Genomic DNA, 46,125 nt, shown 5'->3' on the forward strand with positions numbered 1-46,125 from the left:
TTGAAAAGATCATCGGAGTACTTTGCCCAGTGGCCTGAAGTCTTGTAGAGGTCAGATTTCGTGATGTGGGGAATAGCGACACGCTGGTAGCCCTTCGCGCTACGGAGCGCCCATACGTAATCATTGAGTGTTTCTCGGAGCAAGGTGCCTTTTGGTGTCCACAGTGGCAGTCCTGGTCCCACGAGTTCAGAGAAGGTGAAAAGTCCGAGCTCTTTGCCGAGCTTGCGATGGTCTCGCTTCTTTGCCTCCTCGAGCATCGTGATGTATGCATCGAGCTCTTCTTTCGTTTCGAATGCAATTCCATAGATGCGGGTAAGCATTTGGTTCTTCTGGTCACCGCGCCAATATGCCCCAGCAATTTTCGTGAGCACGAATGACTCGCCATCGATCTCACTCGTATTGTCGACGTGTCCACCCTTACAGAGATCGGTGAAGTTGCCCACTGAATAGGTGGTCATCGTTTTGCCCTCGCCAGAGAACTCATTGATGAGTTCGATCTTCATTGGTTGGTCTTTGAAGAATGCAAGTCCCTCTGCATGTGAAAGCTCCTTGCCTTCCATTGGCAATTTTTTGTTCACAAGTTTTTGCATAGCACGTTGTAATGTCTTCAGGTCTTCTGGTGTGGGAGTCTTTCCTGGTGAAAATAGGAAATCATAGTAAAAACCATCATCGGTGACTGGTCCTATGCCGAATTGGACGCCCGGATCGAATTCTTGAACTGCAGACGCAAGAAGGTGTGCTAAGGTGTGGCGAATATTGTGTAGCTTATCCATAGTTTACTCATATTAGCACAAAGAAAGAGTAGGGAACAGTGAAGCAAAGGGGCTTCAGCTTGGCCTTGCGTGCTTAAAATATATATTGTATGGTTATCCCAGATGTAACTAAGGAGGACGCAATGAAGCCACAGCGGCAACGCTTTGAACACGCAGTCCAAGCCTTCAGTTCCTTACTCAATGAGCCTTTCTGGCTCGCGCTCGCAGATCTCCTTGGCTGTCCATTCGCGGAGAACATCTTCTTCATCTATGGACCGAATAAAATCGAAGTGACGGTGGGCTCTCCGTTCTTTCTCGGGCATTACAACAATGACCCGATACTGCTTGCGCTTCCGCCGCGAGCTGAGAGTGAAGGACAGCCTGCACCGAACGTGTTGCTGGGTGATGTGGAGGTGAGTACACGCTTCGCTCTGTCGGGTGTGTATGGATTCCTCGGGACTCCAGTGTCTCATGATCCGCATCGTCTACTCACCAACCTCCTTTGTGAGGTTGAGGGTCGCGTTGAGCTTCTCTCCGCCTTCGCTCACCACAGGGGGCAGCTGGCGCTCTCCGAGCGCATCAATGACTTCGAGGCAGAATATTTCCCGCGCTTGCGTGAGCTGATCGCGTTGTACAACAGCGAGGAGCTGCTCATGCCCAAAAAACCTTTTCCGCTTCTCATGATGAAACTTCAAGTGAGCTGGTGGGGGTAAGCGTAAACACCCGAACAAAAGTTCGGGTGTTTTTTTAATTGATTACCTCTAAGTTGGATACTGTCGGAGTAGTGAGCGTGCGAAGGTATGTTGTCCCATCTTCACCAATCCATACATTTGTTTTGTATGGCATTGTTGGGATCGAGCGATTAAGTGTCACTTGAATTTTAATCCACTGTGCCCCCGCAACAGGATTGATGTTTCCTCCAGGAGAAACTGTTGTGTATGATGCCGCATCGAGACCTGATTGTGATACTGCAGTTTTCACTTTTACTGTTGCGCTCCCTGTTCCTCCCGAAGTGTATTGTAGCGTAGAGCCTGTATTGAGTGCAGGCATGTTGATGTCTTCGGTGGTATATGTGCCGGACATGGTGTATCCCGCATCATATGCACGCACATTATTTAATCCTCCTCCACCGACAATGACATATTTCCCGTCTGGCCGCTGGAACGCATGCCCTCCCGCAGTGACCGCAAAGGGGAGGCTCGGACCCGCAGTCATTGTGTCGGTCGTTGGGTTATAGATAACAGTTGCTCCCGTATTGTTGCCGCAGATGATTAAGTAATTGCCATCAGCGCGTTGCAACGAGTGTCCTCCTTCTCGTGCAGAGCACGTGAGTCCTGGTCCTGCAGCGAAGGTATTATTTGATGGATTATATATTACCGTGCTATTTGAATTACCGCCTACAATGAGAAATTTTCCGTCTGGTTTTTGCATTGCATGTCCACCCCACGACACACCTATCCCCACGCCTGGTCCTGCGCCCGTGGTGTTGCTGCCTGGGTAGTAAAGGTAAGAGGATTGCCCATTGCCACCACCGACGACCACGACCACTCCATCAGCTCTCGTGAGTGCAAGTCCTCCGACGCCGATACTATTGCCGCCTAACCCTGGACCACTTGTTACTGCACCTGTAGTGAGGTTGTAGAGGTAAGTACTATATGATGTGTTTCCCGCAGGGATGAATGCATTTCCATTTGCAAGCGCATTTGCACTTGCGCCAACTCTGATTGGGTCACCAGGGCCCGTGCCCCCAACGGCAAATGTATTATTTGCAGGATCATAGATTGCAGTGCCTGCAGTGGCAAGAGGGAATACTGCAAATTTACCATCTGCTCTACGCAAAGAGAATGCACCATGAGTAACGGCATAGAGTGTCGAAGGGCCCGCAGTGAATGTATCTGCTACGGGGTCATATATATTTGATCCCGTGCCATTGCCGCTCACGATAAGATATTTTCCATCAGGACGCTGCAAAGTGTGTGCTCCCGCATTTGCAACGTTATTAAGCGCCTGCGGCAGTGCGCTGAAGGTGCCGCTTCCGATGTTCCCAACATTTGCGGTGAGCATTGCAATCTGTAGTGTAGAAGTTGCCATTCCTGCTGAAACACTTGAGCCTGAAGCGTTTAGTACGATGGTTGTTGTTCCACTGCCTGCACCTCCTCCTCCAGCTATTGCCGAAGTATTGTTGTCGACTCCCTTACCTTGTATGAAGTTAAATCCCAGAGCGAGCGCATTTGTGCTATCACATCCGCTCGATAGTGTTTCTGTTGGTTGTTGTAGCTCCGTTTGTTCAAGTTTTATATAAATATTATAAGCTAAGGTTGTTGTGCATACACCAAGATAGTAGTTGTCGGTTCCATAGATGGGATCCTTTATCGTATCTGCGCTATAGTATCCATTTGAGCGAAGTACTGAAAGAATCGAAGTAGGATAGTCAGTCTCGCCACTCTTAGCCATGAAGCCCTTTCCTGTGTTTTGATATCCTGATCCACTAATTGCAAAAGTGCCCTTGTCATTCTCGTAGAACTGCATTGCAAGGGCAATTTGGTGTGCATTCGCAAGTCGCGCAGTGTCACGTGCACGCACGCGAGCCTTAATTAGTGCTGCAATAACGACGCTTGAGAGCAAGGCAATGATAGAGATGACTACAAGGAGTTCAATGAGAGTAAATCCTGCACTTTTCGATACTTTCATTTATATAGTATAGCATTATTTATTGTGAAATCGTAATAAGCGTGGCACATATATTTGTCTCGTGAAGTCTTGTCGTGTGACCATGAAGCGATTATCATTGTTATACATTCCATGAAGCCCATTCGTATTGTGACAATTGGAGGAGGTACGGGAACACACATGTTACTCTCTGGCCTAAAGGCATATGTGCCTGAGGTGGAGCTTTCGGCAATTGTTACCGTTGCTGATGATGGAGGGAGCACAGGGAGGCTTCGCGATGCATTTGGTTATCTCCCTGTTGGTGATTTTCGTATGGCACTTACTGCACTCGCTGCGGATACCACATCTGAGGCACTTCTGCGTGATCTTTTTCAGTATCGTTTTACAAAAGGGGAAGGGCTTGAGGGGCATAATTTCGGAAACCTCCTCATCACTGCACTTGCCGATATTCTTGGCAGTGAGGAACAGGCACTTGCCGCAGCAGGAAAATTACTCCACGCTTGTGGTACCGTCATTCCTGTTGCAGGAGAGAAACTTCAGCTCCACGCAGAATATGAAGACGGCACCATCGTGAAGGGCGAATCACTTATTGATTCAAATGGACTGAGGCTTGCGCCAAAAGCACGTATTGAAAAAGTCTGGGTTGAACCCGCAGTTCCTGCGAGTCGTTTTGCGCGCGAGGCAATTCATGAAGCCACCCACATCATCCTTGGTCCGGGTGATCTCTATACAAGTACAATCGCAAATCTTGTCGTCCCAGGGATTAAAGAGGGAATACAGAATGCTGATGGTAAGATTATTGTTATCGGCAGTATGATGCGTAAAGCAGGGCAGACTGGTCATATGACCATGAGTACACAATTGGCCGAGCTTGAGCGCTATGTTGGGCGACCTGCGGATATTATTATCCTCAACACCGCGGTATTCCCCGAGGAGATACTTGAAATATACGCAAAAGAGAACGAGCATCCATTCCATGATGATCTTCCTCGTGCGAAGCATATCAAGCGTTCCGATTTACTGTTACGCGAGCGCACCCATGTATTAAAAGGAGATGCACTTCGTCGTAGTCTTCTCCGTCATGATCCTCAGAAGGTTGCGGCAGCGATTATGTCTGCAATTCGTACCTAATGCACGTTGCATATAAAGAAAAACTCGCCGAGGCGAGTTTTTGTGTACTAAATGAGGATGTGCATCTTGAGTCGCGCGTTGGACTTTATGTCTTCGGTCATGCCTTGCTCTTCGAGCCACTCCAGGTCGTAACGCGTCGCTTCCTTGTGCTGGACGAGCTGTTCCTGGGCGCGAAGGCGAACGACATCGGAGTGGCCGTTCTTTGCGACCTTCTCCCACTGATGTGCTGAGACATCAGCGTGGTGCACCATGGCCCAGAGGGCCTTGAGCGCCACTTCATCAGAGGTCGTGTGGGTCGCCAGCCAGGACAGATCACCGGCGACGGCGAACTTGTTGTTCATGAGACCGAGCTCAGCGAGCTCCTTCACCTTCAGGTAGCGCGTCCCTTCGATGACTTGGTAGTACATCTTGATGGACCCATCGGGCCTGATGAGGAATTCTTTGATCGAAAAGAGCGCGAGCTCCTCGGTCATGGCGTGTATGGCTTGATGGACGAGGTCCGCAGTCGGACGGTTATGGAGTTTCATGTCGCCTCCTTGGCGTTGTAGGTGAACGGTCTATTGTTATTTCTACCACAAAAATTATTGGTGTCGAGTATGGTGAGTTCAACTTGCTAACCGAACACTAAAGTACTAGTGTTCGGTTAGCAAGTTGAATTCACCATACAAAAAAGAGGCACGTGGCCTCTTTTATATTGCGATGGTTTAGGCGACCTTGAAGTCGGGAGCTCCCGAGCAGTTGTCTCCCTTGGAACGCATTTCACCTCTTTCGAGCTTCCTGCGGATTTCTGGTTCGAGGGGGGTGCCCTTGGCGCACTTGTGCCCGCCAGCGCCGAGGCAGAGGAAGGAGCAGGTTTCGACCTCCTTGCCGACCTTGCAGACGGACTCTGCGTGGCCATACGGGACTGCGACGGGGTTTTCGCTGACGGTGATGCCGCGAAGCATGCAGCGCTCGCAAACCCCAACCTCAGGGTCACTGCCCGTCTGATAGAAGTCGAACGAAAAAGACGGGATGAACTTATGGTTGCAGGCCCTGCAGACTTTTTCTTTCTGGTTTGACATGGTGCCTCCTTTTGGTTGTCCATGATGATACTGCCACGCCCTTGTCCGTTGTCAAGCAATTCTCTTGCTTCCCTCAACGATGCTTTTCTTTTTTGTGCCCACTGTTATGTTTGGAATATGCTGCGTTTTCTAAAAACAATCCACACACTCATCTGGCTTGCGATGACTGTTGCCAATTTTGCTGCATTTCACTTCGCATATAACAATATTTTTGATGTACGTTTTCGGGCTCCAGCGCTCCTCCTTATTGGTGAATCAATCGTAGTATTTGCGAATCGCTGGAAATGCCCCATTACGAATATTGCAGAGAAATATACACCAGATAGGCATCCGAATTTTGACATCTATCTCCCTGTTTGGCTCGCGCGCTACAACAAAGAGATTTTTACTCTGCTTATATTGCTGGAAATACTTATCGTTGTCATTCATTTGAGCTAGACGCCCCGAGCTTACTTTCTTGCAATATCTCCTTGCGGCGTTAGACTCGCTTGTAGTGTACTTCTTTGTGTGTATTTGCTTGTGATAAGCAGTGGTTGCAGACGAGGTTTTCTTTCTTTTTGGAGGAGTGAGTTCAAATTACTAACCGAACACTAAAGTACTTGTGTTCGGTTAGCAAGTTGAATTCACCTACTACAAAAACACAGCTTATAGCTGTGTTTTTGTAGTATCTAGTAAGCCGCGCCGTTGCGTACACTTTCGCTCACGGTCTGATCTGGCTTGTCGTCGAGTAGTTTTGCTTTCTCGATAAGAATGCTTGGCTGATCGTTACGTCTATTGAATTTCGCACGGACAACCACACATTTGTCTACCGCAAGTTCTTCCTTAAACTCGGCGAGTGTACGTGGAAATACGACTGCTTCAATCGTGCCAGTAAAGTCCGCGATTTTGATGAAGGCCATATGCTCATTCTTCTTTGTGAGAATGTCTTTGAACTCTTCAATCATTCCTGCTACCATGACCATCGAATTCTCTCGGCCGTTCTCGATGAGATGCTTAATCGGCATTGCCTTCTCGAGCTTCACACGATACTTCTCCAATGGGTGTCCAGTGACATAGAGACCAAGCAGTTCGCGCTCCCATCTGAGGCGTTCATCCGCAGTTGAGTGCTTCGCTGGCCTAATGCGGAGCTTCGGCAGATCTTTCTTGTCACTCATGAGTGAGAAGAGGGAAACCTGATTGCTCTCCTGCTCTTGCCTGTGGAGTTTATGATACTCGAGTGCATCGTCCATGTTATGGAGCAGTACTCCGCGTTCGTCTCCGAGCGAGTCGAATGCTCCAGTACGGATGAGTGCCTCAAGTGATTTCTTGTTGAGATCCTTGTGTTGAACGCGCTCAAGGACATCGATAAAGCTTTTGTACGGGCCATTCTTCTCACGTTCATCGATGATTGCTTGCGCGATTGCGCCACCGAGTCCCTTGATAGTGAAGAGTCCGAATCGAATCTGGTCCTCCGCATCGTTATTGCCCTTGATTGTCGTAAATGGAGAATAGGAAAGATTAATATCAGGCTGCAAGACGGGGATCTTCATGCGCTTACATTCATGCATGATTTCGGCAATCATATCGGTATCACCAGCTTCGTTTGTGAGCACGGCAGTCATATACTCTGCGGGATAGTTCGCCTTGAGGTATGCGGTTTGGTAGGCGACGTAACCATAAGAAACGGAGTGTGCTTTATTGAAACCGTATGCTGCAAAAGGTTCAATCCAAGCCCAGATTTCATCTGCGTCTTTTTGTGGGAAGTTCGAATGTTTGATGAGACCCTTAATGAACTTCTCCTTTTGTTCTGCCATGAGTGAGGCAACCTTCTTTCCAACCGCTTTACGGAATTTGTCGACTTCTCCCCAGGAGAATCCGGCGAGGTCGTGCGCCATAAAGAGAAGGTCGTCTTGATAGACAAGCACTCCATACGTACGCTCAAGGAGTGGTTTTACCGCAGGGTGGGGATACTTGATGAGGGAAGGATTCTTCTTTCGCGCAATGTAATCGGGGATGAATTGGAGTGGTCCTGGACGATAGAGCGCCACCATAGCGTTGATATCGTGGATGCTTGTTGGATGAAGCTCCATGAGCCACTTGGTCATACCGGCACCGTTGAGTTGGAAGAGACCGACGGTCTCACCACGCGAGAGCATGGCAAAAGTTTTCTTATCATCAAGTGGGATCTTTTCAATATCGAGATCGATATTGCGATGGCGCTTGATGAGCTTCACTGCATCTCCCAAGATGGTGAGGTTGCGAATACCGAGGAAGTCGAACTTGGTGAGTCCGACACCATCTTCTCCGACCGTATACATATCGTACTGGGTGATGAGTTTACCACCCTTAGGGTCGAACTGTACGGGTGTCATATCCATCATCGGCATCGGTGAAATGACAACACCTGCAGCATGGACCGAGACGTGACGCACTGTACCCTCAAGTTTCTTCGCGATGTTAATGACTTCCTTCACTTCTGCATCGGTGTCAAAGAGGCGTTTGAGTTCAGGTTCAAGCTCCATCGCGTGATCGAGTGTCATCGGCTTACCTTGTGCACCTTCAGGAATAATCTTACAAAGTTTATCCCCGAAGTCGTAACTCTTTCCGAGTGCGCGCGAAACATCGCGGACCGCACCCTTTGCGAGCATCGTACCGAACGTACCGATCTGCGCCACTTTATCCGCTCCATATTTACGTTTTGCATACTCAAGCACTTCTTCGCGACGAGTATCGGCGAAGTCCATATCAATATCGGGAGCAGAAGGACGTTCTGGATTAAGGAAGCGTTCGAATGGAATGTGGTACTCAAGCGGATTCACCTTGGTGATGCCGAGTGTGTATGTCGTCATCGATCCAGCGACCGAACCTCGAATGTTCGTATAGATGTCGTTCTCATATGCGAAACGAATGAGGTCTTCCACGACAAGGAAGTACGAGGCATAACCTTTGAATTTGATGATGCCGAGTTCGTAGTCGAGGCGCTCCTTTGCTTTCACATCACCATCAAGTCCGCGTCGTGTGAGTCCTGCATAACAGAGTTCCTCAAGCACTTCGTCGTCGGTCTTGCCTTCGGGGAGGGGAAACTTTGGAAAAATGAATTTACCAAGAGTGATCTCGAGATTACAACGCTCTGCAATCTTGCTCGTATTCTCTACGGCATCCGGAATATCATGGAAGAGCTTGTACGCTTCATCGGTAGTGATGAAGTGATAGTGTCCTTCGCCACCAAAGATACCCGTATCGGTAATGTCCGATGCGGTTGAGATTGCGATGAGTGTCTTGTGCGCACGTGCGTCGTCGGAGTGTGGATAGTGGGAGTCCTGTGTTGCAACGAGTGGCACATCGAGCTCGCGCGCGAGTTCGATGAGTGTACTGCGCCAGCGCTCAAAGTCTTCCACATCAGGGTGATGCATCACCTCGATGTAATAATTCTCTTTTCCGAAGATGTCCTGATACTCTTTGATAATCTCTTTGCAGCGCTCCTTATCTCCGGTATTCAAAATACAGCGGCCGAGTTCTCCTGCGGGGCAGCCCGACAATGCGATGATGCCATCGGAGTGTGCACGCAAAAGATCCTTATCCATGCGTGGCTTGTAGTAGTAGCCTTCGGTATATGCAAGACTCGTGAGCTTGAGCAGGTTGCGGTAGCCCGCATCATTTTTTGCGAGCAAAGTACAGTGATAGCGCTTGTTGTCTACTCCAGGTTCTTTATCAAAGCGTGTGCGATTTGCGATGTATGCCTCAACTCCGATGATCGGTTTCACTCCTTGCTTCTGGCATTCCATGTAGAAGTCGATCGCTCCGTACATTGCGCCGTGGTCGGTGATCGCAATAGCAGGTTGTCCATCTTCCTTCGCAATTTTTGCAATCTGTGCGGGCTTACTTAATCCATCGAGTAGGGAGTAGTGCGTATGTGTGTGTAGATGCACAAAAGGTGCGCGTGAGTTGCCTTCCATGGGGCCTATTATAACAGTGAAAAGGGAATATCTGCTATTGTGAGGTCATGTGGAAACGTGGTCCTGAGCGAATGTTTGACGAAATAAATATTATATTGTAGAAATTGGAAAGAAACATAAAAGGAACAGTCATGAAAATGCTTGGTGTCGACCTCGGATCCCACAATAACGAAGGACTACTTCCGGCCATCTGCGAAGAAGCGCGCCGCATGGTGGCGCTCCTCGACGACCCACAACCTGGCCTCTTCTCATGGAGCAGGTGCATGCTCTCGCAGTTACAGCAGCTCCAGGCGTACATCGCGGGAGCTCTCGGGACAAATCAGCCCGTAAAGTTCGTCGAGACTGATGCCATCTACATCCCATTTACGAGTGGCACTCCCGGGCAGAAGTTGTCCACGGAGCGTGTGGTGAACATCACCGGTATATGTCCGCTCCGCAATTGGGATGTGTATCTCATCTACGTGAAAGAGGAACGTGGTGGTGCGGTCATCGTCAATGATGGTGGACCCATGCTCATGTTTTGGATCGAGCAGCTCGAAGCAGAGATGCTCGTCCCTGCAAAAAACAATACGTTCTCTGCACGCGCGCTCATGCTTGGCCTCTCTCCTGAAGGGCTACGCGCCATCATCGAGAAGTATAAACCGTAGTTCCTTTCCTAAAGCGCCGATCTCCCGGCGCTTTTTCTGCAAAAAAGAAACACCCGTTAGGGGTGTTTCTTTTTAAGGGGCTTTAGGCCGTGACCTTCTTGCCGCGGTAGGTGCCACACTTTCCGCACGCACGGTGCATGAGTTGCTGCGCACCACACTCACACGTCACAAAACGTGCCTCCTTGAGCGCGTGGTGTGAACGACGATTGTTCGTGTGACCGCGCGTATGTCGCATGTGGGTTACCATAGTGGGGATAATATATCAGAAAACCTATATTTTGGCAAGTCATTTCTGGGGAGGAATATGACTAGTACTGTCCTTGCCTCAGGTCTCTTTGCGTGGTAGCCTGCTTCTACTCTTTATGGAGGCACCTATGTGTGCACTGGGTATTTACCTGAAGTCTGTACAGGCCCAATTCAGGGAGGGTGTGGGGCAAGAGGATCCGTCGATCGCGGGCCAGCAAGGTTCCGTGCCTCAGCCCGACGGTAATTCGTCGGAAGAGTGATTTAATTCTTATATCTATCGTACCTCGCGTCACACGCGAGGTTTTTGTTACCTTGACTGTTCTCGCAAATGCTTTACAATTACTTTGATTACTCTCGTACATCTCTAATTTATGGCAAACAGGCACCTCGCACGAAGCATCGTTCTTCAAGCACTCTATGAGTGGGACTTTAATGGACGTACAACCCCAGTTGTAGAAGAAATACTCAATCGTGATGTCGCTGAGTTTGGACCAGGATTAGAGGAGGACCTCTTTACCGTCGAGCTTTTGAATACGGTGCTTGCAAAGCAGCGTGACCTCGACCTCATCATCGAAAAGGCAGCACCTGCTTGGCCTATCGATAAGATCTCTGTTGTTGATAGAAACGTATTGCGTATCGGACTTTCCGAGCTTCTTTTTGGTGACCGTGCGCAGGTTCCTCCGAAGGTCGCGATCAATGAGGCTATTGAGCTTGCCAAGGCATTTGGTGGTGACAATAGCGGCAAGTTCGTGAACGGTGTGCTCGGGGCAGTCTATAAGGAGATTGGTGAGCCTGGAAAAGATGAACAAGCTTCTCGTCCAAAGCGCAACCAGTCACAAGATCCATCGACATTCCCGCTAGAGCAGCTCGGTGGTGCCGTTGTTTATGCTCGTGATAAGGGAGAAATTTATCTTGCACTTGTACATGACATTTTTGGACACTGGACGCTCTCAAAGGGTCGCGTAGAACCAGGAGAGTCAGTCGAGGAGGGTACTATTCGTGAGATAAAGGAGGAGATGAATGCGAACATCGTCATCAAGGAGAAACTTGGTGAGAATGAGTATATTGCCTCACATCCCGAGAAGGGGAAGGTGCGCAAGCATGTTGTTTACTTCCTTGCGGAATCACCATTCGAGGCATTACAGCTCGAAGAAGGGAAGGGTGGACTTGATGACGCCCGCTGGTTTAAGGCGTCAGAAATCACAAGCCTAAATCTCTATGATGATATTTTGCCACTCATCACGAAGGCGGTGACCATATTGCTTACTGAGCAGGCATAATAAAAACGACCCCAGTCTCTGGAGTCGTTTTTTTGTTTGATGGGTGCAGGGTGTTATTTGTTTGTGCAGCATGTGCCATCTTCGCACTTTTGTTCACAAGGAGCACCAATGTGCCACGTCCCATGCTGCCATGGAGTACCAAAGAAGGGGAGTGCCCACTTATCAAGACCAAGGTATCCCGCAGTACGCCAAGCGAGCATAAGGAACACCTGGAGAAGAAAGAGTACAGGATTGATACTTACTGTACCTGCAAGCATGAAATTGAAACTCATGAATCCACCGAAGAACGCGGCAATGCCGGTGAAGAGGCCAAGTATGAGTGCCGCACCAACCAGTACTTCGCCAAAAGCAACTACATGCGAGAAAAAGAATGTGTTTGGCATGACGACGTGTGATACGAAATATGCATACCAGCCTGCGACGTCAGGATGTGCCCCTGTTGTTTTCGCAAGTGTTCCGGTGAGAAAGCCTTGGAGAGCACCTCCCGCATTTGCGCCGACCCATGCCTCATTCATTATTTTCCCCCAACCTGCGATAATCCACTCGTAACCAACATAGACTCGTATGATGAGCCAGATCCACGAAAGACATTTATTCGTGAATAGCTTCTCAAGCCACGGTGCGGTGGGAATTGTATTTGCTGTTTGTTCCATAGCTATATTGTATCATGTCCAAAACTATAGAATAAAATACACACTAAGAAGTGTGCATTTTATTCTACCAACCCTTTCTTTGGATGGCAGCTCTTGCGGCCTCTTGCTCCGCATCCTGTTTTGACTTTCCTTGTCCCGTTGCAACAAGCTCATCGCCGAGGTAGAGGCCGATCTCAAAGATCTTTTCGTGGTCCGGGCCAATCTCGCGAATGGTCTTGTACGATGGGGTGATTGCAACATGTTCTTGGGCAAGTTCTTGGAAGTTACTCTTTGCGTCCTGCCATGTCTTTGCCTCTATGATTGTGTCGATCTTTGGTGCAAGGAATTTCATGATGAAACTCTTTGCTGCATCATGGCCCTGATCGAGGAATATTGCTCCCACAACAGACTCGAATGTGTTTGCGAGAATAGCAAGACGCGCACGTCCGACATCCTTTGCCTCTCCCTTACTCAGGAGGAGGTAGTCGCCCATATTGAGCTCCGCCGCCACCTCAGCAATTGAGTTTGTATTTACTAGTGCAGAACGGTATGCCGTCATGCGACCTTCGTTCTCCCTCGGGAACTTCTTGTAGAGATACTCGGTGATTACGAGTTCAAGGACTGCATCGCCAAGGAATTCTATGCGCTCATTGTGACTCCACTGCACACCGCGGTGCTCATTGAGATAAGAGCGATGCGTGAATGCCTCGCGAAGAAAGTCGATATTTTTGAATGGGTAGCCGATGCTTGTCGCAAAAGCCTGGAAATCAGGGAGTGCTGCCATTTGCGCACTATACTATATTTTATTAATACTGTAAATATGATGATGTGTGTTGGAGCTAACGATTAGGTGATTACGCAAACTGTGTATTACGGCCATAAGGCTAGATATTTCTATGTTATACTAGCTCATATGCGCCTCAAGAGACTGGAAATTTTTGGCTTTAAGTCATTCGGACGAAAGGTAACCCTTGATTTTATCTCGCAGATAACCGCTGTTGTCGGTCCAAATGGCTCAGGAAAATCAAATGTCGCTGAGGCGATCCGCTTTGTGCTCGGTGAACAATCAATGAAGTCGATGCGTGGAAAGCGCGGGGAGGACATGATTTTCAATGGCTCACAGTCTGCTTCTCGTGCAAATCGCGCGAGCGTCACCATCGTATTCGATAATACGCAGCGCGAATTCCCGCTCGATTTTGACGAAGTATCAGTAACTCGTGAGGTCTTTCGTGATGGAAGCAATCAGTATTTCATCAATGGTTCTGTTGCACGCTTGCGTGATATTTTCGAATTGCTTGCCGCGGTGCATATTGGAGCATCAGGTCATCACATGATTTCTCAGGGTGAGGCGGATCGTATTCTCTCTGCAAATCCGAAGGAGCGTCGTTCGATGCTCGAAGATGCACTTGGCCTCAAGGCTTATCAGTACAAGCGTGAGGAGAGTGAGCGACGCCTTACAAAGACCGAGGAGAATATGCGCGAAGTCGAAAGTCTTCGTCGCGAGATTGCTCCCCATCTCCGTTTCCTCAAGAAGCAGATGGAAAAGATGGAGGAAGCAAAGACCCTGCGTGATAAACTTGTTGGACTCTATCGAGAATACTTGAAGCGTGAGGAGATCTATCTGACCGAAAGTCGCGCCTTGCTTGCTGGCAAGCTCAGTGAGCCTGCTGCTAAGCTTGCTGACCTCAATATCAAGATCGAGCGTGCTCGTGAGCAGCTTGCTGCTGAAAGTGCTGGTGATTCAATGAGCCATGAACTCCTCGCTGTCGAGGCAAAGCTTCGTGATGCACGTAACCGACGTGATGGCGCAGCGCGTTCACTTGGTAAAGTGGACGGAATGATCGAGTTCGAAGAACGCCGTCTCAAGAAGCGCGAGGAGCAGCTTGCGCGACAGGAAGATATCGCTATGCATCTTGGTGAAGTTGAGCACGTATCTCGTGAGCTCGAAGCACTCTTTGAGGGTATGGAAGGGAACAATGAGCTTGATAAGTGGCGCTGGATCGCATATCGCGCTCGCGATATGGTCCGTGAGTTCATTGGTATGAAGAAGCAGTCCGCGGGTCAGCAGGCAATTACAGACGAAGATCGTAGAGAGCTCGAAGGCTTGCGTGCAGAGCGCGTCATTCACGAAGAGGAACTACGAAAGATTGATGCGGAATACGCGATATTTGAAGAAAACTACGCTCGTGTAAAGAATGCAATCGATACCGAGAAGGAGCGTTCTCGCGACACGGAGCGCGCACTCTTTACAATGATGCAAGAGCGCGGTGAGTTGCAGCACGCGGTGGAGCGTATCCATAGCGAAGAGGAGCGCATTGTTCGTGATACTCAGCGCCTCAATGAAGAGTTGAGTGAAGCTGGAATATTGCTTGGTCGTGCAGTACTCGATCATTCATCGGTTGTCGTAGATATTGCCGAAGTAATGGGTGAGGATCGCTTGCGACAGGAGACGAGGCGTCGAGAGATTGAACGTGGAAAGTTGCGCCTTGAAGATCTTGGGGGCGCAGGTGGTGACGATGTTGAGAAAGAGTTTGCCGAAACGGTTGAGCGCGATGCATTCCTTGCTCGAGAGACCGAAGATCTTATTCGTACGCAAGAATCATTACGCGCCCTCATTGAAGAGCTTAACGTAAAACTCAATACTGAGTTTCGTGACGGTGTCGGACGCATCAATAAGCAATTCAGTGAATTCTTCCGCCTTATGTTCGGTGGTGGTGTCGCTGAGCTCATGGTGGTAAAGATTGAAAAGCGTAAACGTAGGGATACGGATATCGATCTCTCTGATATCCCCGGCGGGGCGGTACCAGACGAAGAAGAAGGGGAAGATGAGGAGGGTGTGGATGTTTCTGTTTCTTTGCCACACAAGAAGATCAAAGGATTGCAAATGCTTTCCGGTGGAGAGCGCGCGCTTACTTCGATTGCACTTCTCTTTGCAATCTCACAAGTTAATCCTCCACCATTCATGGTGCTGGATGAAACCGATGCAGCGCTCGATGAAGCAAATAGTCGTAAGTACGGTGATATGATTGAGCAACTCGCTCGCCATTCACAGCTTATGGTCATCACTCATAACCGCGAGACGATGTCTCGTGCGACGACACTCTATGGTGTCACGATGGGTTCCGATGCTGTATCGAAAACGCTCTCGATCTCATTTGATGAAGCAGCACTTACTGCGAAATAACAAAACTGGCTTATGCCAGTTTTTGTTTATAACTCGCTTTGACTTGTGTATTTCTCTGCTATACTTAGTATATTGAGATTTTGTGGGTTGAAGTGTAAAACTTCATGCTCAATTAATTCTTTATTCTAATTTTATGGCAAATCAAGAACTCCTCGATTACATTATGCGCCAGCGAAGTCATGGTGCGAACTCAGGCAATATAAGAGAAGCATTACTGAAAGCGGGATGGGATGCTAAAGATGTAGAGGAGGGAATAGCTGCGACTGAACCAAAGACAGTGTCTTCGCCGGTCTCACCTGCGGCACCTTCTGTGCTTGCACAGACCACTAGTCCTCTTTCTGCCGCTCAGCCATTCGTTCCCGCAATGGCAAGTCCTGCTGCTACGCCAGTAGCTGCGACGGTGAACCCTGCAACAACGCCCGTGCAGAGTGTGCCCGTACAGGCACCAGTGAGTGCTCCTGTACAAGCTATGAGCAATGGTGCAATGAGTGCAGTCACTATGAGTCCTACGCCAGCGGCTGGTGTTCCTGTTATGACGCCTGGTGCATCGGTGCTTCCTACTGCCGTTACGCCGGCTCCCGCAATGAGTGCGGTTGCTGCGCCAGTTGCAGCTATGCCTACGATGAGTGCGGCAGCTCCTGTGCATCTTATTGCCTCTGGAGTACAGATTCCATCTGCTAATTTCATGCCAAAGGTGGAAGCACCGCATGTTGCGCCGATTACTCCGACGGTTACTACAGTGATGCCGAGTATGCAGGCAGCAGCGCCGGTAGAACACAAATCACATCTCGGCCTCATTATTGGTATTATCATTACCTTACTCGTCCTTATTCTTGGCGGAGGATTTGCGTATTGGAAGTATGTACTGCAGGTTCCTGCCCCAGTTATTCCTGCTGATCAGCCCGCAGTACAGGATGTTCTCGTGACGCCAGAGGTGCTTCCTCCGGAAAATATTCCACAAGCTGAGGAGGGTGCGGTTCCTGAAGGTGGCATCGTTGCCTTTCCATCTTCAATTCCTGTTGCGACGACGACTGAGGCGACAACAACGACACAAGCTTCAACTTCGACAAAGACCACGACAACCTCAACGTCGAGCGTTCCGAGTCCCAAGAAGTCTGCGACGAGTACTTCGGTACTCCCTCCTGGTGCAATCTAATTTGCATGATAAGACTGGCATTTGCCAGTTTTATATTATTTCCTGTTCCTATTGAAACTGTTATACTAGAAGCATAATATTGCCAACATTGTATTGGCAGAATATATCACTATGGCAAATCAAGCACTTATTGACTACATCATGCATCAGCGTGTGCATGGCGCAAGTCCTGCAAATATAAAGAATGCATTGCTCCATGCAGGATGGGAGGAGGGGGATATCGAAAAAGGATTAAAGGCGACCGCAATTCCACTTGATGCACCACCGAGACCACCGGAGGTAGTAATCAAGCCCGATCAGTCGAGTGGTGCAGTTGTCGAGGCTACTCACACAAGTCCTCCTGCCAAGAAGCCGCCGCTTCTTGCTATTGCACTGCTTATCATCAGTATTCTTGTCGTTGCTGCCGCTGCAATATTTATTTATGTACAGTTCTTGCGTCCGCAACAGGTGCATTCGCTGGATACTCCACAGAAAGCGACAACAACCAAGAGTGTTCCTGTTCAAAATATAGTTCCTCTTCCTCTCGATGGAGAAGCACCACTACCTCCTAATTCTGAAGGCGGAAGGGTACAGCAGGATGCTACGGTTCCAGATACGCAAGCAGTTCCACAATGAAAAACTCGCCTCGGCGAGTTTTTGCTTGTGCTATGATTGCTACATGTCAGCGCGAGTACAAGATCGTCTTCAAAAAATTCCCTATAAGCTTTCTCGGAGGGTAAATACGCGTGCAGTGCGTGTCTCAGTCTTTCCTGGTGGTGAGGTGCGTGTGGTTGCGCCCCTCTTATTGCCCAAGTCATTGATTGAAAGGTTTCTGGAAGAGAAGCGTGAATGGATAGTCGGGCAAGTGCTCCGCATGGAGCACGTCCCGAAGAAGAAGACGAAGAAAGAAGCAAGAGCAGCATACCTCGAGCATAAAGAGGTAGCACGTGCGCTTGTGCTTGCACGCCTTGCGCATTTTAACAAACATTATGGCCTCCACTTCGAGCGCGTGGCAATTCGAGATCAGCACTCTCGTTGGGGTTCATGTTCGCGTAGGGGGAGTCTGAACTTCAACTATCGTCTCGCACTTATTCCTCCCGAGCTATCGGATTATGTGATCGTGCACGAGCTTTGCCATCTCAAGGAATTCAATCATAGCGAACGTTTTTGGTTGCTTGTTGCCGAATGTATTCCTAATTATGAAGTACTGCGCGCGCAGCTCCATCACCATAAGCACAATTAAAAACGCCCGAAGGCGTTTTTTAGAGTTTTGTATCAAAGAGATCTTCTTCGGCGAAGCGATACTTTGGATAGGAAACATCATCCTTTGCACGATTCCCGAGCGCGAGTACTGCTGCAGGGTAGAAGTTCTCTGGAAGTCCCAATACCTTCTTGAAAGCATCACGATCAAATCCTTCCATCGGACATGAGTCAATGCCGAGTTCTGTTGCTGCTGCTAGCCCGAAACCAAGTGCAATGTATGCTTGATGCTTTGCCCATGCGATGCGCGCATCGTTTGTTGCAAAGCCACTATCAAGCCCGACTACCATGCCATGAAATGCATCCATTTTTTCTTGTGGAGCACCTTTCTTGAGCATATCACTTGTGAACATATTGCTGCGCTCGAGTACGTCATCACGCCCAGAGAACACAAGGATGTAGTCAGCCGTAGTGAACTGAGGCTGATTCCAGCCATTTGCCGCAAGTTGTTCCTTTATTGCTGCACTCTTAACTACAGTAACATGGAATGGTTGAAGACCAAGTGAGCTCGGTGCCATACGAATTGCATTGAGTACCGAACGGAACTGTTCATCGGTGATAGGATGAGCAGGGTCAAATTTTTTTGTTGCGTAACGTGATTCTAATTGTGTAAGGAATGACATAGTTATTTCATTAGATTAATACCGCGACCCTCAACGAGGGCAGTGGCTGCTTTTTTCCGTGCAGCAGCAAGTAGTCTCTGGAAGGTACTCTGTGAGACTCCCATTTTTTCTGCCGCAATGGTTTGGCTAAGATCATTGACGTCCGCAAGGCGCAATGCCTCAAGTTCTTCTGGAAGTAGTTCGAGAAACTGTTCTTTGCTTTTTTCTGGGCAAGAGGGAATAAGGGCACTAATACAGCCCTTGAATTTCACTATCTTGTCGCATTTTGGTCTTACCATATTATGAATATATACCCATAATGGAAAAATGTAAAGTCCTGGTTGTGGATAACATGATGTGTGCATAACAAGCTCACATTTTTGCATTGTACGTGCTATACTACATATATAATAGTAACTACATAATATATTATGGAGGACAAGAATATGGGCGGAGGTTGCACTGCAGGTCGGGTTGCATGGTGGCTGATTATTATTGGTGGCCTAGTGCATGGGCTGCGTGGTCTTGGTATTTTCTTCAATATCGAACTCGATCCCGTCATGCTTCTTTTGGGTAGCTGGCCAATGCTTCCTGCGGTCATCTATGTTGTTGTTGGAATCGCTACGGTCTACAAGCTCGTGGGTTGTCCATGTGGTAAGTGCATGTTTGGTCGCGGCGACAGTCAGTGTGATCACTGCGCTAAGTGTACTACTGATGGTTGTTCAGGGCATGAGGGGAAAGATGGTGGTGCGATGAAGTGCGATCACTGCATGGCATGTACTCCAAACTGCACAATGCATGAAATGAAATAATAAAAAGAGGCCTAGCGCCTCTTTTTATTGTTAGTGTCGTTATGGGTGGCACGTGTGCGTTTCGGGTGAGGGTGGCGCATTGTTGGTTTGCGATCACCCGCACGCTCGTTGCCTCGGTTGCGTTCCGTTCCCGCTTCGGTTGAAATAGTCGCGGTATCGTGCCCGAGCAATTTCATCGTGAGTTGTTTTTTCTTCATGTCGACTGCAGTGACTTCCGCACGCACGCGGTCGCCAAGACGAAAAACTACGCCAGTATTCTTCCCGACAAGGCGATACTTCTTTTCTTCAAAGAAGAAGAAATCATTTGGGAGTTCTTTGATATGAATCATTCCCTCAGCCTTTGTAACATTGTCTTCGATATAAATACCCCACTCGGTGACACCACTGATTGTTCCCTCAATTGCGGTGCCGATGCGCACTGCGAAATATTCGCACTGCTTTAGCCTGATTGATGCACGTTCTGCTTCTGTCGCATCTTTTTCCATTTGTGAACACCAGCGCGCAAGCTCCTCGTGTCTCTTGAGCATCTCATCGGGAATCTTTTGGCCCGTGATTTCGGCTTGAAGGAGGCGATGTACCATAAGATCAGGATAGCGCCTGATGGGTGAGGTGAAGTGCGTGTAGTACTCAAATGCAAGACCATAGTGGCCAATATTCTTTGTTGTATATACCGCTTTTGCCATCGAGCGTACAGTCGCAATCTGAATCATGGCAGCTTCTGCTCTTCCTTGTACGGCGGTGAGCATCTTGTTGATGTCGCGAGAATCCCATTCGCCCGTTGCCTTAGAGCGTTCGAAGGGTATACCAAGCGAACTAAGAAATTCTGAGAGATCCTGCATGCGTTCTTCCTTCGGTACATCATGTACACGATAGAGGAATGCCTTTTCAGTGCGAGGGTCTTGCTTGCTCAAAAATGTTGCTACCCGTTTGTTCGCAAGCAGCATGAATTCTTCGATGAGCTTGTTCGAGTCCTTCATCTCTTTGATGTAGACCGAGAGGGGACGCCCTTCTTCGTCAAGCTTGAATTTCACTTCTTCTGCCTCAAATGCGATAGCGCCGTGTTTGGTGCGTTCATCGCGGAGGGTTTTCGCAAGCTCATTAAGTACGGTGATTTCTGCAGCATGATCGCCAGTACCTGTCTCTATGACCGCTTGTGCTTCTTCATAGGTAAAACGACGAGCACTATGGATGATTGTTTTCCCGAACCATTCACTGACTATTTCCGCTTTCTTGTTGAGCTCAAATACTGCGCTCATGGTGAGCCTGTCTTTATTCGGGACGAGAGAGCAAAGGTCATTAGAGAGACGCTCGGGAAGCATGGGGATAGTACGATCGACAAGATAGACGCTCGTTGCGCGCCCTACTGCTTCTTTGTCGATGACGCTTCCTGGGGTTACATAATGCGATACATCAGCAATATGAATACCGACCTCAACGTTTCCGTTCTGAAGCATTTTGATCGAGAGGGCGTCGTCAAAGTCTTTTGCATCCCATGGATCGATGGTCATCGTGAGGACACTACGAAAATCCCTACGCTTTTTTATTTCCGCATCGGATATTGTGCCATCAATAGAGAGTGCTGCAGCTTCGACTTCGGGTGCATGATTCGGCATGAATCCCTTTTCGAGGACAATCGCAAACATCTCCGCATCATTATCTCCCGGCTTTCCGAGTATACGAAGGACCTTTCCAAGAGGATCTTTCATTCCGTCTGTCCACTCAGTGATCTGCCCAAATACCTTATCGCCCTTCTTTGCACCCATTAAAAATTCAGAAGGAATCAGAATGGGTTTATACATGCGAGTGTCGTCGGGAATAAGGAAAGAAGTATTTGCAATAACATCAATAATGCCAGCGAAGCTCATTTTGAAGCGCAAAAGAACCGCTGTTACTGTTCCTGTCGGACGCCTTCCTGCTTCTTTGCCATAAAGGAGTACTTCAACGCGATCCCCATCAAGAGCAGTATGAAGATTTGCAGTATCGATTTCGATCATGTCTTCCATGCCATCGACTGCAACAAGCCCTAGTCCGCGACCAGTGATGCGCAAATTTCCTTCAACGCGATGGTTGGGTGGGTATTTTTTGCTTGGGCTCTTTCGCTCTGCTTCGCGACGATCTTGTGACGGTCTGTTTTTTTGCCTATGTCCACCAAATCCTCTCTCAGGTTGCTGGCCCTTGCGAGCATCTTGTCTCTTATCGTTGTGTTGTTTTGAAGTGGTCTTGGAGTTCATTGATGAATTGTTTAAGCTCACTTGGATTTGGTACGGTGAGCATGTTAAGGTTTTCGTTTTCTCCAGCAGTTTCTATATAGAGATCGCCGAAATTAAATGCAGTTGCAAGAATACCTTTCTGTGTGGTCGTAATGTTTTGTATGCGATCGAGCCCAAAAGATCCAACTTCACGCCTGAAGAAGCCTCGCTGCTTAATCTCATAGATACGTTCATTACTGATGACGATGACATTGAGGAAATGTTCGGTCCAGCGCCACCATGCATACATCCAGGCGAAGAGGATTCCTGTGAGCGAAATATAGATAATCCCCACGTTTGGATTCTCAGGGAAAATCGCACTGACCGTCTCATCTGGCACGAAATACATCATGCCGATAGCGAATACGAAGGGGAGTGCAAAAAAGAGGATGATTGACACTGCATCATCAACAAAGGAAAAGAAGTGACGATGGATGACGCGAATAATTGTTTCGTCTGGGGTGAGTTCAACGATAGCCATAATGAAATAGGTTAGATAGTTAGAAATGTTTACTATTATGCATTTCCGGAGTAGAGGGGAAGAAGCATCATGAGCGAAACAAGAATGGCACCAGTTCCAATCATATAGATGACTGCATATTTAAATGCACGTAGTGGACTTGGCGCGTGCTTTCTCCAGTGGTTGAAAAGCATGATGGTAAAAATTGCCGTGAAAAATACGGTGCTACCAAAGAGAATAGAGAGAAAACTACCAGAGATACCGAGACCAAAGTTTGGGAGTCCGAGGTCAGGGACTTCGAGAGTTGGAAGTCCTACGGGTGCATAGTCTTGCATGCGTTTAGTATAACAGGAATTGGCATGGGTGGACAGGGAAACGAGGAGGAAAATCAAGGAAAATAGCCACATAATTACTATTACCAAAGATATTGACAAATATGTATTATATGCTATAATATTCAAGTCAAGCACATTGCTTGTTCACCCACAACCCTCCTCTTTGGAGATTCACATGTTCCTCGTTTCCGCTCACTGCGACACCCATCCCGACGTCCTGGGTCGCACCCTGATGATCAACAGCGATGGCATGCAGACCTGCCAGTGCCTGGAGGAGTTCGATCACCCGGTTCACCACATCGAGTCCATGGAGCCCAAGGCTCGCCAGCGTCGCTGTGAGCGTCAGCTCCCCGATGGCACGCTGCTCATCCGAGAGGGGTACGAAAAGTATCGCTCCAATGACGACATCCGTGAGGGGAATCATCGCCAGCACAGCCGCCGCGACGAGCGCAGGGCCCCCAAGCAGGCCCTCCTCCTCGCCCAGATGGCGTCGTAGGTAGCACTCAACATGCCGCATCACCCTCAGGGTGGTGCGGCTCTTTCGTTGACATAAGTATTTTGTGTGGTATAATAATTATGTTCGCTCTTTGCAATTCCACTCAACAATTCTCTCATGGAGAAGATAACATGGTCCGTTTTCCTAAGGCTGTTACCGCTTTCGCTCTGCGTCAGATCGCGATTGAAAAGATCGTGAAGCAGAAGTGCAACTGCTATTGGCACACCATTGGCGAACCTGATATGTGCCTCTCGGCACGGCAGGTCACTTTCGAAGATCTGTCTCTGCTGGGTGATTTCCCTGATGATTATCCCGACTTCGATCCGCTCGATGACGAAGGTAATTATCCCTGCTTGTGCTATTACTGCAGGACGGGGCAGTCTGAGCTCTGTGTCGAGGATGGCGACGACTACCGGATGTTCGACCTGGTCGGCGACTTTGTCCCCGATGGTGCTGTTGCTTTTGATGATCTCCCTGTGCCACCGGTGCGCGTGAGTAAGTTTCACCGCGTCAACCGCATTGCGGAGCTCGAGCATCATGGGCTCATCGTGGTGGGTCTCGGCCGGCTCGACCGAGAGGAACGGAGCAGGAAGCATGAGGAGCGAAAGCTGCGCTTCATGATTCCGCGTCGCAATCGCGAACGTCTTGCGCAGATTCTTGCACGTGAAGAAGCTGCTGCGTGCACGTATACCCTTCAGGATGAGTTACGCAGCCTCGAAGCCCTGTACCCTGAAGACGCTACGCGCATCACCGCTCGTGAGCGTATGGAACTCCTCCAGAGGAACTTTCCAGCCCTGAGTGCGTCTTCCGTGCGTTGCATCGCCTCATCTCTCCACATTCAGAATTCGAGCTCCTTCAAGGGGCTCGGGGGGCTGCAGACGCTTGAAGCGCATGTCGCGAAGCGCAATGAAGAGTACTTCCTTGAGCTCGATTGCTATTTACCCGATGAAGACAGCCTGAGCAACGCTCATGCCCTTCTCGATTCTTTCAACCGCGTTGCGCTCTTGGCCTTTCACGGCTAGCGCAACAATCAAGAGGTGTCCAATGGACATGAAGTCTGAAAGTAAGGGAAGCAGGAAGCTCGTTCTGCAGGAAGTGCGTCATGGGTTGCTGAAGCCCTGCGACGCCATGAAGCCCGTCAAGTCGATGCTCTCCGGGGAAACCGCCTGTGAGCTCATCAATGACCTCTTCGGCCAGTAGAGGTAGTAGTTCGTTATACCACCGCGCCCCACGGGCGCGGTTTTTATATTTCGTGTGCTGTTGACAGGTTTGTGCAGAGGCATATGATAAATCAAGCTCGTTCTCTGTTCTATAACTCTCTTATGGAGGAATCATGTGCTGCAATAGTGACACGCTTGGTTCGGTGCGGCGCCCGCTGCAACTTCCCGCAAATCCCGAAGCCTGGGATGGTATCGACAGGGCGGATCTCGTCGATGAGTGCGAAGGTTGTGGCCTCGCCAAGGGTCCGACGGTAGTACCTGCGGACCTCGTGGATCGTTCTGTGAACCCCGAAGAAGTGGAGACTCCCGACGAAGTCGCCTCGGTTGATACCAAGGGTGACCCCTGGTCCCATCTCAACGGCCTCCCCGAGACCTGCACCTGTAAGTCTTAGATGTAAATTCCGCGCCCCAATCTGTGGCGCGGTTTTCTTTTTCGCTGTTGAATTGGTAAGCGGGCCCTGTTTTGCTTGACGTTTTTGTGTTTTCTGTTAAGATAAGTCCCATGTTAGCAATCCGTTTAAAGCGTGTTGGTCGCAAGAATGACCCATCTTTCCGCATCATCGTGCAGGAAAGCCGCCGCTCGCCTAAGAAGACGCAGGGTATCGTTGAGTACCTCGGTTCCTACGACGCTCGCAAGGGCCAGCCGCAGGTAAACGCAGAGCGTGCAAAGTACTGGATGAGCCAGGGTGCACAGCCATCTGAGACCGTATTCAATATCTTCGCAGATCTTAAGATCGTAGAGGGGAAGAAGGTTAATGCACTCAACAAGAAGACCCCTCAAAAGAAAGAGGAGGCAAAGAAATAAATCGAAGCTCTGCTTCGATTTTTTCTTACCTCCTCTTTGTTTTGAGGGCCCTGTGCCCTCAAGTATGGCCGCTGTGTTTTTGCTCGGACCAGCCTCACGCTTCGCTCTTGCGGTACCACTGTACCGCTTCGAGCTCCAGCGAGGCTGTTGCGAGCAAAAATCCAAGCGGTTTCATATATCTTGGGTGAGTGGCTTCGAATTAGTCTCATGACTTGACTTTTTAGGATAATATGGTATATTCCATAAGGTCAGTTTTGAGCAATTCCAACCGAAACCTATTCATCAAAGGATGAAGCGATGAGCGGGAATAATCCCAACAGCGGAGAGTTGTCTCCCACGTCGAACGTTCAGGATTTCAGTAGAGGGAAGTTGCGGTACAAGGAGAAGGGGATCATCATGCTGAGCGCTCTTGCGCTCCAGCGAGGTGAGGTCGAAAGGCTCTACCTGCATTTCGGGCAGAGTGAGGAAATCGAGTTCCTTGGTACGACGGAGAACTTCGTCGGCAAGAGGTTCCTGCTTGCCTGTTTCCCTAAGGGCGTTCCCCCTGGTTTCCATGGTCCTGTGATCGGAGGAATCGCCGTTCGTGGTAATGACCTCGCGGCTCAGTTCGCTGCAGTGAGCAAAAAGGATTACATCCTTCCGCTTATGGGCGAAGATGCGATGTTTGCCGCTCAGGCGATGTTCACTGGACTCAAAGAGTTCCTTGCATAGTTCTTGGCGCGTTGCGCCCAATCAAAAGAGAGGCCAAGGCCTCTCTTTTTTATTTCGCAATTTTCATTGGAACGTATCTGCTCGACTCAATGGTCTTGATTTCATCAAGCACAGGATCGCTGCGCTCTCTGAATTCTTCGGGAAATGCGCCAAAGATATGGTCATGCACCTCGAGTGCTTTCTGGAAAACGTCTGCAATGTGTCCATAGATCTTTGCGGTCTGGACTTGGTTAATCGCAAGTGCATGTTGTTGGAGTCCTCGCGCTTGAGCAAGTCCACCCTCAAGAATTACAAACTTCAAGCGATTGACGTTTCTTGCACTCATGCGTTCATTCGCGTTCGCAGCACTGCGCATTGCCATATGTGTCTCCTTTACTACATCTGCAGAAGCTCCGAGCACAAGTTTTGCAATCGCAACGGGTTTCACCTCCTCTCCTTTTTCACGCTGCTCCTGCATATATTTCAGCCCAGGATGATATTTGAGTGAGGGCTGATTGAAGATCATGTCTCCAGGGCTCACGATTGTATGCAATTTCTTCGAGACCTCATTGCGACCAGTTGTTACATCGACTGCAATGATAATCGGACGACCGGTTTTTGGTTGCTTGATATCGATGATGAGGTCAGTGCCTTTACAGAGATCATCATATTCCGACGCTCGTATGAATCGTGCATTCGGAATCCAAGCAGGGTTATTCCCGAGCGTAACGGTAATATCCTCAAGCATTGTTGCGATCTTCTTGCGCTCTTTACTGCTCGCAAGTTCTTCGGGGGAGAGCTGTGCTTCTTTGCGTAGTATATTCACTTTTGCGCGTTCCGCTTCTGTTTTGTCTCTCGTGATCTCTTCGATTCGGAAGCAATCAATGTAGTCATCGAGTTCGGTGTTGTTTTTGCTACGAATGTCCTCATATGAAGGAAGTCTAACGACTTCCTTTTCCTCGCATACGTATGCATCTTCCTCACTCGGATTCCCTATTTGTGGAAGTACCTGATGCTCATGCAGTTCATGCTGTGGATTTTCTTCAGGTTGGAAGATTTCTCGACTCATACATTGCATTATATATCAAAATGCAAATGTTGGTAATTTGCATTTAGAAACTTACATCAAAAAACACCCATCGGGTGTTTTTTGATTGTATGTTTAGAATCTTCTGCATTTTAAGGCTGAAGAATTTGGATGAAATTTGTTTTGCTGGAGGCATGTGAACTCTAGTGAGCCGTATGTGTGATACGGTGAACGAGTCACATGTCGAAGCAAAGCAAAGTTCGCCATATTATTCTGCCTTTAAGTCGTTGATGACGTCGTCTACCGCATCCGCATTTGCAGCCTCTGCCGTAGAAGAACCAGCAGATGCTGGACGGCCACCTGCGGGCTCGTTGATCTTGAGATTAACGCGAGCATTGTGCTTCATGCCGACAACGCGCAACAGTGTGCGAATTGCCTTTGCGGTGTTACCCATGCGGCCGATGACACGGCTCATATCTGCGGGATCGACGTCGAGTGTAAGGAGTACACCCATTTCATCCACGACGCGAGTTACTTTAACTCCATCGGGATTTGTGACGATCGACTGGACTATAAATTCGAGAAACTCCTTATCGTTATGTGCTTCAGACATATGATTTTCTGATGTGCTAGCAATTAATCGCGTAGGTAAAAATTACGCTATGGAGTCATTATAGGCTATCACCTACATAACGCAAGTATATGGATGCTTAGTAATGCGCATAACATGGGGATATATCTGCGGGGCAGCAAAATACTAAGCACTACAGGCTTGCTATTCGTAATAAAATTGGTATTCTGTCAAGATGAAAAAGGCCCCCGTCCTGCCGCACGTCAAGAAGACGATTGTCCGCAAGAAAGTCGCTCCCAAGCGTTTCCATATCATTTCGCTCTTTCCTGAAACTATGCAGGGATATTTGAACGATTCTATTGTGGGTCGTGCGCAAGAAAAGAAACTTATCAAGATTGATTACCAGAATCCCCGTGCATTTACGAAAGATAAATTTGCTCGCGTCGACCAGCGTCCGTACGGTGGTGGTCCGGGTATGGTCCTGCAAGCGGAACCGTTCTTGAAAGCAATCGCAAAGGCAAAAGGGAAGCGTGTTGCGAAAACCAAAGTAATTTTCTTTGCACCCGAAGGGACACAATTCACAAATGCCATCGCACGTGATTGGGTGAAAAAGTATGATGAATTTATTTTTATCAGTGGCCGCTACGAGGGAATTGATGCACGCGTGAAGCGTATTTTGCGCCCCGAAGTAGTTACTGTTGGTCCGTATGTGCTCACTGGTGGAGAGTTGCCTGCAATGATCTGTATTGATGCGATGACGAGACAGATACCAGGAGTCTTGGGAGATTTCGCAAGCCTTGAAGAAGAACGCACTGCTTCACCAGATGCGTATACGCGTCCGGATGTTCTTGTTTGGAAGCAGAAGAAGTATAAAGTTCCCGAAGTTTTGAAGACAGGTAATCATCGCTTAATAGAAGAGTGGCGTAAAGAACAGCTCGCCAAGCAGGAAAAATCTATGGAGAAGAATAAAAAATAACCCGACTCAGGATTATTTTTTAAGGGAGATCATCGAAAAGTCGAATAAGATAAGTATCGATTGCACGCTGATCCATGTCATAGAAGTGCATGTTCTTGTTGTGCAGGTCGGTTGCAAGCGCTACTCCTACAAAGCGCCAGTGCCACGGCTCATATTGGTAGCTCGTATTTCCTTTTGGATAAGAAAGGATGAATCCGAACTCATGTGCATGTGCAAGCATCCACTGAAATGCTTTTGTTTCAGCGAATTGAGTATAGCTGAGTCCGAGTTTTTCGGTCGAAATATCGACGGTAGTTCCAAGTTGGTGTTCAGAATAACCTTGGTCTGCGGAGAATTTATTTGCACCTGCGCCATACGTCACTCGGTAGGTTGTCTTCAGTGTGCGCTGCTCGTCGAATGAACGAAATCCCGAAATAATACGTACTGGTGTATTCGTTGCATTTGATGCATCAATCATTGCTTTCAAGAACGGAAGGACTTTTGCATGAATTTCAATGATTTTCTTTGGTTCAACGAGTGCGTCGCTAGGAATTGTATTCAGTGCGGCAGGCTTGTAATTTTCATTCAAAAAATAAATCTTTGAGTATTTCTTCAGAAGCTCAGCATCGGTATTCTGTAGCTTCTGTATTTCCGCAATAGTTTTTCCTATGACACTCACTTGTTGTTCAAAGTCTTGCGACTTCCCGCGTTCATCAGCGAGCGATTTTGTAAGGTCTGCATTTTCTCCTTCCAGGAAAGTAATATATGCATCTTTTTGCTTTACTGCATCTTCAAGGTGCGCAATGCTTTCCCTGTAGTTCATGCTTTGCTTCACGCCTTGGAGTGAGGCAGACTCTTTTTCTGAGTTCACTCGTGCAAGTTCATTTGAGATCTGCATATACTGAAAACCAGCAAAACCAAGTACACCAAAAATAGCTATACCTGCGACCCCAATGAGTGTTTTTAGGAGTGTACTTTTCAAGAACTTAAGTATAACATATTGGCTCGTGCAGGCTTTCTTTTCTGTATGCTGTGGATATATATCTATAATGAGTATGTTATACTAGCAGGGCTAATTGTAACTCATTTACACTAATATTATGCGTCTATCTCGCCACAGCCTCACCTTATTTATTGCAGGAATACTCCTTGCACCACTTTCAAGCTTCGCTGTCGCGGTGAAGCCAGCACAGGTGGAGCAAAAGATAGACCCTGGCACAGTGAAGACATTCACTATGTCAGTAACGAATAACGATAATAGTCAACAGACATTCTATCCCGTAGTGCGTAATGTTACGGGTGTAAATGATCAGAACCAGCCATTATTTGAAAAAACAGATAATGGTCAGCCGCACGACCTGACTCTGTGGCTCCAGTTCGATAAGTCTCCGATTACTGTTGCTCCGAAGCAAACTGCCTCTATTCTCGTGACTGCAGAAATTCCTAAAGATGCTTCGCCGGGATCACATATTGCAGGATTCTTCTTTAGTGATAAGCCAATCATACAGACGAACATTCTCGGTGCATCAGTCGGATTCGATGTTGGGGCAATCGTGCATTTTCAGATTTCTGGTGACTCAGTGACGAAGGCGAATGTGCGCCACTTCTCCACCGATCATTCCATCTATGGCAAGCCGCCAATTGATTTTTCCGTTGCTATAGAGAATGAGGGCAACACACTCGTACGACCGATTGGAATGATTGATATTACGAATATGATGGGAAGAAAGGTCGCAAGCCTTCCTGTGAACGATACTGGTGCTGGTGTATTCCCTAAGACAACACGCGAGTGGAAGGCCACTTGGGCTCCTAATGAAGTAGTGTTTGGAAAGTTCACTGCGCTTGTTGCGCTTGCCGTTGAGACAGAGCAGGGTACTGATACACTCATTCGCCAGGTTGTGTTCTGGGTGCTTCCTACAAATATTATTCTTCCAACATTCTTCGGATTTGGAATCTTCCTGCTTATTTCCTACGTGCTATTGCGTATTTACGTGCGTCGACAAATTGGTGAGGCGAGAAAAGGAAAAACAAATGCAGCTGAGGGCCTCTCGGTGTTTGCATCGGTGTTGATTGCAGTACTCTTGGCTATCATCATTGGATTCTTGGTCATCTTCTTCTACTTTGGGTAGCGCATTTGCGTAGTAAATAAAACATCGGCCCTACAAGGCACGATGTTTTATTTTAAGCGGTGTGCAGCACCCGCTTGCGCAAATGCGCCGTTCCGTTTGCAATATTACGGCATCGGTTATTTTCCGCAATTTGCCTTTGCTTCATTCCGCTCCGCGCTCAATGTATACTTATACACCTCGCTTGCGGCGCTCATTCCAGCAAAGGCAACTTGCGAAAAATCCCTCGCTGTTTCATCGAGTAAAGTATCGAGCAAGGACTAAGTTGCAAACAAAAACTCCATGAGTGTGGAGTTTTTTCAGGCGTGACTTTGGTGGTGGAGGTCGGTGACAAAGGGGCGGTGGGGGATGTGGAGTGGGGTTGGGGTGCCGACGTTTGGGATATCGCGTGCCTTCTTTTTGATACTGAGATGGTCGCGGTGGTGATTGTAGGTATTCACACTTGCCAAAAGTATGAGTGCAAATGCAACGCTGCCAAGAAGTGTATTACGACGCTCCGTTTCTGCAGTTTCTTGTTCTATGCGTAATGCCTCTTCTCGTCGGATAAGGTCTTGTTCCTTTGAGTCAAGCGTCTTTGCGCGTTCCTTGAGCGCGACGGCAAGTGTATTGCTTGGAGTTGGTGCGACACCCGCGCCGACTTGTGATACAGAGGCAACTTGTTCAGCACCAATCATGCGTAGAGAATTGAGTAGAGGCACAAATACAAAAACAGCAAGCGCAGAGAACGCAAAAAGCGCGAGCATGCCGTGTAGTGTGTGCTTGAGCCGCATAGCGACATTATAGCATAATGTGATAAAATAGAGCTACGTCATGCTACGCACATGGTACACACCGCTACTGTTTCTCGGCCTGTTTTTGAGCATGCCTTTTTTTGCGCAAGCAGCGCAACTCAAGCGTGCGAGTGATTTGATTTCGAATTCTGCTCCTGGTGTACCTGCAGTACATGAGGTTACTTTCACTACAACAAATAGTATTCCCGCAGGTGGCGCAGTTACTATTCGTTTTGATGGAACAACCCCATTTGTTTTTGGTTCTGGTTTTGATTATACAAATGTTGATTTTGCTGTTGCAACAAGTGGAGATTACAGTTCATATATTATGGATGCGGCTGCAGATACTGCGACCTCTACGGCAGAATTGCTTGCTCTTGGTGATGGTGCAGTACGTGTGCACCTTGCAAGCGACCCCGCATTTGCTGTGCCTTCGGGTGCACATGTCCGCCTACGTATTGGTGCCGGTGCAACCGCAAACGCAATCGTAAATAGCACAACACTTGGTCCGCAGCGCTATACCATCACAACGCATAATGTGTTCAGTGCACCCATAGATACAGCAATCGGGTTGTTGAGTATCAATGCCCCGATCAGTTTGGGGGCAATTGGAAAGGGGTCCGCAGCGACGCTTACTAATGGCTTGCCGAAGGGTCTCATTCCTGGTGGTACGAAAAAGGTAATGCTATCGTTCAGTTCAAACCTCCCGGCATATTGTCGCTACTCCATGACTCCAGGGGTGGCGTATGATGACATGCCAATTCTCTCTCGCTTCAAGAGTGTAAATTTCAATCGGGATCATTCTTTGATTATTGATACTGAGGATGACAAGAATTACACATACTATATTCGCTGCTTCACGAAGTACGGATTGACTGCAAACGAAGATGACTTTGTGATTTCTTTTGATGTTGGTGTTGTTCCAAAAGAGCATCGATTGCCACCACCGCCTCCGGGTACACAGGAGGGAGACCATACTGGTGGAGGAAATAGCTTGCCACAAAGTGGATTGTATATTTCGGGTAGAACATTTCCCGGCGGATCGGTGCGCATCTTAAAAGATGGAAAGGAATTCAGGACAATGGGTGCAGACGGACAAGGAAATTTTAGCACTACCGAAAGTAGTCTTGACCGTGGAACATATGGATTTAATATTGCTTCGACTGATTCAAGTGGGCTGCGATCTGCAACATATAGTATTACGCTCTACTTGAATGCGCAGACGCAAAACAATATCGGGCCAGTGTATCTTTCACCAACCATTACTGCCCCTTCGTCACGCATAGAGCCGGGAAGTCCCGTTGTTGTATCTGGTCTTGCTATCCCTTCGAATGTCGTGCAAGTGGTCGTGCTCACTGAGCAAGATCCGATGCAGATGCCCCTCGTCATTGCAACGACCACAGCTAATTCTTCTGGAGGGTGGTCGCTGAAGTTACCTACTGAAAATCTACGTAAGGGTACATATAGTCTCCGTGCACAATCACTTATTCCTGGACAGGGAAATTCATTATTCTCGAACGAATTCTTGCTTGGTGTCGGTGAAAAGCCCCAAGGAAATATGAAGAAGCGCGCTGATGTGAATGGCGATGGTAAGGTGAACCTCGCAGACCTTTCAATACTGCTTTTCAATTGGAAGAAGTCGGCGCCTCAGGCGGATGTGAATAGTGATGGTACGGTCAACATCACCGACTTTAGTATTATGCTCTCCGCTTGGACTGGCTAGCGCATTTGCGCAATGAATAAAACATCGGCTCCGCGGAGCACGATATTTTATTTTAAGCGGTGCTTTGCACCCGCTTGCGCAAATGCACCGCTCCGCTTCCGCTATTACGGCGGCGGTCTTTTTGTCGGGATTGTCCTCCTTTCGCTCCGCTCCGCGCTCAATGTATCACTCATACACCTCGCTGGCGGTGCTCGCTCTAAGGAGGGCACTGCCGACAAAAATCCTCGCCGCATTATAGGTTGATATGAGTGCTGTGAATAATTGAATTTTCTCATGACTCATGACTTTAACTCATGACTCGTATCATGGCGAGTTGCATTTAGATTTTTGGAAAAGTACCAAGAGGTGATTGAAAGAAGAAAAATATTATTCTCATCAGTATGAAAAATGTGTTTGCAAATGCAATTACGCACATGTTGTACACATCATGCGGGCGCAAATTGCTTGCACCTATACGCTCGGGACGGTACAATAGGGGTATCGTTATACGTTGTTGGAAAACGCACAACAAAAACACAAACTTATATGAGTTCTTTCTTACAGAAATTAAAAGGACGTGGAGTCGGAGTTACCGACAACCACGAGATCGAGTCGATCGAGCACACGAAGACCGCGGCACCAATCGGTGTTGCGCAGCTTCCTGTTGATGTATGCCAGACTGATACAGAGATCACTATCTTTGCACAAGTCGCAGGTACGGATATCAAGGACCTTGATGTCTCTATTGAAGGTGATAATGACATCGTTACAATTCAAGGCGCATCACTGCGCCCACAGGATCTTATCCAGCGTGCCGATAGTGGTGATGTTCGTATCAAGGTTGGTCGCCGTCGTGATGAAGAGGAACAGCTTGACTACGTACTCGAGGAGTGCGTTTGGGGGAAGTTCTTCCGCCAGATCATTCTTCCACAGGAAGTTGATGCAACTGCAGCACAGGCGAAGATTAAGGATGGTGTACTTGTACTCCATCTCCCGCTCAAGGGCCAGCAGACGAACAAGCTGCGCATGAATATCACTAAGGTTGATTCAGAGTAAGATTATGTTAGGAGGCGTACGTTTACAAATCGTCGCAGTCGTCGCTGGCGCATTTCTATATGCGCCAGCTTTGGCTTTGACTGCGGAAGCTGCGCAGTATCAGTTTTCGCCTACTCCTGTTTCGACTGTAGTGGGTAAGCCCTTTACTGTTACCGTCAATATAAGCAGTGATAAAGCATATAATGCAGGTGGTGCGACATTGAAGTATGATCCGTCAGCACTGAGTGCTTCACGCGTTGCAAAGGATGGTTCTGCATTTTCTATCTGGGCTGTTGAGCCAGCAATTTCAGCGAGTGCGGGCACAGTGACTTTTGAAGGTGGCCACACTGCGCCTATCACTGGTGATAAGAAAGTAGTTCAGGTGACCTTTACTGCAAAGAAAGAAGGCGCGACAAGTATTTCTGTGGACAAAGGTTCAATTCTTGCAGGTGATGGATCCGGTGCGGATATGTATGTTGCTGGTGCTGCGCTTGCAGTGACTGTTGGGCCAGGTGGTTATACTGAACCTACTCCTACGGCAACTCCGGCAGATACTGGAAGTGGAAGTGATGGTGGTTCAAAGACGGATCTTCCAGAAGCTCCTATTGTCACCTCTCTTACGCACCCAAAGGAGGATGTGTATTCTGGGGCACCAACTGCAAAATTCTCTTGGGAGCTTCCCCTTGATGTCACCGTGGTCCGCGCTGAAGTTGACCAATCAACTTCGACCGTACCGAAGCAGTCCTATGATCCCGCTATTGCAGATAAGGAATTCAGAGACTTCAAAGAGGGCGAGAACTATATCCACATTCGCTATAAAAATGGCTCAGGGTGGGGTCCTACGACACATCGCAAATTCATGGTCGATCGTGCTGCTCCTTTGGAATTTACAGTTACTGCAACGGTTCCCGAGAAGGAGAATAATGTAACGCTTGCATTTTCGACTAGCGATGAACTTTCGGGGCTTGCAAGTTATGAGATAGTCCTTGACGGTGGGCAGCCAAAGAAGATCTCTCTTGCAGAGGTAAAGGATGGAAAGTATCCATTGCTTGCTGTTCCAAATGGAAGTCATAGTGCAAAGATTGTCGCATATGATGTCGGAGGAAATAAGCGTGAAGCTGAGGCTGCATTCATGGTGAATGCACCAATCAAGGCAGATGCTCCTGCAGCAGATGCTCAGTCGAATTCAGTTTGGCCAATGGTTGGTATTGCAGCACTCTTTGCGTGTATCGGAGGTCTTATTGGAATCATCTGGTACGAGCGAAATGCGTTTCGCCAGGAGAAATTCATGACCAAGCGTGAGGCTGATGAAGTGCGCGATCGTATTGCTTCAGTTTTCTCAGCACTTCGTGAAGAGGTTGATGAGCAGCTCGCTCGTCTTTATCAGAAGCCGAATCCTTCGGCTGAGGATAGGGAAGTGACAAGGCGCATTCATGAGGCAACAGATCTTTCGGAGGAGTTACTCGCAAAAGAGGCTGAAGATGTGCGAAAACTTTTGGCTCGATAAATATTTAAACAAGACCGATGAGGTCTTGTTTTTATAATTAACTTAATACTCTGGCCATTTGCCAACAAATAACATTCATGTTACTATCGTCGCTGGTTTGTTCTTCATGCGGTGGAACTAGCCAACGTTACGTTCTCTCACCGCTCTACACTGGAGGATGAGTAATGAGATTACTCACCAAGTATGCCATGCTGTGCATGGCCTTTTCGTTCGCGACTTCCGTCGCGCTCTTGGGCGGCAATAAGCCATTCAAGATTACAACCAGGGCTACAAGTGGAGGCAAGATAACTCCACGCGTAGCGAATCCGCATGCGGGTGAAGTAAGGCAATTTGTCATTACCCCAAATGAGGGGTTTCGGGTGGTGAGTGTATCGGGGTGTGGTGCCGGGATCTGGAATCCACTGACCTATACATTTACAACCGCACCGGCATCCGTTGACTGCGAAATTTCCGCACTCTTTCATCAGGGTCCGAATCAGACTCCCTTAGTGAGTGCAGGTGCAGATCAGTCGGTGCAGAGTGGTGGAGATGTTTTGCTCAGCGGCTCTGCATCAGATACTGATGGCGTTGTAGTGAGTGTCCTCTGGAGACAAGCTTCAGGTCCAGCAGTATTGCTCTCAACGCCAGATCAGTCGAGTCTCTCCTTCGTTGCACCCGAAGTTGCAGCTGACTCAATTTGCGTTTTCGAATTTACAGCTACTGATAATGAGGGTGCAGTTTCGAGTGACTCAGTTAGTGTGTCAGTGGCAAGAGCAAATATTGGCTATCCACATAGCCCGATTGTTCTGCGGGGGGATAAGAGTGCAGGTTTTTCTGCGCACGATATGTTATATGGGTCTCTGTATGGTAGTGAAGGGCCTGGAATTTTCTATGCTGACGGAGGTACTGATTTTTTGAAGATTGGTGTAACTGCGGACCCAGATACTGGGTTCGACTACAATGGATCTTTCCTGAGATTTAATCTCGCAGGCATGCCGTCTTTTGTAAAGTCAGTGAAACTGCGTTTGTATGTTCAGCCAAAACCTGATAATGGGTATTGGCCTGCATATGTTACCGCAGATCCTTCCTCGTCTGACTATATTTTCCAGAGGCTTAATTTGCCAGATTCCTCGACGCCTTTCCTGGCTTCGAGTTACATTGGAAGACCAAATCCCTATACACCTTTTCCTTTATTAAATTTCAATCCAAGTGGCGGTTGGCATGAGTTTGATGTTACTCGAGCCTATGTTCATGCGCGACGGTTTTCGAACGGCAGTAGTATTGTTTTTGACGCTGTCTCCAGCTTTGTCGATGAGACTCAAAGTCTCCTATATAATGGCATTGGTGTAAGAGTGCCAATCGTCGCAAACGGACCAAGTAATACAGCGAATACTCCTGAGCTGGTTGTTGAGTTCGAGGAGTTACCAAATCTTTCAAAGATTGAGATAATTGCTCCTTTGCTTGCATATGATGAGGTAGACTGGTCTACACATCTACCGCCAACTACATCAATATTTGGTTCTGATTCTGCAGATGGTGGAAAGCTGGTGGGTGTGGTAAAAAGCTTATATGCTACCGCGAATATTCCGAATGGGGATATCTATGCTGCGGAGGAAGGAGTCGTCAAGTACTTTGAGGATATCCCTAGTACTGATCCGAATGGCCTCGGCTATTCGCAAGTGAAAGTCGTGCTGGAGCATGAGACGCCACTTGGTGTCTTTACTACAACTTACGCGAGATTAAATTCAATACAGTTGGCCCTTCCGAATAATAAGTTTGGTTTAGGAATTGTGGGGATGCATGTTTCCCGGGGTCAATTGATCGGCACAGTCTTTGGTGATGGAGAGGGCACGAAATATAGTTATTTCTTTGGAATCAAGAAAGGCCCATTCGATCAATGGTCATTAAGAGAAACCATTAATCAGAATGATCCTAGTGTAGATGATTTTCAGCTTCGCTATAATTCATATATAAATCCAGATGATACCAGCGTGTTGCTGATGCAGCCATGGCCTGATTGGAATTCATATCCGGCCGAATGGGTACAATAGGATATAAAATTTCTGCCGCACAATGTGCGGCAGTTTTCTAATATATGATACTTACTTGCATTTACTTCCTGTGGATAGGGTGGATGGACAAGCTATAATGGCTTTACTGAGCGGTATTCTCGGAGTTTCTAGCCGTAGTTTTGAGGCGCAAAATATGGCTAAAAATGGTAAAATTGAAGTAATGGCCACGCCCTCTTGGAGGAAATGGTTTTTTCACTGCACACACACAGTTGCTTTTGCATTGCGTGGGCTTTTTACGTTTTGTGTACGATTGTTTCTTGTTTTACTGTCGTTCATTTCTCATGCATTTTTGGTGACCTACAAGCGTTACGAGCGCACACTGCGACCCGTCGTCTCATTGGTGACGCGTGCTTCTCAGGGTTTGCATGCACGTACTCGCGTGATATACAAAAGTGAGATTTTTCAGTTCGCAGCTGAGCTCACGGTGGCTTTGTATACTCTGACGATCTCATTCTATCGAAAACATCGCAAAGCAACTGCGCTTGCGCTCAGTATGCTCGTACTGGCTTTTGTTGGAACTTCTGTTTTCTTTTCTATTTCAGCGCGCGCAGAAAAAGAAGTGCATGCATACATATCCCCATCATTTGTTTCAGGTGAGGGGGTTGAGAATCCTGAGGCTGCAGGTATTCAGGATCTTTCTGTGGATGCACGAGTTGCTGATTTTGCACTTGAATACAGTGCACGTTTTGCATTTGGATCGTACGCAGATACTCCACGAGTAAGTCCGGTGACTAACGATGCAGCAACAACCCCATCTGCTACTTCTTCGTCCGTAGATGCTGCTGCTCCAAGTTCTCCTGTAGACAGCATGCCTGCGACTACAACTACTGTCCTTGTTCCGACTCCAGAGGCACCTTCATCATCAATTATTGATTCGGTGCAGTCAGTTATCCACGATATCTTGCCATCGATTGTTCCCGCACCAGAGGTTGCTCCTCCTGTGACGGAAGTAATTGCACCGGCACCTGTGGACAGTACTGTGTCGGGCGATGCTCCGGCCGCTGGAATTTTCTACTCGACATTTGCGAAGTTTTTTGCACCAAAGAATGCCCTTGCACAAGATGTCCCATCTGCGGTAACTGATATGGCTCCGGCAGCCCCTGAAGCTCCCGCTGCTATTTCTGAAACTCCTCAGGCGCCTGTGAATGCAGAGACAGTTTCTGTCTCGAATGATACTGTCCCCACACCTCCTTCAAATACTGAGACTATTACCGGTGCTGATGTCACACTTACGGGTGAATCTGCCCCATCTACAGATTCTGGAACGTCAGCTGCTCCGCAAGATACGTCTCCAGCTTCCAATACAGAAGTCTCAGTACCAGAAGATCGTGATCCATATAAGGTTGCATCATGTACGCTTTTCGGAAGGACATGTCACTTACTCGTCATGGAGGGTTTTGGTGTTGGTCCCGAGCTTTCAAAATATCCTGTCCGAAATGCGCAACTCATGGTTTCGCTCGCCGGTCGTGCTGCTCCACAAGATACTCCAGATCGTGTCGTCTTTCGAGCGTACCGCAATGGCAAGTGGGTATACCTCGGTGAGCAAACCGTGAATGGTGAGTTTGATAATAGTTCACGTGGCGGATTCCTGACTTTACCACTTGGAATCGGTTCTTGGTCAGAGCTCGCAAATATGACCATTGCAATCGAGTACGTACGTGAAGGAACATCTGACGCATCGTTACTGCTTGATGCGGCGTGGGTTGATGTTGGTTTTGCAGCAGAAGAAGCCCCTGATGATCTCGCACTCCTTTCACCAAATGTGAAGAGCGCGCTTCTGGCTCGTGATGCTGAGATGCGTATACGTGAGCGAGATCACCTAAGTCTTGGTGATGGAACAGTGATCAATTTCACTAATCTTGTTGCACAGACGCCTGGAGCAAAGCTTCGCGTTGCTCTAACGAAAGAACACCACACGGTACTGGGTAGCGGGGAGGAGTATATTGGCGTGACAAATGTAGGGAAGAGTCCTGAGCGCGTACGACTCTCATTCCACTTTCCTGAGGAGGGTGGTCGCGTAAGTGCAATTGCACAGTACTCACACAATGTGCCACATAAGGTGGTTGAGGAGCGTACTGCTCCAATCGCATACCTTTGTGCTAGTGGATGGACACACGCATCAAGCACTGATGAGATTGTTACATCGGAAAGCTATTCTTGTGCGGAAGGGAATGAGGTGCATGTTTGTGCTTCAGTTTCGGAAGACAATACGAGTTGTCTCTCCGAGGTGACTGCAGTAGGTCAGCAGGAGGATACCGTGTATCGTCGCGATTTTGTGCCGAATGCTGTTTTCTCTGGCTCATTCAGGGATGATCAGAATATTTTTGGCCGCGCAATGGATGCTCTCCTTTCGGAGATGCCAAGTGACATTCTCCCAACATCTGTTAGGGAAGTTTCTTATACGAATCCTTTTGATATTGAACCAGGTGCAACACAGTATTTCCGTGTGAACTATGATACGCCGCTCAATACCCGTGGTAGTTTCTATGTTGAAGCAGTTGCTGCAAGTGGCGCATATGGCCTCGGTTCTGCTGAGTTCGACGGGTCTTGGAATTGGCGCATACCCGTAGATGTCTCATTACCATACGCAGAAAATACTAATGAGGTTGCGGTACCAGTGGCGCTCAATAAGATGCCTCTTGAATTCTGGAGTCATGTCCAGCGCAATGGTGCAGATATCCGTTTTTCTGATGAAGAGGGTGTAGTAGAGCTTCCTTACTGGCTTTCTGATTTTAATGCAAGCGAGCGCTCTGGTCTCGTATGGGTACGATTACCACAAGCTGGAGGCATCATGCCGCGCATTTTCCTCTATGCAGGAAATCCTGATGCGGAAAGTGCAAGCAAGCCATGGGCACCGTTTACTACGTCTATTGTTTCTCCACGTGCCGTGCTCATCAGTAAGAGCGGTGAGGAGGCAGACGTGACGATAACTGCGCTTGCTCCACACGTGCGCGTCGTTATTGACGGTCACGATGAGCGTAGTTTGCTTTTCGGGGAAACAGCACTCTTTTCGCATGTGAATAATGCTGCGGTGATACGTGCGACGGGTCCTGTATCCGCAAAAGCACATTCAGTATTTTCTCGCGCAACAGTGGCACCATTTGGGCTTGCGGGTCTTGAGGCTGAGCTTCCAGATCGTACGCTTGAACTCGCAATGATTCCTGCGATAAATGAGGCAGGCGAGGCGCAAGTAGGAAAGCAGTTCATCGACCTTTCTGTGGGCTCAGTTTTCCGCACGCCAGTTGATGGAGCGGTGCGTGCAACCACGTCAGTGCCTACACTTTTCGTTGCAGAAGAAGGTGAAAAGGCAAGTCTGCTTACTCCTGTAGGTGAGAGAATCTCAGGGCAGTTGAGCGGCAGCGCGGTACTTGATGAGCGTCTTGAGTCGGTGAGCGCAGCATGTGATGGAAATCATGTCTTTGGAGCAATCGACACGCGTGGAAGCTTGCTTGCGACGAGTACTTGTGGGGTAACGCTCACGGGGCCTTTTGATGCAGGAACGATTTTGCGCATGTATAGAGATGCGACTGGTGGTACTGTGGGTGCACGATTCTTTGGATCGAATAATTCAATCGATCAGCTCATAGGTCGCGATGCGATTTCGCGATCCGCAGATGCGTATGACGCAGCAACCGCGTTCGGTGAGCCTGAATATGTGCTTCCTGGCGAGCATCGTCTTTTTGATCGACTTGGCGATAAAGAGCGAATGCATGTCAATCGCTTCTTGAGTACGAAACGTGAGTTTTCTGCAGAGGAAGTTCCTACATTTAAATTCCAGTATAAGCCTCAGAGTAGCAGTTTCTTCCGCACACTACGAAAATTTGTTGGTATTGCTCCTTTCACTGTGGATAATGTGGTTGTTGAGCAGTCGGGTAAGTCTCTCGGTATTGCAGCAGAGGTGGAGTATGGAGCAAATAATGAGTGGACGGTGCGCCTTGCGAAGGATGCAAAGATGCGCATTTCTCCTGGGAAGCTCACACTCAAAATGCAGATTCACGAAGGTTCTTCGACATACGAGGATGCCTATGATTTCTACTGGGCACTCCTTGCAGTAAACTTCAATAAAGCAATATATGAAAAGGGTGAGACTGCAGAGATTTCACTTGGCGCTATCTCTGATACCGGAAATACGATCTGTGATGCACGTTTGAAATTGTTCATTACAACACCTGCGAGTACGACTGAGGAAATATCCGTAGCTCGTTCTGGTAAGTGCGACGGCAACAATATTGTAGAGGTTCCTGACTACAGTGCGAAGTACACTCCTATCGATGAAGGTAAGTATATAGTGCGCCTTGTCCGTCTCGATGATGCAGAGAATATTCTTGCTGATGTGCGTGATACATTCCAGGTCGTTCCACATATGACTTATGTTATTGAACGCACTGGACCAACGCGTATCAACCCGACCGGTTTTTATAATATGACGTTGCGCGTGTTCGCACGCGAAGCGTATACAGGGAAGCTCTCCGAGCTTATTCCTGGAGATTTTGAAGTTATTGAGCGTGGCGGTGGTACGCTCGAGTGGGTGGATGATACCCATGCGGTGAAGCGATTAAGTTGGGATGTTGATATGAATGCAGGTGAAGTCTATCAATTCACCTATCGTTTTGATGCACCTGACATTTCACCATACATGTTCTTCTTGGGCCCTGCGACGATTGGAGACGGAGATACCGCATACACTGAACCTCGTTCATGGCAGATCGCATCTGATGCTGCGGGCAAGATGATTATCTACTGGACCGATGCATTCACTGTACCTGTTGGGTGGGAGCTTATGTCCTCGACGACCGCGCCATTCTATAACCGCTGGGTTATGGGTTCTTCGACCTATGGTATTACGGGTGGTGCATCAACACATACACATACGTTCACTACTTCGGTGGGTTCTTCTATTTATACAACAGCAGTGCCTGCAACAGGTGCAAGCACCTTTAATGCGTATAAGGACCATACCCATTCGTTTACTCCAACTTTTGGTGGCGGAAGTAACCTACCCCCATCACTCTCGATGCGCATCTTGCGCTCTCAGACTGCTGGTGAAGTGAATATTCCTGCAGGAGCTGTAGTCTTCTTTGAATCAGTACCTGGTGCGGGGTGGAATACCTTGACTGGTATGGAAGGGTACTACCCTTACGGTCAGAATTCGATTGGCATGGCGACAGGTTCTCCGACACACAGCCATGCGGTTTCGGGCACGCTTGGTGCATCATCGGGTGGACCAACCTATCCCCGTAATACTAATGGTACGAATCCATTTGTTTCGAGTGTTGCACATACGCACACCCTTACTGCAACGGGCACACCAGCACTCTCGAATGATCCCCCATACGTCACCTACCGCATGGCGCAGTCCGTTGCAGCAGGTCCTGTACCAAACGATGCGATTACCATGTGGGATGCCGATCCTGCTGCAGGGTGGGTGAATCTCTCAGTCCCTGGAGGAGTGATGAATAATCGTTTTGTGCGCGTAGATACCTCTTCTGGTGCAACAGGTGGACAAGAGTCTCATGATCATCCCGACCTTTTGGGTATCGGAACGAGCGCGGGTTCAGGTCAAAACCGTGCAAGTATCGCGAGTGGTTCGCTCTTTGGTGCAAACCCTACACACACTCATAGTGTGGATCTTTCGTCGTTCTCTTCAGCTTCAAACCTCCCTCCATTTATTACTGCTATCTTTGCGAAGCGTTCCGTAGGAATTCCAGTATTCGAGCAGATAGACTTCCGTTTCTACGACAATGTGAATGACCTTACGCCAATTGACCCATGGCCAGCAGGTGCAGTCGATGTGAGCGAGAATGTTCCCGTCGACGATGTCACTTATCGTTTCCGACCGGGAAGCATTTTCCGAGTGCGTATGGACCTTGCGGTTTCAAATGCAACTGGAACGGTTGGATCATCTCCACTGAAACTCCAGTATTCTACTGATGGAGTATGCGCATCTGCACTCAATTGGAATGATGTCGGTGCTCCAGGTAGTGCAACACCTATTCGAGGATATGATAATAGTCTTGTGAACGAGGGTGCGTCACTTCCGAGTGCGCTGCTTTCGACAACAACCTCAGGTGTACAGCAGGGATATCGAGAATCAAGTGGTACGGGCAACTTTACGCGTATTGCAGGGATTGGGACACACGCAGAATGGGATTGGGCGCTTGAGGCTGGCCCTACGATGGCGTCATCTTCGCGTTATTGTTTGCGTATGGTTGAGGCGAGTGGGAAAGTTTTTGGTGCATACTCAAGCTTCCCGAGCTTTATGAGCAATAATGCTCCGCAACCACCAGCACTGAAGCTCCCATTTAACCACGCGAAGATTTCTACGACGACGCCAAGTTTTACATTTGCGGCGTCAGATGATGAGTCAAATACTGAGCACTACGAAATTCAGATTGACACGAATCCATTGTTTACCGCACCAACAGTAGATCTTTCAACGACCAACGCTGCGTCGAGTTTTACCAATCTCAACAATCCTACAAATAAGGCGCCATACACAAGTGGCGATACGATTCAGTTTACGGTTCCTCAGAATAAGGCACTGACCAATGGCACGACCTATTGGTGGCGTGTGCGCGCAAAGGACCCTACGGGGAGTACACAGTTTGGTAATTGGTCGAGCGCAAGAGCAATTACAATCGATACGTCACTAACTGCTTCAGCTTGGTTCCAGACGACGGATGCACAGTTTCTTCAGGATGAATATTCAGGAGTGTCGATTTCTGGTAATGCCGTCAGCTATGTGGCAACGGGAACGATTATTTCCCCTGAGCTGATTTTCAACGAAGGCCCAGCAGGTACTGTGTGGGGGAGTCTCGAGTTCACTAAGGATGCTGGCGCAGGTATCGAATTCCAAGTTGAGTATAAGGATTTGAGTGATACGTGGTCACTTGTGCCTGATGCACTTGTTCCTGGGAACTCTGCAGGTCTTTCGACGACAACGTCGCTCAAGTCGATTGACCCACAGAGTTATCCATCGCTTCGCGTACGTGCAAACTTTAGCAATATTGGTACACCGGTGCTTTATGATTGGACGGTGAAATGGGCATTCAAGACGCTTGCTCCAGTAATTACCGCACCATTCAGTCATGCGAGTGTCGCATCTTCTACGTCATTCGTCTTTTCAGCGACGGATCCTTTGGGCTACCCGATTCGTTATTGGTTCTCATATTCTACCGATCCATCATTTGCTGCATCGACGACATGTTTTAGTGATACGCAAACCCCTACTGCTCCTTCCTGTGGTACATTCGTTGACATGACCAGTGGCGGTGCTGCACCTTTCGTTTCAGGTCATACTATTAAGTTCACGCCTGCGACACCACTCTCTAGTGGTACAACTTACTATTACCGCATTGCAGGTTATGGAAATGGAGGTGGTGTGTGGTCATTCTGGTCAGAAGTACGTTCTGTTACCGCGCAAGCTGTAGCGCCGGCTTATTCTACGTGGTTCCAGACGATGCAAGGACAATTCAAGATGGATACACTCTCGGGTACTTACGCAAATGGTGCAAATAGTGTTGCTGTTGCAACAACAAGTGATCGTGTACTCGTGGTGTATGGAAGTGGAAGTAATCCAAATCCAAAATATCGTATTTATGAAAGTGGATCTCTTGGTGCAGAGGGAAATGCACTCTCAATTAGTTCAACATTGCTTTGGGCTTCAGCGAAAGCATCACCGGTGAACGATCAGTTCATTATGGGTACCATGGGTGCAGATCGTGCGATCAGCTTCCAAGTATTTGAGAATGATATTTGGTCACGCATGATTACCATGCCTGCTTCGGGGCCTTCTGCGACACGTCGCAGTTTCGATGTTGCCTACGAGACGCTTAGTGGTCAAGCTGTTGCAGTATCTTGTAATGGTCTTGATGCTTCGTATGTGGTGTTTGACGGCTCAACCTGGGGTACTCCGCAGACACTCAATCTTCCATTTACGACAAACTGTGAGCTTGTGAAGATGGCGACAAGCCCAACGCAGAATCAGATTATTGCATTATTCCGCAATACGGGATCTTCATATACTGCTGAGGTCTGGGATGGTACGCAGTGGGTTGCTGCACGTGAGTTCACTTTTAGTGCAAATGCCGGAGTGACCGAGCCTGCACATGATGCAATGGCTGTTGAATACGAGCGTGCAAGTGGTAAAGCACTCGCGGTTGTGGGAGCGAATAATACGAGAGGATTCCGTTATCGTGTATGGGGTGGAAGTAACTGGACGGGTACTGAAGGTGCGTACACAAACCTCGGTGGCGGTGCAACGATTGCGAAGCTTGCGTGGGGAGTCCTTAAGCGTGATCCTGCAAGTAATGATCTTGAGCTTTGTACAAATTCGCAATATTCTACAACGGACGATGGAGCATATACGGATTATGTGCGTTTTACAAATACTGCTCCGGTCAGCGTAGCGCAAGGTCAGTACTGGCCATATTCCCGCCATGCACAGTCTGTGGGCTGCGCATATGAGACGAAGGTTGGTCGCACCGGAAGATTGATGACCGTATCAGATGAATCATGGAATGACGCAATGGGTTCTACGACGGTAAACCATACTGTTTGGGATGCGCGAAATGTTGCAGGAGGCACTTGGCAATCGGGGTCAACGAGTAATACTAATAAGTTGTGGACGTTTTCTGGTACAACGTATCGTTGGTCGGGAGTTGAGGCGTGGACGACGCTCGTTGAGCGCGCATCAGCCTCGGGCGATATTCTTGCTATGGTACTCTCTCGTTCTCCGACACTGAGCTATGTATTTTCTGTTTGGAACGGATCAACATGG

General features: G+C 48.3%; 40 protein-coding genes. 23 read left to right on the plus strand and 17 right to left on the minus strand.

The features are described 5' to 3' along the window. Window positions 1-773: threonine--tRNA ligase (locus VJ579_03110; GenBank protein ID HXK38031.1), on the minus strand; the 773-nt coding region annotated here is incomplete at its 3' end. 89 nt (window positions 774-862) lie between these two features. Here VJ579_03110 and VJ579_03115 point away from each other — a divergent pair. Continuing rightward, complete coding sequence (locus VJ579_03115) at window positions 863-1,465, plus strand: hypothetical protein (GenBank protein HXK38032.1); 603 nt, start codon at window positions 863-865, stop codon at window positions 1,463-1,465. A 34-nt stretch (window positions 1,466-1,499) separates the two neighbouring features. Here the strand turns inward: VJ579_03115 and VJ579_03120 are convergent, their stop codons facing one another. After that, window positions 1,500-3,443: a type II secretion system protein gene (locus tag VJ579_03120; GenBank protein ID HXK38033.1), complete on the minus strand. Its 1,944-nt coding sequence runs from the start codon at window positions 3,441-3,443 to the stop codon at window positions 1,500-1,502. Window positions 3,444-3,554: 111 nt separating this feature from the next. Between VJ579_03120 and VJ579_03125 the strand changes: the two genes are divergently transcribed. Further along, a complete protein-coding gene (locus VJ579_03125) occupies window positions 3,555-4,553 on the plus strand; it encodes a gluconeogenesis factor YvcK family protein (GenBank protein HXK38034.1) in 999 nt (332 codons plus the stop codon). Between the two features lie 47 nt (window positions 4,554-4,600). Here the strand turns inward: VJ579_03125 and VJ579_03130 are convergent, their stop codons facing one another. Both VJ579_03130 and VJ579_03135 read right to left on the minus strand, forming a co-directional pair. Then, complete coding sequence (locus VJ579_03130; protein HXK38035.1) at window positions 4,601-5,080, minus strand: hypothetical protein; 480 nt, start codon at window positions 5,078-5,080, stop codon at window positions 4,601-4,603. Between the two features lie 177 nt (window positions 5,081-5,257). After that, window positions 5,258-5,614, minus strand: coding sequence for a hypothetical protein (locus VJ579_03135; protein HXK38036.1), 357 nt, complete (start codon window positions 5,612-5,614; stop codon window positions 5,258-5,260). Window positions 5,615-5,731: 117 nt separating this feature from the next. Here VJ579_03135 and VJ579_03140 point away from each other — a divergent pair, with 117 nt between their 5' ends. Next, window positions 5,732-6,052 carry a hypothetical protein gene (locus VJ579_03140; protein HXK38037.1) on the plus strand — a complete coding sequence of 107 codons (321 nt, stop codon included), beginning with the start codon at window positions 5,732-5,734 and terminating at the stop codon, window positions 6,050-6,052. Between the two features lie 230 nt (window positions 6,053-6,282). On the opposite strand, the gene dnaE is transcribed toward VJ579_03140, so the two are convergent. Then, window positions 6,283-9,549 carry a DNA polymerase III subunit alpha gene (gene dnaE, locus VJ579_03145; protein ID HXK38038.1) on the minus strand — a complete coding sequence of 1,089 codons (3,267 nt, stop codon included), beginning with the start codon at window positions 9,547-9,549 and terminating at the stop codon, window positions 6,283-6,285. A 131-nt stretch (window positions 9,550-9,680) separates the two neighbouring features. Here dnaE and VJ579_03150 point away from each other — a divergent pair, with 131 nt between their 5' ends. Then, a complete protein-coding gene (locus VJ579_03150; GenBank protein ID HXK38039.1) occupies window positions 9,681-10,196 on the plus strand; it encodes a hypothetical protein in 516 nt (171 codons plus the stop codon). A gap of 82 nt (window positions 10,197-10,278) precedes the next feature. Here VJ579_03150 and rpmF read toward each other — a convergent pair whose 3' ends face one another. Then, window positions 10,279-10,443, minus strand: coding sequence for a 50S ribosomal protein L32 (gene rpmF / locus VJ579_03155; GenBank protein ID HXK38040.1), 165 nt, complete (start codon window positions 10,441-10,443; stop codon window positions 10,279-10,281). Between the two features lie 370 nt (window positions 10,444-10,813). On the opposite strand from rpmF, the gene nusB reads away from it, so the two are divergent. Next, window positions 10,814-11,722 carry a transcription antitermination factor NusB gene (nusB, locus tag VJ579_03160; GenBank protein ID HXK38041.1) on the plus strand — a complete coding sequence of 303 codons (909 nt, stop codon included), beginning with the start codon at window positions 10,814-10,816 and terminating at the stop codon, window positions 11,720-11,722. Between the two features lie 53 nt (window positions 11,723-11,775). Here the strand turns inward: nusB and VJ579_03165 are convergent, their stop codons facing one another. After that, window positions 11,776-12,375 (minus strand): DoxX family protein, encoded by a 600-nt coding sequence (locus VJ579_03165; GenBank protein ID HXK38042.1) that lies wholly within the window; start codon window positions 12,373-12,375, stop codon window positions 11,776-11,778. Window positions 12,376-12,439: 64 nt separating this feature from the next. Then, on the minus strand, window positions 12,440-13,138 hold the full coding sequence (rnc, locus tag VJ579_03170; protein ID HXK38043.1) for a ribonuclease III: 699 nt from the start codon (window positions 13,136-13,138) through the stop codon (window positions 12,440-12,442). Window positions 13,139-13,267: 129 nt separating this feature from the next. Between rnc and VJ579_03175 the strand changes: the two genes are divergently transcribed. From VJ579_03175 to VJ579_03190, 4 genes are all read left to right on the plus strand, one after another. After that, window positions 13,268-15,538, plus strand: coding sequence for an AAA family ATPase (locus VJ579_03175; GenBank protein ID HXK38044.1), 2,271 nt, complete (start codon window positions 13,268-13,270; stop codon window positions 15,536-15,538). Window positions 15,539-15,671: 133 nt separating this feature from the next. After that, window positions 15,672-16,694, plus strand: a complete 1,023-nt coding sequence (locus VJ579_03180) for a hypothetical protein (protein ID HXK38045.1) — start codon at window positions 15,672-15,674, stop codon at window positions 16,692-16,694. A 111-nt stretch (window positions 16,695-16,805) separates the two neighbouring features. Further along, window positions 16,806-17,309 carry a hypothetical protein gene (locus VJ579_03185; GenBank protein ID HXK38046.1) on the plus strand — a complete coding sequence of 168 codons (504 nt, stop codon included), beginning with the start codon at window positions 16,806-16,808 and terminating at the stop codon, window positions 17,307-17,309. A gap of 43 nt (window positions 17,310-17,352) precedes the next feature. Continuing rightward, on the plus strand, window positions 17,353-17,916 hold the full coding sequence (locus VJ579_03190; protein ID HXK38047.1) for a SprT family zinc-dependent metalloprotease: 564 nt from the start codon (window positions 17,353-17,355) through the stop codon (window positions 17,914-17,916). 19 nt (window positions 17,917-17,935) lie between these two features. On the opposite strand, the gene VJ579_03195 is transcribed toward VJ579_03190, so the two are convergent. Continuing rightward, window positions 17,936-18,556: an NAD(P)H-dependent oxidoreductase gene (locus VJ579_03195; protein HXK38048.1), complete on the minus strand. Its 621-nt coding sequence runs from the start codon at window positions 18,554-18,556 to the stop codon at window positions 17,936-17,938. Between the two features lie 2 nt (window positions 18,557-18,558). After that, complete coding sequence (locus VJ579_03200; protein HXK38049.1) at window positions 18,559-18,834, minus strand: DUF134 domain-containing protein; 276 nt, start codon at window positions 18,832-18,834, stop codon at window positions 18,559-18,561. A 132-nt stretch (window positions 18,835-18,966) separates the two neighbouring features. Here VJ579_03200 and VJ579_03205 point away from each other — a divergent pair, with 132 nt between their 5' ends. After that, on the plus strand, window positions 18,967-19,347 hold the full coding sequence (locus tag VJ579_03205; protein ID HXK38050.1) for a DUF378 domain-containing protein: 381 nt from the start codon (window positions 18,967-18,969) through the stop codon (window positions 19,345-19,347). An 11-nt stretch (window positions 19,348-19,358) separates the two neighbouring features. On the opposite strand, the gene rnr is transcribed toward VJ579_03205, so the two are convergent. Genes rnr through VJ579_03220 form a run of 3 tightly spaced genes read right to left on the minus strand, consistent with a single transcriptional unit; the run spans window position 19,359 to window position 22,391 of the window. Next, window positions 19,359-21,578 (minus strand): ribonuclease R, encoded by a 2,220-nt coding sequence (rnr, locus tag VJ579_03210; protein HXK38051.1) that lies wholly within the window; start codon window positions 21,576-21,578, stop codon window positions 19,359-19,361. Next, complete coding sequence (locus VJ579_03215) at window positions 21,541-22,077, minus strand: PH domain-containing protein (protein ID HXK38052.1); 537 nt, start codon at window positions 22,075-22,077, stop codon at window positions 21,541-21,543. Before VJ579_03215 ends, rnr begins: the two co-directional genes overlap by 38 nt. 35 nt (window positions 22,078-22,112) lie before the next feature. Then, window positions 22,113-22,391: a hypothetical protein gene (locus tag VJ579_03220; protein ID HXK38053.1), complete on the minus strand. Its 279-nt coding sequence runs from the start codon at window positions 22,389-22,391 to the stop codon at window positions 22,113-22,115. Between the two features lie 175 nt (window positions 22,392-22,566). On the opposite strand from VJ579_03220, the gene VJ579_03225 reads away from it, so the two are divergent. The 6 genes from VJ579_03225 to VJ579_03250 all read left to right on the plus strand — a co-directional run bounded on the left by VJ579_03225 (window position 22,567) and on the right by VJ579_03250 (window position 25,623). Further along, window positions 22,567-22,887 carry a hypothetical protein gene (locus VJ579_03225; protein ID HXK38054.1) on the plus strand — a complete coding sequence of 107 codons (321 nt, stop codon included), beginning with the start codon at window positions 22,567-22,569 and terminating at the stop codon, window positions 22,885-22,887. Between the two features lie 80 nt (window positions 22,888-22,967). Beyond that, window positions 22,968-23,909 carry a hypothetical protein gene (locus VJ579_03230; GenBank protein ID HXK38055.1) on the plus strand — a complete coding sequence of 314 codons (942 nt, stop codon included), beginning with the start codon at window positions 22,968-22,970 and terminating at the stop codon, window positions 23,907-23,909. Further along, the gene (locus VJ579_03235) at window positions 23,857-24,087 is read left to right on the plus strand and encodes a hypothetical protein (GenBank protein HXK38056.1); all 231 of its coding nucleotides are present in this window, start codon (window positions 23,857-23,859) and stop codon (window positions 24,085-24,087) included. The genes VJ579_03230 and VJ579_03235 overlap by 53 nt, the downstream gene beginning before the upstream one ends. Before the next feature lie 133 nt (window positions 24,088-24,220). Then, window positions 24,221-24,499 carry a hypothetical protein gene (locus VJ579_03240; protein HXK38057.1) on the plus strand — a complete coding sequence of 93 codons (279 nt, stop codon included), beginning with the start codon at window positions 24,221-24,223 and terminating at the stop codon, window positions 24,497-24,499. A 110-nt stretch (window positions 24,500-24,609) separates the two neighbouring features. Then, window positions 24,610-24,912, plus strand: coding sequence for a 30S ribosomal protein S16 (rpsP, locus tag VJ579_03245; GenBank protein HXK38058.1), 303 nt, complete (start codon window positions 24,610-24,612; stop codon window positions 24,910-24,912). Window positions 24,913-25,209: 297 nt separating this feature from the next. Next, on the plus strand, window positions 25,210-25,623 hold the full coding sequence (locus VJ579_03250) for a hypothetical protein (GenBank protein ID HXK38059.1): 414 nt from the start codon (window positions 25,210-25,212) through the stop codon (window positions 25,621-25,623). Window positions 25,624-25,672: 49 nt separating this feature from the next. Here VJ579_03250 and VJ579_03255 read toward each other — a convergent pair whose 3' ends face one another. Both VJ579_03255 and VJ579_03260 read right to left on the minus strand, forming a co-directional pair. Next, a complete protein-coding gene (locus tag VJ579_03255; GenBank protein ID HXK38060.1) occupies window positions 25,673-26,671 on the minus strand; it encodes a hypothetical protein in 999 nt (332 codons plus the stop codon). A 226-nt stretch (window positions 26,672-26,897) separates the two neighbouring features. Next, the gene (locus tag VJ579_03260; protein HXK38061.1) at window positions 26,898-27,242 is read right to left on the minus strand and encodes a KH domain-containing protein; all 345 of its coding nucleotides are present in this window, start codon (window positions 27,240-27,242) and stop codon (window positions 26,898-26,900) included. A gap of 193 nt (window positions 27,243-27,435) precedes the next feature. Here VJ579_03260 and trmD point away from each other — a divergent pair, with 193 nt between their 5' ends. Continuing rightward, window positions 27,436-28,176: a tRNA (guanosine(37)-N1)-methyltransferase TrmD gene (gene trmD, locus VJ579_03265; GenBank protein HXK38062.1), complete on the plus strand. Its 741-nt coding sequence runs from the start codon at window positions 27,436-27,438 to the stop codon at window positions 28,174-28,176. A 19-nt stretch (window positions 28,177-28,195) separates the two neighbouring features. Here the strand turns inward: trmD and VJ579_03270 are convergent, their stop codons facing one another. Further along, window positions 28,196-29,137, minus strand: a complete 942-nt coding sequence (locus tag VJ579_03270) for a M15 family metallopeptidase (GenBank protein ID HXK38063.1) — start codon at window positions 29,135-29,137, stop codon at window positions 28,196-28,198. Between the two features lie 118 nt (window positions 29,138-29,255). Here VJ579_03270 and VJ579_03275 point away from each other — a divergent pair, with 118 nt between their 5' ends. Next, window positions 29,256-30,284 carry a hypothetical protein gene (locus VJ579_03275; protein HXK38064.1) on the plus strand — a complete coding sequence of 343 codons (1,029 nt, stop codon included), beginning with the start codon at window positions 29,256-29,258 and terminating at the stop codon, window positions 30,282-30,284. A 296-nt stretch (window positions 30,285-30,580) separates the two neighbouring features. Here the strand turns inward: VJ579_03275 and VJ579_03280 are convergent, their stop codons facing one another. Continuing rightward, entirely contained in the window at window positions 30,581-31,051 is a 471-nt protein-coding gene (locus VJ579_03280) for a hypothetical protein (GenBank protein ID HXK38065.1), read from the minus strand. Window positions 31,052-31,091: 40 nt separating this feature from the next. On the opposite strand from VJ579_03280, the gene VJ579_03285 reads away from it, so the two are divergent. The 5 genes from VJ579_03285 to VJ579_03305 all read left to right on the plus strand — a co-directional run. Next, the gene (locus VJ579_03285; protein ID HXK38066.1) at window positions 31,092-32,774 is read left to right on the plus strand and encodes a dockerin type I domain-containing protein; all 1,683 of its coding nucleotides are present in this window, start codon (window positions 31,092-31,094) and stop codon (window positions 32,772-32,774) included. A gap of 525 nt (window positions 32,775-33,299) precedes the next feature. Next, complete coding sequence (locus VJ579_03290) at window positions 33,300-33,809, plus strand: Hsp20/alpha crystallin family protein (protein HXK38067.1); 510 nt, start codon at window positions 33,300-33,302, stop codon at window positions 33,807-33,809. 4 nt (window positions 33,810-33,813) lie between these two features. Beyond that, the gene (locus VJ579_03295; GenBank protein ID HXK38068.1) at window positions 33,814-35,295 is read left to right on the plus strand and encodes a cohesin domain-containing protein; all 1,482 of its coding nucleotides are present in this window, start codon (window positions 33,814-33,816) and stop codon (window positions 35,293-35,295) included. Window positions 35,296-35,459: 164 nt separating this feature from the next. Further along, entirely contained in the window at window positions 35,460-37,325 is a 1,866-nt protein-coding gene (locus VJ579_03300; GenBank protein HXK38069.1) for a hypothetical protein, read from the plus strand. A 181-nt stretch (window positions 37,326-37,506) separates the two neighbouring features. After that, a partial coding sequence (locus tag VJ579_03305) for a DUF2341 domain-containing protein (GenBank protein ID HXK38070.1) occupies window positions 37,507-46,125 on the plus strand: 8,619 nt, incomplete at its 3' end.

It is taken from the genome of Candidatus Paceibacterota bacterium (assembly GCA_035583355.1).
In the GTDB taxonomy this organism is placed as follows: domain Bacteria; phylum Patescibacteriota; class Minisyncoccia; order Phycocordibacterales; family UBA6899; genus JAJZQJ01.

Coding starts and splice junctions, on each gene's coding strand:
- VJ579_03115 (HXK38032.1), top strand. CDS start 863: ATGGTTATCCCAGATGTAACTAAGGAGGACGCAATGAAGCCACAGCGG.
- VJ579_03120 (HXK38033.1), bottom strand. CDS start 3,443: ATGAAAGTATCGAAAAGTGCAGGATTTACTCTCATTGAACTCCTTGTA.
- VJ579_03125 (HXK38034.1), top strand. CDS start 3,555: ATGAAGCCCATTCGTATTGTGACAATTGGAGGAGGTACGGGAACACAC.
- VJ579_03130 (HXK38035.1), bottom strand. CDS start 5,080: ATGAAACTCCATAACCGTCCGACTGCGGACCTCGTCCATCAAGCCATA.
- VJ579_03135 (HXK38036.1), bottom strand. CDS start 5,614: ATGTCAAACCAGAAAGAAAAAGTCTGCAGGGCCTGCAACCATAAGTTC.
- VJ579_03140 (HXK38037.1), top strand. CDS start 5,732: ATGCTGCGTTTTCTAAAAACAATCCACACACTCATCTGGCTTGCGATG.
- dnaE (HXK38038.1), bottom strand. CDS start 9,549: ATGGAAGGCAACTCACGCGCACCTTTTGTGCATCTACACACACATACG.
- VJ579_03150 (HXK38039.1), top strand. CDS start 9,681: ATGAAAATGCTTGGTGTCGACCTCGGATCCCACAATAACGAAGGACTA.
- rpmF (HXK38040.1), bottom strand. CDS start 10,443: ATGGTAACCCACATGCGACATACGCGCGGTCACACGAACAATCGTCGT.
- nusB (HXK38041.1), top strand. CDS start 10,814: ATGGCAAACAGGCACCTCGCACGAAGCATCGTTCTTCAAGCACTCTAT.
- VJ579_03165 (HXK38042.1), bottom strand. CDS start 12,375: ATGGAACAAACAGCAAATACAATTCCCACCGCACCGTGGCTTGAGAAG.
- rnc (HXK38043.1), bottom strand. CDS start 13,138: ATGGCAGCACTCCCTGATTTCCAGGCTTTTGCGACAAGCATCGGCTAC.
- VJ579_03175 (HXK38044.1), top strand. CDS start 13,268: ATGCGCCTCAAGAGACTGGAAATTTTTGGCTTTAAGTCATTCGGACGA.
- VJ579_03180 (HXK38045.1), top strand. CDS start 15,672: ATGGCAAATCAAGAACTCCTCGATTACATTATGCGCCAGCGAAGTCAT.
- VJ579_03185 (HXK38046.1), top strand. CDS start 16,806: ATGGCAAATCAAGCACTTATTGACTACATCATGCATCAGCGTGTGCAT.
- VJ579_03190 (HXK38047.1), top strand. CDS start 17,353: ATGTCAGCGCGAGTACAAGATCGTCTTCAAAAAATTCCCTATAAGCTT.
- VJ579_03195 (HXK38048.1), bottom strand. CDS start 18,556: ATGTCATTCCTTACACAATTAGAATCACGTTACGCAACAAAAAAATTT.
- VJ579_03200 (HXK38049.1), bottom strand. CDS start 18,834: ATGGTAAGACCAAAATGCGACAAGATAGTGAAATTCAAGGGCTGTATT.
- VJ579_03205 (HXK38050.1), top strand. CDS start 18,967: ATGGAGGACAAGAATATGGGCGGAGGTTGCACTGCAGGTCGGGTTGCA.
- rnr (HXK38051.1), bottom strand. CDS start 21,578: ATGAACTCCAAGACCACTTCAAAACAACACAACGATAAGAGACAAGAT.
- VJ579_03215 (HXK38052.1), bottom strand. CDS start 22,077: ATGGCTATCGTTGAACTCACCCCAGACGAAACAATTATTCGCGTCATC.
- VJ579_03220 (HXK38053.1), bottom strand. CDS start 22,391: ATGCAAGACTATGCACCCGTAGGACTTCCAACTCTCGAAGTCCCTGAC.
- VJ579_03225 (HXK38054.1), top strand. CDS start 22,567: ATGTTCCTCGTTTCCGCTCACTGCGACACCCATCCCGACGTCCTGGGT.
- VJ579_03230 (HXK38055.1), top strand. CDS start 22,968: ATGTTCGCTCTTTGCAATTCCACTCAACAATTCTCTCATGGAGAAGAT.
- VJ579_03235 (HXK38056.1), top strand. CDS start 23,857: ATGCCCTTCTCGATTCTTTCAACCGCGTTGCGCTCTTGGCCTTTCACG.
- VJ579_03240 (HXK38057.1), top strand. CDS start 24,221: ATGTGCTGCAATAGTGACACGCTTGGTTCGGTGCGGCGCCCGCTGCAA.
- rpsP (HXK38058.1), top strand. CDS start 24,610: ATGTTAGCAATCCGTTTAAAGCGTGTTGGTCGCAAGAATGACCCATCT.
- VJ579_03250 (HXK38059.1), top strand. CDS start 25,210: ATGAGCGGGAATAATCCCAACAGCGGAGAGTTGTCTCCCACGTCGAAC.
- VJ579_03255 (HXK38060.1), bottom strand. CDS start 26,671: ATGAGTCGAGAAATCTTCCAACCTGAAGAAAATCCACAGCATGAACTG.
- VJ579_03260 (HXK38061.1), bottom strand. CDS start 27,242: ATGTCTGAAGCACATAACGATAAGGAGTTTCTCGAATTTATAGTCCAG.
- trmD (HXK38062.1), top strand. CDS start 27,436: ATGAAAAAGGCCCCCGTCCTGCCGCACGTCAAGAAGACGATTGTCCGC.
- VJ579_03275 (HXK38064.1), top strand. CDS start 29,256: ATGCGTCTATCTCGCCACAGCCTCACCTTATTTATTGCAGGAATACTC.
- VJ579_03280 (HXK38065.1), bottom strand. CDS start 31,051: ATGCGGCTCAAGCACACACTACACGGCATGCTCGCGCTTTTTGCGTTC.
- VJ579_03285 (HXK38066.1), top strand. CDS start 31,092: ATGCTACGCACATGGTACACACCGCTACTGTTTCTCGGCCTGTTTTTG.
- VJ579_03290 (HXK38067.1), top strand. CDS start 33,300: ATGAGTTCTTTCTTACAGAAATTAAAAGGACGTGGAGTCGGAGTTACC.
- VJ579_03295 (HXK38068.1), top strand. CDS start 33,814: ATGTTAGGAGGCGTACGTTTACAAATCGTCGCAGTCGTCGCTGGCGCA.
- VJ579_03300 (HXK38069.1), top strand. CDS start 35,460: ATGAGATTACTCACCAAGTATGCCATGCTGTGCATGGCCTTTTCGTTC.